43 protein-coding genes, 1 tRNA gene and 1 pseudogene (2 of these 45 cut by a window edge) are annotated in these 57,671 nt (G+C 55.3%); 28 read left to right on the plus strand and 17 right to left on the minus strand.

Annotated features, from left to right (window positions below; all coding sequences use genetic code 11):
* The 3 genes from pelA to AC0L8N_RS08520 form a co-directional block, all read left to right on the plus strand.
* Nucleotides 1–319, plus strand: the end of a protein-coding gene (pelA, locus tag AC0L8N_RS08510; protein WP_473667204.1) for a pectate lyase. Its footprint begins 1,535 nt before the window's first position; the window shows 319 of its 1,854 coding nt (coding positions 1,536–1,854); its start codon lies beyond the left edge, outside the window; its stop codon occupies nucleotides 317–319.
* A 330-nt stretch (nucleotides 320–649) separates the two neighbouring features.
* Entirely contained in the window at nucleotides 650–2,242 is a 1,593-nt protein-coding gene (locus AC0L8N_RS08515) for an aldehyde dehydrogenase (NADP(+)) (RefSeq protein ID WP_473667205.1), read from the plus strand.
* Nucleotides 2,239–3,960, plus strand: a complete 1,722-nt coding sequence (locus AC0L8N_RS08520; RefSeq protein ID WP_473667206.1) for an IlvD/Edd family dehydratase — start codon at nucleotides 2,239–2,241, stop codon at nucleotides 3,958–3,960. The genes AC0L8N_RS08515 and AC0L8N_RS08520 overlap by 4 nt, the downstream gene beginning before the upstream one ends.
* Before the next feature lie 13 nt (nucleotides 3,961–3,973).
* Here the strand turns inward: AC0L8N_RS08520 and AC0L8N_RS08525 are convergent, their stop codons facing one another.
* From AC0L8N_RS08525 to AC0L8N_RS08540, 4 genes are all read right to left on the minus strand, one after another.
* Complete coding sequence (locus AC0L8N_RS08525; protein WP_473667207.1) at nucleotides 3,974–5,092, minus strand: lactonase family protein; 1,119 nt, start codon at nucleotides 5,090–5,092, stop codon at nucleotides 3,974–3,976.
* Nucleotides 5,093–5,100: 8 nt separating this feature from the next.
* A complete protein-coding gene (locus AC0L8N_RS08530; RefSeq protein ID WP_473667208.1) occupies nucleotides 5,101–6,531 on the minus strand; it encodes a GntP family permease in 1,431 nt (476 codons plus the stop codon).
* A gap of 525 nt (nucleotides 6,532–7,056) precedes the next feature.
* Nucleotides 7,057–7,386, minus strand: a complete 330-nt coding sequence (locus AC0L8N_RS08535; protein WP_473667209.1) for a chaperone modulator CbpM — start codon at nucleotides 7,384–7,386, stop codon at nucleotides 7,057–7,059.
* A 3-nt stretch (nucleotides 7,387–7,389) separates the two neighbouring features.
* The gene (locus tag AC0L8N_RS08540; protein ID WP_473667210.1) at nucleotides 7,390–8,343 is read right to left on the minus strand and encodes a DnaJ C-terminal domain-containing protein; all 954 of its coding nucleotides are present in this window, start codon (nucleotides 8,341–8,343) and stop codon (nucleotides 7,390–7,392) included.
* 228 nt (nucleotides 8,344–8,571) lie between these two features.
* Between AC0L8N_RS08540 and AC0L8N_RS08545 the strand changes: the two genes are divergently transcribed.
* Genes AC0L8N_RS08545 through AC0L8N_RS08555 form a run of 3 tightly spaced genes read left to right on the plus strand, consistent with a single transcriptional unit; the run spans nucleotide 8,572 to nucleotide 13,644 of the window.
* On the plus strand, nucleotides 8,572–9,150 hold the full coding sequence (locus AC0L8N_RS08545; protein WP_473667211.1) for a thioesterase family protein: 579 nt from the start codon (nucleotides 8,572–8,574) through the stop codon (nucleotides 9,148–9,150).
* Nucleotides 9,150–12,329: an outer membrane lipoprotein-sorting protein gene (locus AC0L8N_RS08550; RefSeq protein WP_473667212.1), complete on the plus strand. Its 3,180-nt coding sequence runs from the start codon at nucleotides 9,150–9,152 to the stop codon at nucleotides 12,327–12,329. The genes AC0L8N_RS08545 and AC0L8N_RS08550 overlap by 1 nt, the downstream gene beginning before the upstream one ends.
* 4 nt (nucleotides 12,330–12,333) lie before the next feature.
* Nucleotides 12,334–13,644, plus strand: a complete 1,311-nt coding sequence (locus AC0L8N_RS08555) for a DUF1302 family protein (protein WP_473667213.1) — start codon at nucleotides 12,334–12,336, stop codon at nucleotides 13,642–13,644.
* Nucleotides 13,645–13,788: 144 nt separating this feature from the next.
* Here the strand turns inward: AC0L8N_RS08555 and AC0L8N_RS08560 are convergent, their stop codons facing one another.
* On the minus strand, nucleotides 13,789–14,343 hold the full coding sequence (locus AC0L8N_RS08560; RefSeq protein ID WP_473667214.1) for an ECF-type sigma factor: 555 nt from the start codon (nucleotides 14,341–14,343) through the stop codon (nucleotides 13,789–13,791).
* Nucleotides 14,344–14,443: 100 nt separating this feature from the next.
* Here AC0L8N_RS08560 and AC0L8N_RS08565 point away from each other — a divergent pair, with 100 nt between their 5' ends.
* From AC0L8N_RS08565 to AC0L8N_RS08595, 7 genes are all read left to right on the plus strand, one after another.
* Nucleotides 14,444–16,564, plus strand: a complete 2,121-nt coding sequence (locus AC0L8N_RS08565; RefSeq protein WP_473667215.1) for a serine/threonine protein kinase — start codon at nucleotides 14,444–14,446, stop codon at nucleotides 16,562–16,564.
* A 4-nt stretch (nucleotides 16,565–16,568) separates the two neighbouring features.
* A complete protein-coding gene (locus tag AC0L8N_RS08570; protein ID WP_473670095.1) occupies nucleotides 16,569–16,859 on the plus strand; it encodes a tetratricopeptide repeat protein in 291 nt (96 codons plus the stop codon).
* Between the two features lie 498 nt (nucleotides 16,860–17,357).
* Nucleotides 17,358–17,960 (plus strand): hypothetical protein, encoded by a 603-nt coding sequence (locus tag AC0L8N_RS08575; protein ID WP_473667216.1) that lies wholly within the window; start codon nucleotides 17,358–17,360, stop codon nucleotides 17,958–17,960.
* Nucleotides 17,961–18,065: 105 nt separating this feature from the next.
* On the plus strand, nucleotides 18,066–18,629 hold the full coding sequence (locus AC0L8N_RS08580) for an ECF-type sigma factor (RefSeq protein WP_473667217.1): 564 nt from the start codon (nucleotides 18,066–18,068) through the stop codon (nucleotides 18,627–18,629).
* A 63-nt stretch (nucleotides 18,630–18,692) separates the two neighbouring features.
* The gene (locus AC0L8N_RS08585) at nucleotides 18,693–21,845 is read left to right on the plus strand and encodes a tetratricopeptide repeat protein (protein ID WP_473667218.1); all 3,153 of its coding nucleotides are present in this window, start codon (nucleotides 18,693–18,695) and stop codon (nucleotides 21,843–21,845) included.
* 437 nt (nucleotides 21,846–22,282) lie between these two features.
* On the plus strand, nucleotides 22,283–24,712 hold the full coding sequence (locus AC0L8N_RS08590) for a hypothetical protein (RefSeq protein ID WP_473667220.1): 2,430 nt from the start codon (nucleotides 22,283–22,285) through the stop codon (nucleotides 24,710–24,712).
* Between the two features lie 541 nt (nucleotides 24,713–25,253).
* On the plus strand, nucleotides 25,254–25,625 hold the full coding sequence (locus AC0L8N_RS08595; protein ID WP_473670097.1) for an acyl-CoA thioesterase: 372 nt from the start codon (nucleotides 25,254–25,256) through the stop codon (nucleotides 25,623–25,625).
* 16 nt (nucleotides 25,626–25,641) lie between these two features.
* On the opposite strand, the gene AC0L8N_RS08600 is transcribed toward AC0L8N_RS08595, so the two are convergent.
* The 3 genes from AC0L8N_RS08600 to AC0L8N_RS08610 form a co-directional block, all read right to left on the minus strand.
* Nucleotides 25,642–25,791 (minus strand): hypothetical protein, encoded by a 150-nt coding sequence (locus AC0L8N_RS08600; protein WP_473667221.1) that lies wholly within the window; start codon nucleotides 25,789–25,791, stop codon nucleotides 25,642–25,644.
* A gap of 223 nt (nucleotides 25,792–26,014) precedes the next feature.
* A complete protein-coding gene (locus AC0L8N_RS08605) occupies nucleotides 26,015–26,896 on the minus strand; it encodes an NAD(P)-dependent oxidoreductase (RefSeq protein ID WP_473670099.1) in 882 nt (293 codons plus the stop codon).
* A gap of 118 nt (nucleotides 26,897–27,014) precedes the next feature.
* Nucleotides 27,015–28,310, minus strand: coding sequence for an MFS transporter (locus AC0L8N_RS08610; RefSeq protein ID WP_473667222.1), 1,296 nt, complete (start codon nucleotides 28,308–28,310; stop codon nucleotides 27,015–27,017).
* Nucleotides 28,311–28,829: 519 nt separating this feature from the next.
* On the opposite strand from AC0L8N_RS08610, the gene AC0L8N_RS08615 reads away from it, so the two are divergent.
* Complete coding sequence (locus AC0L8N_RS08615) at nucleotides 28,830–29,588, plus strand: FadR/GntR family transcriptional regulator (RefSeq protein WP_473667223.1); 759 nt, start codon at nucleotides 28,830–28,832, stop codon at nucleotides 29,586–29,588.
* 77 nt (nucleotides 29,589–29,665) lie between these two features.
* Here AC0L8N_RS08615 and AC0L8N_RS08620 read toward each other — a convergent pair whose 3' ends face one another.
* The 5 genes from AC0L8N_RS08620 to AC0L8N_RS08640 all read right to left on the minus strand — a co-directional run bounded on the left by AC0L8N_RS08620 (nucleotide 29,666) and on the right by AC0L8N_RS08640 (nucleotide 40,749).
* Entirely contained in the window at nucleotides 29,666–30,544 is an 879-nt protein-coding gene (locus AC0L8N_RS08620) for a 2-keto-4-pentenoate hydratase (RefSeq protein ID WP_473667224.1), read from the minus strand.
* Between the two features lie 68 nt (nucleotides 30,545–30,612).
* Nucleotides 30,613–32,079: a polysaccharide lyase family 7 protein gene (locus tag AC0L8N_RS08625; protein ID WP_473667226.1), complete on the minus strand. Its 1,467-nt coding sequence runs from the start codon at nucleotides 32,077–32,079 to the stop codon at nucleotides 30,613–30,615.
* Nucleotides 32,080–32,154: 75 nt separating this feature from the next.
* Nucleotides 32,155–33,186: a polysaccharide lyase family 7 protein gene (locus AC0L8N_RS08630; protein ID WP_473670101.1), complete on the minus strand. Its 1,032-nt coding sequence runs from the start codon at nucleotides 33,184–33,186 to the stop codon at nucleotides 32,155–32,157.
* Between the two features lie 128 nt (nucleotides 33,187–33,314).
* Entirely contained in the window at nucleotides 33,315–36,425 is a 3,111-nt protein-coding gene (locus AC0L8N_RS08635; RefSeq protein WP_473667227.1) for a TonB-dependent receptor, read from the minus strand.
* A gap of 61 nt (nucleotides 36,426–36,486) precedes the next feature.
* A complete protein-coding gene (locus AC0L8N_RS08640) occupies nucleotides 36,487–40,749 on the minus strand; it encodes a VCBS domain-containing protein (protein ID WP_473667228.1) in 4,263 nt (1,420 codons plus the stop codon).
* Between the two features lie 721 nt (nucleotides 40,750–41,470).
* Between AC0L8N_RS08640 and AC0L8N_RS08645 the strand changes: the two genes are divergently transcribed.
* From AC0L8N_RS08645 to AC0L8N_RS08655, 3 genes are all read left to right on the plus strand, one after another.
* On the plus strand, nucleotides 41,471–41,827 hold the full coding sequence (locus tag AC0L8N_RS08645; protein WP_473667229.1) for a hypothetical protein: 357 nt from the start codon (nucleotides 41,471–41,473) through the stop codon (nucleotides 41,825–41,827).
* A gap of 29 nt (nucleotides 41,828–41,856) precedes the next feature.
* Nucleotides 41,857–42,390, plus strand: a complete 534-nt coding sequence (locus AC0L8N_RS08650; RefSeq protein WP_473667230.1) for a hypothetical protein — start codon at nucleotides 41,857–41,859, stop codon at nucleotides 42,388–42,390.
* Nucleotides 42,391–42,521: 131 nt separating this feature from the next.
* A complete protein-coding gene (locus AC0L8N_RS08655; RefSeq protein WP_473667231.1) occupies nucleotides 42,522–43,961 on the plus strand; it encodes a serine hydrolase domain-containing protein in 1,440 nt (479 codons plus the stop codon).
* Between the two features lie 151 nt (nucleotides 43,962–44,112).
* Here AC0L8N_RS08655 and AC0L8N_RS08660 read toward each other — a convergent pair whose 3' ends face one another.
* Complete coding sequence (locus tag AC0L8N_RS08660; RefSeq protein WP_473667232.1) at nucleotides 44,113–44,238, minus strand: hypothetical protein; 126 nt, start codon at nucleotides 44,236–44,238, stop codon at nucleotides 44,113–44,115.
* A 606-nt stretch (nucleotides 44,239–44,844) separates the two neighbouring features.
* Here AC0L8N_RS08660 and AC0L8N_RS08665 point away from each other — a divergent pair.
* The 4 genes from AC0L8N_RS08665 (at nucleotide 44,845) to AC0L8N_RS08680 (ending at nucleotide 49,922) form a co-directional block, all read left to right on the plus strand.
* Nucleotides 44,845–46,929 carry a tetratricopeptide repeat protein gene (locus AC0L8N_RS08665; protein ID WP_473667233.1) on the plus strand — a complete coding sequence of 695 codons (2,085 nt, stop codon included), beginning with the start codon at nucleotides 44,845–44,847 and terminating at the stop codon, nucleotides 46,927–46,929.
* A 177-nt stretch (nucleotides 46,930–47,106) separates the two neighbouring features.
* On the plus strand, nucleotides 47,107–47,865 hold the full coding sequence (gene mddA / locus AC0L8N_RS08670; protein ID WP_473667234.1) for a methanethiol S-methyltransferase: 759 nt from the start codon (nucleotides 47,107–47,109) through the stop codon (nucleotides 47,863–47,865).
* 255 nt (nucleotides 47,866–48,120) lie between these two features.
* Nucleotides 48,121–48,309 (plus strand): hypothetical protein, encoded by a 189-nt coding sequence (locus AC0L8N_RS08675; protein ID WP_473667235.1) that lies wholly within the window; start codon nucleotides 48,121–48,123, stop codon nucleotides 48,307–48,309.
* Nucleotides 48,310–48,641: 332 nt separating this feature from the next.
* Nucleotides 48,642–49,922 carry a pyridoxal phosphate-dependent aminotransferase gene (locus AC0L8N_RS08680; RefSeq protein ID WP_473667236.1) on the plus strand — a complete coding sequence of 427 codons (1,281 nt, stop codon included), beginning with the start codon at nucleotides 48,642–48,644 and terminating at the stop codon, nucleotides 49,920–49,922.
* Nucleotides 49,923–50,036: 114 nt separating this feature from the next.
* On the opposite strand, the gene AC0L8N_RS08685 is transcribed toward AC0L8N_RS08680, so the two are convergent.
* Nucleotides 50,037–50,840, minus strand: a complete 804-nt coding sequence (locus tag AC0L8N_RS08685) for a thioredoxin family protein (protein ID WP_473667237.1) — start codon at nucleotides 50,838–50,840, stop codon at nucleotides 50,037–50,039.
* A gap of 173 nt (nucleotides 50,841–51,013) precedes the next feature.
* Between AC0L8N_RS08685 and AC0L8N_RS08690 the strand changes: the two genes are divergently transcribed.
* The 4 genes and pseudogenes from AC0L8N_RS08690 (at nucleotide 51,014) to AC0L8N_RS08705 (ending at nucleotide 53,823) form a co-directional block, all read left to right on the plus strand.
* Nucleotides 51,014–51,838, plus strand: a complete 825-nt coding sequence (locus AC0L8N_RS08690; RefSeq protein ID WP_473667239.1) for a DUF2797 domain-containing protein — start codon at nucleotides 51,014–51,016, stop codon at nucleotides 51,836–51,838.
* Nucleotides 51,839–52,558: 720 nt separating this feature from the next.
* Nucleotides 52,559–52,654: pseudogene (locus AC0L8N_RS08695) on the plus strand (PEP-CTERM sorting domain-containing protein); the annotation flags it as partial.
* 179 nt (nucleotides 52,655–52,833) lie between these two features.
* Nucleotides 52,834–53,523: a transposase gene (locus AC0L8N_RS08700; RefSeq protein ID WP_473667240.1), complete on the plus strand. Its 690-nt coding sequence runs from the start codon at nucleotides 52,834–52,836 to the stop codon at nucleotides 53,521–53,523.
* Between the two features lie 51 nt (nucleotides 53,524–53,574).
* Nucleotides 53,575–53,823: a DUF2797 domain-containing protein gene (locus tag AC0L8N_RS08705; RefSeq protein WP_473667241.1), complete on the plus strand. Its 249-nt coding sequence runs from the start codon at nucleotides 53,575–53,577 to the stop codon at nucleotides 53,821–53,823.
* Here the strand turns inward: AC0L8N_RS08705 and AC0L8N_RS08710 are convergent.
* Together AC0L8N_RS08710 and AC0L8N_RS08715 are read right to left on the minus strand one after the other, a co-directional pair.
* Nucleotides 53,767–55,296, minus strand: coding sequence for a leucyl aminopeptidase (locus AC0L8N_RS08710; protein WP_473667242.1), 1,530 nt, complete (start codon nucleotides 55,294–55,296; stop codon nucleotides 53,767–53,769). The genes AC0L8N_RS08705 and AC0L8N_RS08710 overlap by 57 nt on opposite strands.
* Before the next feature lie 408 nt (nucleotides 55,297–55,704).
* Nucleotides 55,705–55,780 (minus strand) — tRNA-Phe (locus AC0L8N_RS08715).
* Between the two features lie 167 nt (nucleotides 55,781–55,947).
* Here AC0L8N_RS08715 and AC0L8N_RS08720 point away from each other — a divergent pair.
* The 3 genes in view from AC0L8N_RS08720 to AC0L8N_RS08730 are tightly spaced (at most 17 nt apart) and all read left to right on the plus strand, a layout consistent with a single transcriptional unit that may run on beyond the window.
* Nucleotides 55,948–56,484, plus strand: a complete 537-nt coding sequence (locus tag AC0L8N_RS08720; protein WP_473667243.1) for an RNA polymerase sigma factor — start codon at nucleotides 55,948–55,950, stop codon at nucleotides 56,482–56,484.
* Complete coding sequence (locus AC0L8N_RS08725) at nucleotides 56,481–57,215, plus strand: hypothetical protein (protein WP_473667244.1); 735 nt, start codon at nucleotides 56,481–56,483, stop codon at nucleotides 57,213–57,215. Before AC0L8N_RS08720 ends, AC0L8N_RS08725 begins: the two co-directional genes overlap by 4 nt.
* A gap of 17 nt (nucleotides 57,216–57,232) precedes the next feature.
* Nucleotides 57,233–57,671: the 5' end (the start) of a HEAT repeat domain-containing protein gene (locus AC0L8N_RS08730; protein WP_473667245.1), read on the plus strand. 461 nt of this gene lie beyond the right edge of the window; 439 of the gene's 900 nt are visible here — the first part of the coding sequence; the start codon lies at nucleotides 57,233–57,235; its stop codon lies off the right edge, out of view.

Genomic DNA, 57,671 nt, shown 5'->3' on the forward strand with positions numbered 1-57,671 from the left:
CGTTGCTTCTATCGAAGCCGGTGCTACCTGGTTGCGAGAAGTTGCAATTGAGGGCATGCGTCACGAATCCGTTCCGAATCCCGACGGACGACTGGACCGAAGGCTGGTGCCAGCCCCAGATGCCCCGCTGTTGTGGGCTCGATTCTACGAACTGGAAACTAACCGGCCACTGTATCTCGACCGGGACTCCGTCTATCGATACGAGTACTCGGAAATCAGCTACGAACGTCGCAGCGGATATAGCTATCACGGGGACTGGGCGGCAAGCCTGTTGGACAACGATTATCCACGCTGGCTAGCCAAAGTAGAGAGTCTATAAGAACCCTCTCCCTTTCGTTCCCGCCTTCGTTGCAAACCAGCACAGCGGCTGCGAATGACTTGAACGGATTGTTGCCTGAAATGAGCAGAGACTACCAAGTGAAATACGACACCGACGCTGCGCGAGACGAGATCTGCCATAGCTATCTCCCGTTGCATGCTACGGCCGGGATTCGCAGATGCTCAGAAACCGGGCGCGAAGAGTATCTGAGACCTCTACGAGCAAGAACTACTTACCGAAAGCGATGCGACTCCGTTCCCATACGGTGCTCCGAGTTTCCAGCCAATTTCGTCGCTTCAAAAGAAGAAAAGCAATCAAAAGGCAAAGTGAATGAACAACACAGGTTTTCAACTTATCAATGGACAGTGGCTGGAAGGCATGGCAGGCGCCTTCAGTAGCGTGAACCCGGTTACGGAAGAGGAACTAATTCCGAAAATCACCAAAGCATCGGAAGAACAGGTCGCTGCGGCCGTTGCAGCCGCTACAGAGGCAGCGCCGGTTTTTCGCAACCTCTCTATCGTTGAGCGTGCCGCGTTTCTTGAATCCTGCGCCGAGGAAATCGAAGCGCTTGGAGAAAAGTTATTCGAGGTAATCTGCGCGGAGACGGGGTATCCGTCGGCAAGGGCTCGCGGTGAAACAGCTCGCACCACGGCTCAGTTGCGCATGTTTGCGGACAGCATTCGCGACGGCAGTCATCTTGATATTCGAATAGACACCGCTCTTCCAGACCGACAGCCATTGCCTCGACCGGATCTCCGGTACATGAATCAAGGCATTGGTCCGGTTGTAGTCTTTGGTGCCAGCAATTTCCCAATGGCATTCTCAACAGCTGGCGGTGATACAGCCTCGGCGCTTGCCGCGGGTTGCCCGGTACTGGTCAAAGCGCATCCCTCCCATCCCGGAACCAGTGAATTGGTTGCCCTCGCAATTGCTATTGCCGTGCGCAAACACAAACTGCCCGCTGGCGTATTTTCGCTGCTGCTGGACGATGGCTTCGATGTGGGTCAGCAACTGGTTCTTTCACCAGACGTTAGAGCTGTTGGCTTTACCGGATCGCTGAAAGGCGGCAAGGCACTCTTTGATTTGGCCAACTCGAGACCCGAACCCATACCTGTCTTTGCTGAGATGGGGTCTGTTAACCCGGTCGTGTTACTGCCGCAGCGCCTGGAAAGCGATTGCGAAGAAATTGCGAAAGGTTTCGTCGGCTCTCTGACCCTTGGCACCGGACAGTTCTGTGTCAATCCGGGATTAGTACTGGCCGTCCGGTCCCCAGCCCTGGATCGTTTCTTGCGGTGTGTGTCGAGCGAGCTGAAAAGAATTGACGCTGGAGTCTTGCTGGACAAACGCGTGCACGCCGCTTATCAAGCAAACTCAACGGCAATAGCGGGCCACGAGAATGTCGAACTGGTTGCACACGGACAACCAGTTGAAAGCGACAAGGGCTTTTTCTGCCGCGCGCAAGTTCTGAAGACCTCCGCCAGCAACTTTGTTGACAAGCTCGCGATTCAGGAGGAAGTGTTTGGTCCCAGCTCACTTGTTGTTGAGTGCGTCAGTCTGGACGAGTTGCTTTCCGTCGTTCAAGGCCTGCAAGGGCAACTTTCCGCGACCTTGCACGCTGACGAAGTCGAACTGATTGAGAACCACACTCTGGTCGATGCTCTAAGCCAACGAGCAGGAAGAATAGTCGTCAATGGTTTTCCAACCGGCGTCGAGGTTTGCTCCGCCATGGTTCACGGTGGCCCCTACCCGGCATCCACTGACTCCCGCTTTACCAGTGTGGGCACTGCAGCCATTTTTCGTTTCATGCGCCCTGTCTGCTACCAGGGCTTTCCACAAGCGGCCTTGCCATTAGCTCTACAGGATGCAAACCCGCTGGGCATCAATCGCTCTGTCAACGGTGTAACCACCAGGGGTTCCTTATGAGTACCAAGAAAAAACTGCGCAGCCAGGAATGGTTTGGTGGCAACGACAAAATGGGTTTTGTCCATCGCTCATGGCTACGAAACCAAAGCTATCCGGATGACTATTTTGAGGGCAAACCAGTAATCGGCATTTGCAATACATGGTCAGAGTTGACGCCGTGTAACGGTCACTTACGCGAAGTTGCGGAATTCGTTAAGAAGGGTGTACTGGAAGCCGGTGGGTTTCCATTGGAGTTCCCCGTGATGTCGCTCGGCGAAACGATCATGCGCCCCACTTCCATGCTGTTTCGAAACCTCGCCAGCATGGACGTAGAAGAGTCGATACGCGCCAATCCACTTGACGGCATTGTGTTACTTACCGGTTGCGACAAGACGACGCCCGCAACTGTCATGGGGGCCTGCAGCGTTGATCTACCCACCATAGTGGTACCGGGTGGCGCCATGCTCAACGGGAAATTTCGTGGCGGTGAAATTGGGTCTGGCTCTTTTAACTGGCAGATCAAGGAAAAGAAGGACACAAATGAGTTTACCGTAGAGGATTTTCGCGAGGCGGAAATTAGCGTCGCGCGCAGCAAAGGGCATTGCAACACCATGGGTACGGCGTCGACGATGGCAACCATGGCCGAGGTCTTGGGGTTAACCTTGCCAGGCGCCTCGTCTATTCCCGCTGTGGACTCGCGCAAGAATCTGATGGCACATCTTTCGGGTCGACGGATAGTGGACATGGTCAAGGAAGACCTGACCTTGTCCAAGATACTGGTTCGCAAAGCTTTCGAGAACGCGATCGTGGCCAATGCCGCCGTTGGCGGTTCTACCAACCTGATCATTCACCTGCAGGCGATCGCCGGAAGGATTGGCGTTGATCTTGAGCTCGAAGATTTCGACCGGCTTGGCGGCCAGATTCCCCTGCTAGTGAACCTGATGCCGTCCGGGACCTTTTTGATGGAAGACTATTACTACGCAGGCGGGCTGAATGTCGTGGTGCAGGAACTAGGTGATTTGCTGCACAAGGAGAACCTGACGGTGAACGGCAAGGCCCTTGGACAGAATTATTTGAATACCAAATGCTATAACCGGGATGTCATAGCAACCCTCGAGAATCCGGTTCAACCGGCAGCCGGTATTGCCGTGCTAAAAGGCAATCTGTGTGAAAACGGCGCTGTCATTAAGCCATCTGCAGCCAGTCCGGAATTGATGAAACATACCGGTAGAGCGGTGGTATTCGAAAGTATCGAAGACTATCACCAACGTATTGACGACCCGGATCTGGATATCGACAAAGACAGTGTCATCGTCTTGAAAGGCGCCGGACCCAGAGGTTACCCAGGCATGCCGGAGGTCGGCAACGTGGACCTGCCGAAAAAGCTTATCCGGCAGGGCGTGCGCGACATGGTGCGCTTGTCGGATGGGCGCATGAGTGGTACCGCCTACGGTACGGTGGTGTTGCATATTTCGCCTGAGTCGGCGGTTGGCGGAACTCTGGCATTGGTTGAGAACGGCGACATGATCGAGCTTGACGTCGAGGAGCGGCTACTGCAATTGCACGTATCAGAAGTGGAACTGGAGCAGCGCCTGAAAAATTGGGAAGCGCCACCACCGAAAGCCGATCGGGGATACGTAAGGATTTACGTTGACCGGGTGGAGCAGGCACACAAAGGGGCGGATCTCGATATTCTGGTCGGAAGTTCGGGGTCGGATGTCGCGAGGGATTTGCACTAGCTGGGGTTGCTGATTACTCCACGAACAGAATACAGATGGCTGCGGGAACGCTGATAATTCGACCTCGCAGGTAGGTTAGCTCCCCGCTGTCCTGATCAATTGCGTGGACGGCGACGGTGTTGGAGTGTGCGCCGGCGGCCAGCAACCATCTGCCAGACGCATCCATATTGATATTGCGCGGCCATGCGCCGCGTATGGGTTCAACTTCAGTGACCGTTAGCTGGCCGATTTCCGGTTCAACAGCGTATGCCGTTACCGAATCATTGCCGCGATTTGATGAATAGACGAAACGGCCGTTTGGATGCACCAGAATCTCAGCGCCGGAATTGAAAGACTCTTTCGATCTTGTGGCGTCATCCAGAGCAGGCGTAGTCGTCAATTTGGTAGTCGTGCCGATATCGGCGTGATAGCGAAAGGTGGTTACGGACTGCGTCAATTCATTGAGCAGGTAGATAAAATTCCCGTTCGTGGAGAAACGCATATGCCTCGGTCCGCCTCCAGGCAAGGTTTCGGCAAATCCATGAGGGGAAATGGATTGCTTGTCAGTATCGACACGGTAGATGACGATTTGATCGAGACCCAGGTCCGGAACGAAGGCAAATCGTCCATCCGGTGAGTAACCCGTCCAATGTGGATGGGGAGCGGCTTGGCGGCGAGGATCCACTCCTGAACCACCTTGATGTTTCGTGACGGTTGCCTCGCCGAGCTCACCGTTCTCATCCAAAGGAAACAGCGCAGTCGAGCCATTGCCGTATTGCGCGGTAAGCAACAATCGTCCCGATGGGTGGACACTGATATGAGTACCGCTACCGTCACGGGTTGGTGACGTAGTGAATCTCGATAAGTCGCCGTCGTCGTTAATCCGGTATCCGGCAACGACGGACTCGCCGTCAATGACCGCAACAGCATAGAGCTTGTCTTTGTCCGGATGCAGCGCCAGGAACTCCGGTGTATTTATTTCGGCGACCAGTCGAGCTTCGCTGAGGACTCCCGAGTTGGTATCGAAGCGGGAATGATAAATGCCTTCGCTTATGTCTCCGCGGGTACCGAAGTAGACATGGACGCTATCGGCAAGGGCAAACTGAGCCAGCGCCATTAGCAACAGGCTGACGTTTAACTGAAACCGGATCATTCGGATTCCTATGGCAAAAAATTGAGAGAAAGGAACGTAGAGAACAGCAGGATTTGGAGCAGCCCGACGATGCCCATCAAGGCGTACATGACGGTCCACGACTTAAGCGTTTCAGTTTCGGTGAATCCGCTCATTTTGCAGACGACCCAGAAACCGCTGTCATTCATCCATGAAACGATCATGGAACCGAAACCTATGGCAAGGAAAATATAGACAGGATGAAACGGCAAAGTCATGCCGTCGATGACACCTATCATGATGGCCGACGCGGTTATCATTGCGACGGTTCCGGATCCCTGCGCGGACTTCATAACGGCAGCGACTGTGAAAGCGAGCAGGATCAAGAGCATCCCCGGAACGCTGCTACCGATCTGATTTTGGATGAGCTCGCCAATGCCGGAGTGACGGATCATCGCACCGAAGGCGCCTCCTGCTGAGGTAATCAAAATAATAACGCCGGCTGACGCCACTGCAGGCTCGAGCGAGTTCATCGCTTCGCTGATCTTCTCACGACTTTGTCGCAATAGAATTGCAATTGCGACTAAGGCGGAGGTGAGCATTGCGATGTTGCGATTACCGATGAACTCGAATGCCTGCAACATACTTTCGTCGACTCCGGGACTACCGTTCGCTATCAAAGATGCGTTAACGGCTTCAGCGATCGTGCTGGCAGCGATCATCGCGACTGGCAGCACTATAGGCAAAACCGACAACCAGAACGGTGGTAAGTCGCTGTCTGCTTTTCTGGACTTCTCTGCGAGTTCTGATAAGGGCAATTCTGCGGTTTCCCGTAGTGGAATAGGCATTCGCTTTCCCAGCCAGCGCGCCCAGTAGTAGCCGACCAACACCGCAGGCAGGATGCTGAATGCAATACCGGCAATGATCGTTGTGCCCAGGTTTAAGTTCAGGTTCGACGCCATAATGAGGGGTCCTGGTGTTGGAGCAACGAGACCATGCGTCAGCACCCCACCTGCGCAGATAGACATGACATAGAAAACGTAGCTGCCGCCTGTCCTGACAGCGAATGCTTTTGCGAGAGGAATAAGCAGGTAAAAAACTGTATCGAAGAAAACCGGGATCGACAGCACATAGCCACTGCTCAGCAATGCGGCGGGTGCACGTTTAACACCGAGTAGTTTCAGGAACCTTCGGGCAATGACATCGGCGGCGCCACTGTCCATGAGACATTTGCCGATGATGGATGCTGCAACGATGACAAATCCAATTGCCGCCGCCGTATTGCCGAACTCTCGAATGGACAGATCAACAGCAGCGACCGCTGCATTACCCTGTGCTCCCGACCTACCAGGCGACAACCAGCCAACGACGAAGGCTGCGAACGTCAGTGCCAGGAATGGATGAATTCTGAATTTGATAATGGTGACGACGACGAAAGCGACGCCAACCAACAGTACGAAGAACGGATAGAACTCATTCATGGAATTTTCGACTCACTGATACTGAGTGTTACCTGCGCGTCTGCGGCCCCGCGTCAGCAGGGATTTGCAGGGTCCGGGAAGACTGAGCAGTCTTTTTCTTCGTTTTTCTTCGGATTTTTAGTAATTTTTACGTTACCACATTGATCGGTGCCTTCCAACGAGAATTCGCGGACACGCTGAACGATGGAATTCGGAGGGCCACAGGCACGGAATTAGGGAAAGCGCACGCCGCCCGGACATTCATGCCGGATAAACGAATCAAGGTCGCAGGCAGGATGTAGTCCACCAGTAGAATAAGGCGGGGGAAAGACTGCAGCCTCTGTTCTAGCCAGAGGTATTCCCGGCGCGCCGGCTGCGGACCCCGACCGCCGCACGGATGGGTGCTCGGTCCCGGCCGCTGGCGATGGCGATGGCGATGGCGATGGCGACTACAGTTTTTGGCAACAGATAGCCGAACGGCCAAAGAGTGAATTCAGCTAATGCCTGTATTCCAGAGCGGCGCTCAACACCCTCGATAGTACCGGCTTAAGACGTTTCGGATTCCTCAAGCCTGTTCAGGCGTTGACGTAACTGCTGCACTTCATCGAGCAGGTCCAGTACGAGAGCAGCACCAGCCGGGTTCAGTCGCAGATCACGGGATAAACGCTCGGCGACCACCACACGTCTGACGCTGTGGCCGCTGAATCGCCACTCGGCCGGTTCATTGCCCACCGGCTCCACCAAGCCTTCGTCAACCAGTTGCACGACCCGCTCGCTGGTCACCGTGCAAACCCTGCACAAATCTGAAAGCGACATCTCAACCCGGGTCTCAACAATTTCGCTCTGCAGGACGATATTCCGACTGTCGTTGCTCATTGCCTAGGCCTCCTTTTGCCGCCGCGGATCGAAGTTAAACGCGCTCGCGAAATCACGATACGCCTTCTCCTGACCAGCCGTCTCCGCTCGCGGCAGGGCGATTTGCAGGACCGCGTAAAAATCTCCGGGTTCTTTGCCTGGCAGCCCTCGCCCCTTGAGGCGCAGCTTTCGCCCTGCCTTTGAATGCGGAGGAATTGTCAGGTCAACATCGCCTGCCGGTGTCGGCGTCTTGACACTGGCGCCGAGCTCCGCCTCCCATGGTGCTACCTGCAAGTTCAGGTAAACGTCTTTGTCTTCGACGTAAAACGTCGGGTGCGGTCGAAACGCAATCTCCAGCAGCAAATCGCCACTTTCTCCACCACCGGCACCCGGTGAGCCTTGCCTGGCGAGGCGAATGTGCTGGCCGGGCCGCACTCCTTTCGGAATTTTCACGTTCAGCGTCCGAGTGCTCAAAGCCGGCCGGCCGTCGTCGCCGATCACCGTGTGCTTCAGTGTCACACTGCGGGTCGCGCCGCTGTAGGAATCCTGCAGATCGATTTCGATCTTTGCGAAGGCATCCTCGCCGCGAGCGGAAAACGGCCGATGATCAGCCCGAGTGTAACCTCCGCGAAAATCACCACGGCCGAACAGCGTCTCGAAGAAATCGCTGAAGTCCTGAGCACCGCCCTGCGACGCGTTGCCCCCGTGGAATTCGAAACCCTGATCCCAGTTCGGTGGCGGCCGGAAGTCCTGACCGGATTTCCAGTCAGCGCCCAGCTGATCGTAGGCAGTACGCTTCTCGGGATCTTTGAGAACGGCATAGGCCTCGCCCACTTCTTTAAAGCGCAGCTCGGCATCCGATTCTTTACTGACATCAGGGTGATACTTGCGGGCAAGCTTGCGATAAGCACGCTTGATTTCGTCCTGGGTGGCGTCGCGTTTGACGCCCATCACCTTGTAATAGTCTTTGTATTCCATAACGCAACACTATTGGGTCACCCGGCAAGAGTAACAAGGGGGGATTTTGGGGTCGAACGATCAGCAATTTTCGGCTGTGGCTCCTTCCCGCAAAGCAAGTGATTCTCAGATATATCGGATATACGCCTTCTTTGTATTCTTTGGCGGTTTTCCTCACTGATTTCGATCTATAGAACAGGAGCCTGGATTTCTGGGCTCGTGCATCGAAGTTAGTCGAGGAACGTGAGAATGAACCTTTACCTGCGCCTCTTGCTGGTCTGGATCCGGAATTTCGCCAGCACCACGCGGCACCATTCGCACCAGACCAAGAGTCGCTTCAGGGTCTTGCCGCATGACCTCGATGCCTTTGGGCACATGAACAATGGTCGTTACTTGCAAATCATGGATGTTGCCCGGATGGAGTGGATGCTCCAGACGCGGATCGCACACTCGATCCGCAAGAACCGATGGGCGCCTGTGCTCGGCGGCGGAATCGTTCGTTACCGCCACTCTCTACGCTTGCTGCAATCGTACTCCGTAACCACGAACCTCCTCAGCTGGGACCAGCGCTGGTTCTATCTCGAGCATTGCTTTACCGACAAACGTGACCGCTGCATAGCAGTCGGCAACACACGAGCGGCATTGCGTAGCGGGAATAGCTGGGTGCATACCGACGAAGTCGTCAACAGCGTGTGTCCCGGCGCCCTCTCGCCAGTAATACCGGACCACATTCGGTTGTGGATTGGCGTGGATGAAGCAATGTACTGCCATGGATCAGAGCACCGGCCCCCTCCGCTCAGGCAACGTAAACTGCGGAGGGTTGGCTGATGCTGCCGATACCAACGATCTCCGAGCGCTTTTTCTTGCGGGTTACCTCCCGACCGGTGCGGGCCCTGATTGTTGCGGGGCTTACAATCATCATCTGCGCCTTGGGGCTAGCAAAGCTCGTCAAAGACACTTCAGTCAAAGCGTTTATCCCCGCAGATCACGAAGCGCTTGTTGCCGACAGTAAGGCCGCTGATGTTTTTGGAATCTCCGACACAATCGCGGTCGCGATAGTTACCGCCGATGGCAGTTCTGTTTTTCAACCGGACGTTCTCGCACTTCTGGTCGAGCTGACCGAGGAGTTCGCCGGCCTGCCGAACATCCGCGGCGACCGCATAACGAGCCTGGCCACCGAATCTTCGATCACCGGTGATGGTAACTCCGTCAGTATCGACCCCTATGTGGATCTCTTCGAACTCAACGACCGTTTTGCGGCAGATAGTCGCAAGCGTTGGGAGAATATGGCGCCTCACAAAGGGGCGCTCGTTAGCGATGACACCAGTGCCGCAATAGTAATGGCTGAACTCATTGACCCGAAGCTCGCAGATGCAACATATCAAGAGCTAGTCAACATTGTCAGCAACAAGAATGTGCCTAACCTTTCTATTCATGTCGCTGGCCCGGCTGCCGTTAGCGGTTACTTGAGCCAATACATCGATCAGGACGCACGAAAACTGCAACCGCTGGTTTTCGTACTGGTGCTCAGTTTTGTTTTTCTCGCGTTCCGGCGCGCCGCGGCGTTGCCGGGGCCACTACTCGTCGTCATAGGTTCAGCGGTCGGATCATTAGGAATTATGGCCTGGAGTGGCATTCCCTATTTTGCGATTACGAATGCGCTGCCCGTCATCGTTGTTGCGATATCTGTCGCCGATGCAATCCATGTTTTGTCCGTCTACTACCAGTACCGCGAACAAGACCGAAAGGCGAGTGTTCGCCAATTGGTGGTCTTGACAATGACCACAATGATTCGACCTATTTCTCTGACAACCATCACAACCATCGCCGGCTTCTTGGGTATCGCTGCGGTGTCGATAATGCCGCCTATCACCAGCTTTGGCGTATTCGCAGCACTCGGCGTACTGATCGCCTGGGTATTTTCTATATTCGCACTACCGAACGTAATGATACTGGTAGAACCGGGTCGCAGCCCGACATTTATTTCCTCGCATGAAGGCCCGCCCAATCGCCTGAACCGCATACTCACAACGATTGGCACATTCTCGTTGTTGCATTATCGCAGTGTGCTTGCGATTTTCCTGCTGGCCACCGTTATCGCCGGAGTCGGCGCAGTCCAGCTTCGAATTGACCGTTCCCAAGTAGAGAACTTTGCGGCAGACGAGCCCATCCGCATTGCCGACGAACTGATCAACAGGCAATTCGCGGGTACCGCATTTCTGGATGTATTCGTGGAGACCGATGCGCCTGAAGGTTTATTGCGCGTCAATACAATGCGCAAGGTACGGGACCTTCAATCGTACTTTGAAACCCTGCCGCATGTCCGCAAGACGGTGTCTATAGTCGATTACCTGAGCATTTTGCACGCTGCGATCGATGATCTGCCAGAGAGCGAGATTTCTCAACGTCGCCTGCCAGACTCTGACGCGGCCCTTGCGGAAGCCTTGTTTGTGTATGAAGTATCTGGTGACCCGAGCGACCTGGAAGAAGAGATCGACGCTGGCCGACAACGCGCGCTCATTCGTGGTGTGCTCGATGCGCACTATTTCAGCGAGAACCGAGTCGCTGTCGAGGCACTTCAGCGCTATGTTGACGAGGTTTTTAACGAACCGGGCCTGCGCGCATCGCTGACAGGCGATGTCAATGTCAGTTACCACTGGATGCGCAACCTTCAGACATCCCACTTTGAAGGTGTCGCACTCTCGTTGGTGCTCGTGCTTGCCGTCTCCATTGCCGTGTTCAGGTCGGTGGCTACTGGCTTCGTTGCGGTCATACCCGTGGTGTTCACTGTGCTGGTTCTATACGCCTGTATGGGCTATCTCGGTATCTACCTCGAACCAGCTACGTCAATGTTTGCTGCTATCGCACTTGGTGTCGGAGTCGATTTTGCGATACACCTTGTTGACCGGCTGCGAACAGCAACAGATGAACTCGACGGCGATCTGGCAACGGCGATCCACACGACCCTACCCGCCGTGGCGCGAGCCTGTCTTTTTAACTCCGCGGCGTTGGGCATCGGTTTCTCAGTCTTGCTGATCAGCGATCTGCCTACACTGAAACGTTTCGGTGGCCTTGTCGCCCTTGCTTCGTTTACGAGCTATCTGACTGCATTAGCTATCGTGCCAGCAATGCTTGCAGCGAAACGGGATTGGTTTGTCCGGGCACCAAGACCAGTACAAGGGCCACGCGTTTCAATTCCTGTTCTCACGTTGGTTGCAATTTTCGCGGGCATATGGAGCGACGGAGCATCGGCGACTGTCGATGAAGCCGACCGAATCGTACAGGCCGTCTCGGGTCGCGCTGAAGGAGTCGCCACACAAAGGACCGTAGATATGACAATGACAAATAGTCGTGGCCGGATCGAACAACGTGTTGCGCTTGTTCATAGACGAAATGCTGAGCAGCTGCGCGAGACGCGAATTACGTTTCTGGCTCCGAAGCGAAGCCGGAACGTGACTTTTCTTAGCCACAACTACCATGTTTCCACTGATTCTGATGAGCGCTGGATGTATTTACCAGCGGCGCACAAAGTACGCCGAATTCCCGCCTCGCAACGCGGCAAGCCGTTCCTCGGAACAGATTTTTCCTACGAAGACATGCAATCCGAGCTGAAGTTTTATCCCGGTGACTGGCATTTTGAGTATGGCGGCCAGATCACGGAAGCTGGACGGGTCCGCCACCGCCTGAACGGTACACCGAGAAGTTCGCGCATAGCGCGAGAGCTGGGCTATGGAGGTTTCAAAGCGGTCGTCGACGAGCAGACCTGGATGCCGGTCAGCATAGACTTCGTCGACCTGAAGCAACGCCCACTGAAGACCATCGAAGTAAATGACATAGAAATAGTCAGCAACATCTGGACTGCGACGAATATTGTGGCAACGAACCATCAGACGGGTCACCAAACGGAGTTCACGTTTCGTGATGTCCACTACTACACAAGCCTGAACGCGCAGCTGTTTGACCCGCAAACGCTGGGGCGCGCACTTGGTTCATTGGCCGTGGAATAACGATATGCGTCCCGGGCTTTATTGGTTCGTCATCTCCATCGCAATGGCGGGAGCTATAGATACAGCAGCGAGTGAGCCAGATGTTTTCTCTGTCTCGTCCAACCTCACATACGGGTACGCCAGTAGGACGAAGAAGAGCATACAGGGCGAGGTTGAGATTACTCCCGCGATGGAGCTCTCGCTGTCATCGCGAACTTCACTGATCGCTTCCGCTCGCTTGCGATTCGACATGCACAACCAACTGAACCCTGGAACGAGCATTTACGATAACTATGCGAGTGTGTCGAAGCCTGTCAACATCGGCGCGTCCGGGAACGCGGAGCTTCGGGACTTGTACGTCGAACTGCGCGCTGACAATGGGCGAACCCGCCTGGGCAAACAGCAAATTGTCTGGGGTCGACTTGATGGTATCAAAGTCTTGGATCTTATTAACCCGCAGGATTTTCGCGAGTTCGTTCTGGAGGACCCTGGTGATTCACGTATTGCATTGTGGAGCGCCTACTTTGACTACAGTCTTGGCGACTGGCGTGCAGAACTCGCGTTAGTGCCGGACTCAACCGGGCACGCAATTCCTGAGCACGGCGCCTGGTTCCAACTGTCCGCATCTCGTTTTCGGTTCGGAGCCGCGCCGGAAAGTGAGACACCCCGGATATCAACCGTCCCACAGGGCTTGTCTATTGCCGACAGCGCAATCGGAATACGCGTCTCGCGCCGGTTTGGCGCGCTCGGTTTCAGTGCGGTTGGCTACTCAGGCAGCGACCCAGAACCGTTGGGCCGTACAGTTACGGCCGATGACACGGCGACTGTCGAAAAATTCTACGAGCGTCGCAATGCCTTGGGCTTTAGTTTTGACGTTGGCCTTGGATCACTGGTGCTTAGGGCAGAGTACGCGTTGCAACCGGATCGGGTATTCAACACACGCACCGAACACGGACTCTCAACTATTGGCCTTGATCAACATCGAGGGGCAATCGGTCTTGATGTTGATGGACCGTTTGGCGTGTTTATCAACGCGCAGTATCTCATTGATACAGTCGCCGATTCGCCAATCGGCCTGGTGCGGCCCGCACGTGATCGCATTGGCACTTTGTATATTAGGCGCGAGTTCGCGTATGCCGCCATTGCCCTAGAAGCGCGCTGGTACTACTCATTCACCGATCGGGACCAGCTCACAACTGCGGGTATTACTTATGCAATAAACGACAGTACTTCAATCAGACTCCGCGCCGAAACATCGAGCGGTACTGCTGAGGGACTGTTCGGGCAATTTTCAGGCCGCGACCGAATTACGCTCCGATTGAGTCACACGTTCTAGGCGACAGACTATGACAAAACGAAACATGCGCATGGCTGACCGTCACACAGACGTCGAACAATTGCTGCAGCCGGGCGAAGCGCAACGCTGTTACCTGCACCTGCGGCAATATTCCGCAAGGGACTGCGCAACCAGAGATTTTACTTACTCCGCATTTTCCTCTATCAATTCGGCTATACGCGTTCTTGCTGAAGACCACAGACGCTCAACCGAACGTGGAGAAATATCCAGCGCTTCAGCTGTCTCCGCAGTCGTCAAGCCAGCGAAATAGCGACACTCAAACACACGTGCAAGTCGAACATCCTCTTGCTGCAGAAATTCAAGCATCTCGTCAACCTGAAGCAAGAACTCGGCCTGCTCATGCCCATCGTCACCTATTATTGTTGCAGCAAGAGTGACCGCTACACCGGCCCGCTTATTGGCCGTTATGTAGCGAATTTCGTCAACGATAATTTGGCGCATAATCGTGGCTGCCAGCGCGAAGAACTGGCGACGATCCTCGGTCCGCAACTCACCGCCAGATAACAGTTTGACAAAAGTCTCATTGACCAAAGTTGTGGCGCCGCTGCCCGATCCACCGGGCGCTCTGCGACGTGCCATCGATTTGAGCTCAGGGTAGAGCATCGACGCCAGCAGGTTCAGCGCAGAATCATCACCATTGCGGTGGGCTTCGAGCAGTACCGTTACGGACGGAGGCAAAGTATCAATCCTGTGACATTACCGATGCACGGTGCAAAAATGTTGCACAATTGGCGTGCGCTCGCAAGATTCATCGCTGCTCGCCGGGGGGGACTCAAGCATGAGTACAGGTGATCCGTTCAAGACAGGCGGTGCCGGGAAGCTGCTGGCAGCAATGGCTCCGGCAGGGGCTGAATTGCTGATCGGCCGCGAATTCGGCGATTACCGCATCACCGAATTACTCGGCGAGGGCGGCATGGGGCGAGTCTACCGTGCCCGCCGATCCGATGGCCGGTTTGAACGGGACGTGGCAATAAAGGTGTCGACAGCGAGCAGTATTAGCCGCGATTTCAAAGCGCGCTTTCTGCGAGAGCAACAGATTCTTGCCAACATGACGCACAACAATGTTGCCAAGTTGCTTGATGCCGGCACAACCAGTGAGGGCTGGTCGTACTTCATTCTGGAACTTGTCGACGGGCTGGATATCAGCGAGTACGTCGCAAACCGAGCTCTGACGCACGCGGATATCGTCCGCCTGCTTCTGCCAGTGATCGATGCTCTGTCGTTCGCTCATGCAAGGCTTATTGTGCACCGGGATATAAAACCGTCCAATGTCGTTGTCGATGACAGTGGCCAACCGAAACTATTGGACTTCGGCATCGCCAAACTACTTGATGACGAACAGTCTGAGAACACAGAGATGCGCCCGCTGACGGTTTCCAATGCCAGCCCTGAGCAGTTGCTCGGGCAGCCCATTACGATTGCTTCCGACATCTACCAGATTGGGCTCCTGCTATTTCAATTAATGCTCGGGCGTTTACCCAATGAGAACAAGAACCTTGAATCGGCAATTCGTGATGCAAGGCGCGCACGTTCCGCCACACTTGATGCAGACGCACGTGGGAAATTGCATCCGGATTTGATCGGTGTTCTTTCACACTGCCTGCGTAATGATCCGTCAAATCGGTACCGGGATATCAACGCATTGGCGGATGATTTGCGGCGATATCTTGAGAATCGCCCAGTGTCCGTTCGTCCACCGTCAATGATTTCCTTGTTCATACGGCTGGTCCAACGCAACAAACTTGTAAGTACTGTGATTGGCCTCTCACTTGTCGCCTTGATAGGTGGAGCCAGCATGTATACGTGGCAGATCAATCAGGCCCGCGAACTTGCTGAGCGAGAAGCAGCAACATCACAAGAAGTTGTCGGGTTTCTTACAGGCATATTCGAAGTTTCCGACCCCGCCAAGAATCAAGGCGGTGAACTAACGGCTCGCGAACTGCTCGATCGCGGTGCAGCCAATCTGCACGAACAGTTTGCCGACCAACCCGTAATCAAGGCTCGTTTACAGGAGGTTATCGGTGGCGTCTATAGAGAAATGGGACTGTTCGAAGAGGCCTTATCGCTGAATACATCCGCATTACAGCTTCGCACAGAAGCTCTTGGCCCAATGCACCGCGAGACTTTGGTGTCCGGAAACGATCTGGCCATCATTTATGAACGACTGGGAGAACTCCGCAAGGCGGAATCTGCTTATCTTGATGTTCTTGCGAAGCAGAGGGAGTCGCTTGGTTCCGATGACGTTTACACGCTCAAGACCATTAACAATCTTGGCTCAGTCTATTATCAACTTTCTGACTACGAACAATCCGCCAAGTACTGGGAGGAAGCCTACGAACGCCGCAAACGGGTTTTGGGCGAAAATCATGAAGAGTTTCTCACAACATTAGGCAATCTGCCGATAGCATACATCGGTCTGGGACAGCTTGATCGCGCTCAAGCAATGTTTGTTGAGGGACTTGAAGTTTCACGTCGCGTGTTAGGTGAGAACCACCCAAGAACCATAAGCTCAATGGTAAACGTCGGGGCTATGTATTCTGATCGCGGCCGATACCAGAAAGCTTTGCCTTATATTCAGGAGGGCTGGGTACGAGCACAACGAATTCACGAACCGACCCACATTTCCGTCTTGTATGCAGGACTCAACCTGGCTTCAATTTATGTTCACCTGAACAAGGCATCACCGAACAGCAACTACCTTGAAGACGCGGATAAAGTCCTGACGCAAGTCAGCGAAGCAAGCCTTATGAGTCTTGGTGAGAATCATCCGACTACCCTAAAGGTAGAACATGGCGTTGCTGACCTTGAGAGTGCGCGGGGGCTAGAAGCGGAGGCGATGCAGCGGTACAAGAGCATCCTGTCGCGCCGACTGGAAATATTCTCACCCGAGAAGTATTGAGGTTCTGGGTACTCGCGCCGCTATCGCCGATACCTACGTTAGGCTTGGCAATCCCGACAAGGCCATCAGCGAGTACCATGACATTCTGCCTTTGGCAAAAGTAGCATTCGGCGCATTTCATCCTGAGTATCTTGACATGTTGCTGGGTTTTGGCGAAGCGCATGTTGCGAAGCATGATATCGATGCCGCAACCCTCCTGTTTGATGAAGCGGTGGCTGGTTATATTGAGACACTCGGCCCTGATGACCCACGTACGCTCGCAGCTATAGAGCGACAGACGCAAAGTTTATTCTAGCCGGGCCTTGTGGAAAGTGCGGCTCACTAGCTTGGCAGCTTATGCTCCTTTGCCTTTCTTAAACAACGCCATCTGCCGCCTGATGCGGATGAATATCTCGCATCCGCAACCACACTCCTGTTCTGAGGTAGCCTGACCGGTCTGACAGTCGAGGTTGCGAATAGCATGGAGTTAGGGGGATCGCACCAGCTCAACAGTTTTCGCCCTGGCCTGCCACACTTTCCCTCAGCACCGCACAAACCCTGAAATCGCCTTAATGGTAGGAAAGAAGAGTGAGTTTAAGGCAGAACCGGCCGCAGCTGGCTGGAATCACGGGTAGAGCAGAACAGGAAGTTTGCGGAAGCCATGTGGAATCAATCAGCTCGACCCCTTTGACTGAACATTTCCATGCGTTTTGCGCTGCTATAGGTAACGGTCTGAAAGCGCACAGAAATACGGCGGTACGTACTCTTCTTCGCGCTCAATGCCATCCCATGCACTTTCGACGGAGTCAGCGCGATGAATACGACGGCTACGATGTTAATTCGAAAGACCGCGAGACTTAGTACGGCCTTGTCTTTGATCCTGATGCTATCGGCGTTTCGCCATACCGATGTCGACACCCAAACCAACCCGGCGTACGTCAACTACACGTTCAACGCTGTTTACGTGCAGTTGCCGGGCACCAACGACTACTTCCGCGAGTACGTTTCGGAGCGGCTCGCCAAGGAACTTGAGAAAGCGAACGTTCGCATGTACACAAGCGGCGAGCTCTTCTCTCCTTTCAGGGAATGGACCGACGAAGAGAAGCAGGTGGTATTGGCCGGGCGCGGAGTGAATGCCACCATCGTCATAACGCTGGAATCCATAAGTGAACGAGCCAGTCCCGGAACCATTTTCTTCAATACCGACCTGGGGACGGCAACGCACGTACAGGCTAGATCCGACCGCGCGGTCTTTCATGTCAGGTTGATCGACATTGAGACCGGGGACCTGGCGTGGACGGCAATCGTTCGCACACGCGGCAATGGCTCTCTGTTTGTCGGCGACAAGAGTACGGCGAAAGCCGTCTCGAAGCATGTTGCCCGATCGCTCAAAGAGTCCGGTCACCTGCTAAGATGAGCCTCCCGCGGGTAATTCGCCGAGAAATGAATTCGCGAACGGCAACCCGCCTTATCATCGCACCATCGGTGAGCTCATCGAGTCTGCGATGCTGGGGGGCTATGCATGAACCCGCTCGACCTGACCGGACTCATCAATCAGTGGCAAGCCGGCGACGACCGCGCATTGCAGCAACTCATGCCACTGGTTCACGGCGAACTGCAGCGTCTGGCCCGGCGGCAAATGCGCAGCGAAGTAGCGTCGCATACACTCCAGGCAACGGCTCTGGTCAACGAAGCCTTCCTGCGCCTCGCCGACATCAAGATCGAATACAAAGACCGTTCCCATTTTCTGGCAATGGCGTCGAAAACGATGCGCAGGGTACTCGTCGACCATGCGCGCAAGAAGAAAAGTGCGAAACGCGGTGGCGGCGTGGCGAACCTGACGCTCGATGAGAACGTGGTGATGGCACCCAATGCGCCCGACATTCTCGACCTCGACAGCGCGCTGGATGCACTGGCCGGGGTCGATGAACATCTCGCGGCCACGATCGAGCTTGTGTTTTTCGGAGGCCTGACCTACCAGGAGGCGGCAGACGTCCAAGGGGTTTCCAAGACGTCTTTGTTCGACGATATGGAACTGGCGAAGGCATGGCTGAAGAACCATATGGCGGACATGGAAGAACAGTAATATTTGCTAACCAACGTGCAATCGGCGCTGCATGAGTAAGGCGCTATTGCTGAGTACCGGATATTGAGCAGCGACGACAAATCACACTGGCAAAAGGTCAAGGTATTGTTCAGGGCCGCGCGAGCACTGCCGCCTGAGTCGCGAATCGACTTTTTGCACGAGCAGTGCGGCAACGACACGGACTTGCTAAAAGCGGTTTCGAGGTTGCTGCAATCCGAAACCGCTGACGAATACCTCGGTGACATCGTCCACGACGCAGCGCGGGATACCGTAGCCGCAAAAGCGGAAGCCAGACTTGAACAGCGGGTAGGAAACTACAAACTGATCGAGCTGATCGGCACCGGCGGCATGGGCAATGTCTATCGTGCCGAGCGTGACGACGACCGGTTCGATCACCAGGTGGCCATCAAGCTGCTGCACGCCAATCTTGGCGACGAGGCGCTGGTGCAACGTTTCCGGATGGAACGCCAGACCCTGGCGAACATGAATCACCCCAACATCGCGAGACTGCTTGATGGCGGCGAGACTGACGCCGGTGCGCCCTACCTGGTCATGGAGTACGTTGATGGCATTCCGGTGGACCGCTATTGCGATGAGCACCGGTTGTCCGTTCCCGACCGACTCAAGCTATTCCGCAAAATTGCCGACGCGGTTGAGTATGCGCACCGCAACCTGATCGTGCACCGCGACATCAAGCCGTCGAACATTCTTGTCGACGCGGCCGGTGAACCGAAGTTACTGGATTTCGGCATCGCCAGATTCATCGACAACAATGCGCTCAAGTACGCCGTTGCCCCAACCCTTGAGGGCAACGCTTTGATGACGCCGGAGTTCGCCAGCCCCGAACAGGTCCGGGGCGAGCCGATCACCACCGCCACGGACATTTATTCGCTGGGCATTCTCCTCTACCTACTGCTGAGCGGACGCCGGCCGTACCTGCAACGGGCGACCAACATGGCGGCCATCGCCAAGGCCATCTGCGATACCGAGCCCAGTCGTCCGAGCACCGTCATCACGCTGGACGGCGATCCGGAAAACACGGCACCCATGATCGTTGCATCGCGGCGAACGTCAGTCAGTCGTCTGACCAAACTGCTCTCCGGTGATCTCGACAACATTGTGATGATGACGTTGCAGAAGGACCCCGGGCGACGCTACCCATCCGCCCGGGCACTGTCGGACGACATTGCGAACTACTTGTCGGACAAGCCGGTTTCAGCGCGTCCGGAATCGCTCGTTTATCGAACCGGCAAATTCGTGCGGCGCAATCGCTGGGGTGTGGCGGCCACGGCGCTGATTCTTCTGCTGATCGTCGGGCTGCCGACCTATTACAGCCTCAAAGTGACCGAACAACGGAATCTCGCGCAGCTGGAAGCCCAAAAGTCGGCACAGGTTTCCGATTTTCTGCTGAGTCTTTTCAGTATGCCAGACCCCGACCAGGCACAAGGCGAACGCGTGACGGCCCGGGCGTTGCTTGACCAAGGCGCGTTACGCATCGAACAGGAGTTGGCCGATCAGGGCGCGATCCGTGCCGCAATGCAGGATGTCATGGGCGGGGCCTACATGGGGCTCGGGTTGTACGACCAGTCACAAGCTCTGCTCGACAGTGCGTTGCGCACCCGCGTATCACTCTTTGGTGCGGAGCATGACGAAGTTCTGCAAACCGGGACGAAGATTGCAGCGCTGAACACATCGACAGGCAACTTCCAAAAGTCAGAGACGCTTTACCGTGAGGCACTGAATCTCAGTCGAAAACTGCACGGCAACGACAGTCTGAATGCGGCGATGCTGCTCACTGGACTGGCCAACGCGGTTTACGAACAGGGCAGACAGGACGAAGCACGCGACTATTACGATGACGCGCTCGCCATGCACGAACGCCTGTCCCCACAGCCGAGCCTTGAGAAAGCAACGACGATGCACGGCTACGGCTGGCTGCTAACCAACATGGCGGAGTTCAACAAGGCTGAGTCAGTCTTGCGAGCATCGATCGCCATGCTTCGCGAGACGGCCGGCGCGTACCACCCCGAGGTTCCGGCGGCGATGAACCACCTGACGTTTGCACTGATGGACAGCGGCCAGTGGGATGCCGCGGAACAGAATATGCGTGAGGGTCTGGCATTAACGACTTACATCTATGGCGAGGACCACCCAGGCGTTGCCGCCGACCTGAATACGCTCGGCACCATCCTGCAGGAAAAGGGCGAGTATGCCGAGGCCGAAGCCCTGTACCGCCGTGGTTTGGCCATTGATCTCAAAGCACTTGGAGAAGACCATCCCTACGTCGCGATGGACAAGAACAACCTTGCCGGGGTTTTGATAACCCAGGGAAACTACGCGGAGGTCATCGCGCTTTACCGTGAAGCGCTGGCAGCGAATCGACAACGTTTTGGCACGCAACACCCGGAAACGGCAACGAATCTTTCCAACCTTGGGCTTACGTTATTGCGGCTCGGCGAGTTTGCGGAAGCCCGCGAATTACTGGTTGAAGCAACACGGATTCGCACCGACGTGCTCGGCGCTGATCACCCCGCGACGATCTCCAGCCGAAACATCTTCGCGATCTACCTGCGCCTAATCGAGGACTACCCGGCAGCGAAGACGGCCTTCGAAATATCCCTTGAAGATCGCACACGGGTGCTGGGCGAGAACCATACGGCGCGGATGATGACACTGTTGGATCTCACTGAGTTGTTGCGCGACATGGGGTTGCCAGAGGAAGCAGCCGCTCGTTTATTGCAGGCGCGGGAATCAGCCGAGGCCAGTCTGGAGGCGGAACACCCTGTGCGCGTTCGCATTGCGTTCGTCGACGCCTTGCTGCGCGATGACACCGGCGACACCGAGGCTGCGCGATCGTTGTACCAGGATATCCTCGATCGTTACCGCAAGATTCTGCTGACTAACGATCCGCGACTGGCCAGAGTACTCATTGCTTACGGCGACCTGCTGACCCGCAACGGTAAAGCGAGCGAGGCATTGCCGTTGCTGCAGGAAGCTGTATCAGTTCGGAAGGCGATACTGCCCGCCGGGCACTGGGAAATTGCGGTCGCACAAAGCCTGCTGGGAAGCTGCGAGAGCGCGCTGGGACTTGCCGGTGCTGAGGGCACCCTGCTTGACGCACGAGACACGTTGCTCGCCACGCGGGGAAATCAAAACAGTCATACGCAGGATGCAGATGCACGGCTGGCCGCGCATCGCGCACGGGGCAGCCGCTAAACGCGCAGTTGAGCAGATCCCGACTCAGTGACGGCAAAGACCACACCGCTCGCTACGTGAGAGGCCACGGCAACCACGCACGAGATGCCTGGGCACCGCCAGTCGAACGTCTCGCGCATGACAACTACCAAACTCAGGAGCCGAAGAACCCAGCTCATTGACGAAGGGACACGCCGCTCGCGATGCGAGGAGGTTTGAAACAGCGGCTCGCAACGTGCGAAAGCACAGCAAGGTGGTCATCGTCCGCCCGTCCGCATTGACCGTGTGCTGACAAGAGTCGCAGCCAGCGCAACGTCCCACCAACCCGCCACAGAATATTTTGAAAGCCCGGAATTTTTTCGCGCCACCCGGCTCGGTGGAAGGCTTCCAGCCATTGCCGAACAGCAACGCCGCTTTTGCGCCTTTGAAGACAGGACCACTATTTTTAGGCGATCGTCATGAAACCCATCGATCACAGCGCTCCTCCTGCCCTCGTCCGTCGGCTGCTGTCTGGGCTGGCCCTCGTTCTGCTGGGGGCCTGCGGCGGAGGGGGCGGAAACAGTGGCGTCGGCGGCGGCACGATTCCACCACCACCGCCGCCCGTGATCGAACCGACCGATGACGTATTCGTCGGCATACTCAGCGGTATGCCGAGCGTGTTGAGGGTGCTCGACAACGACCGGCCAGGTGAGCAACTGGTCTCTGTATCGCGAAGCCGGGTCGGCAGCGATATCGCCATCGACGGCACTACGATTCTCTATACATCACCTGGTGATTTTGTGGGCGAGGATGGCTTTTACTACGTCACCGAAAACTCAAGCGGCGAACAAACGCGTTCGGAAGTGGCGCTGCGGGTCGATCAGGTTTCCGCTCACAATGACCCGGCTGCAACACCGGTACCTTTGGCCGCAACGATGGCAGACGGCCCGTATGCCGTGGAGTATGAACTCTATGGCGGCATCGACCGGATAACTCACACCACAACGATTCAGGAAGCTGATTTCGGCCAGCTCATACGGGTCGACGGCATACCGTCGTCCACCCGGATCGACGGCGAAAAGCAAGGCCACCTTGTTTCGGCACGTTTACGGGCCGGGGTGAGATACCTGATCAGCTTCGAATATTTCATGGACCGTGAGAACGATGTAATTCCACCGTTGATCTGGTCGGAGTACCCGCAATCCGTCGTAACCGATTCTTACTCGGTACCGCTATACGATGATCTGTGCATCTACTACGAGGACTGGGTCTGGGGCAATTTCTGGGCATGCCATACCAATCAAACCGGAGTGGAGCGCCTGGTTGGTCATGTGTTCGAGCCGAAAGTCACTGACGAATACAACTTCTACTTGTGGAGCGAAGTCTATGTGCTCGACGACAAGCTCGTCGTTCTGTGTGAAAACCTGCCGAGCTTTGGCTGCGGCTACAACCTGATGATCGAAGAGCTGGACGACAACACGAGCACACGACAAGACGCCTCCATTGCCATTGGCGGCTCGGCTGTCCATGGCAGCATCGAGACCACCGCCGATTCCGACTGGTTCACGATGAATGCCTATGCGACGGAAACGACAATCATCAACGTCTACCCCGAACAGGACGCCAAAGGCGAACAACTCGACGACTTTCTCGTCCAGTTGTGGGTCGATGGCCAGATCGTCGCCTACACCGCACCGACAGGCGGGGTCGCCACGCTTCAACATGTTGCTACCGGTGATCATTCACTACGAATCGGCATCGAATCACAAGGCGGCCAGACTGGCGGATACCGGATCGAGTCTGTTGGCGGTGATGTTCCGAGCGACACCAGCACGTTTGCAGGGATAGAAGTCGGTGAAGCGGTTAACGGCCAGATCAACAACGGCCGTGATGCCGGTGACTGGTTTAAAGTGTATTTGACGGCGAACGTACCGTACGAAGCCTCGATCACAACATCGATTACCGACATTGAGAATGCGTTCATCGGCCTTCGGGACTCGCGTGGCGATGCCGTTTGGGGCTCCAAACAGAATGAAGTTCTTGCCTGCAACCCCGGCTGCGAACACACACACCGGGTGTCGTTCTCACTGGCGCGTTCGGGTTACTACTTCCTGACTGCGGCTGCACCGGAACCGCAGCAGAGTGGCCATTACCAACTGACTGTCGTGGAACGGCAGGACGCTACGCCTGACGATGACCTTGCCGGGGATGCAGCGACGATTGGTCGGGCCGAATCGATGGTTCCCTCCCACGGTATGCTCGAGAACGCCGGAGACTCCGACTGGTTCCGATTTATTTCAGCGTTCGGCGGCGAACGACGCACGTTTTTCGTCGATGGCGCTTTCGTGCTGAATGGACTGTTTGAATACCCGACGGTTTCGGTGGTCGATGACAACGGCGATGTCGTGGCAACCGGCGAGGTATGGACAGATGGCGTACAACGAGTGGCCATGACAACCACGCACAGTGGCAACTATTACCTGACGGTCAGCTCCAATGGAACGAATGCTCTGCCCTACACCGTGCACAACAGCGTTGGTGACCCGGCCGGCAACAGGGATTCGTGGGCCTACATCGGTTTTTGTGCCGAGGTACACCAGTCGATCAGCCGGGCAGCCGATTTGGACTGGTACAACATCGAGCTGCTGGACGACCGGTCCTATACATTCGAAATTGCCGGCGAAGACCAAGGCTACACCGCAGCAACAAGGCCCAGAGTTTCGCTGTACACGGAAACGGGCGATCTCGTCGATAGCGTTACCGCCGAGGATGCCAGCGCGACACTCGTTGTTGATATCGCAACATCGGGACGCTACTTCCTGGAAGTGAACAACGACTCGGGGCGAGTCGGCGGGTACCTGCTTCAGGCGACGGACATGTCTGCGGGTGAGTGTGACGATACGCGCTGAGGCTTTTTCAGTTTTTTTCGAGAGTGTATCGGCGTGGTTAGCGTACCGCCCGGCATTAGGCTCGATAACTCGCAACAGCCGAGTGAGCTGTCCGGATTCTGACGGTGTGGATACTCTGTTGTTGGCGCTCGGTGGCAGTAATTCTCGCAACGCTTACTACAATAAATAGACATCAAACTGCGAACGCCTGCACCGTAGCGATGCAATGACGGAGAAGGGTTGCATCACCTTGGTTCGTCATACCTCCTGAAAGCGTGCACGACGGACCCGTGCAGCAAGTATTCGCGCCGCCTGCACCGATTTCTCGGCGTTGGCACGATGGTTGCAACCTTGTTTGCAGGCGCATCTCGGTGCATTCGAAAGTTCCGAAATGACAGTGCTCCCGGAGTTGGGTTCCACCCCCCCCGGAAACCGGATTCAGGGGCAATGGCAAAGTAGGTTGCGCTAAAGGGAGCGGCATGATGCCGCTCCCTTCATTACTTCAAGAGTTGGAATGACCTGCAGCGGGCTTTCCAATAGGACATTAAGGATGCAGGACAGAATAAAGTTCTACGGACGTCGCATGGTGCGACCCGAACACCTCAATAGCGTCAATCGGTTGTTCGGAGGAACATTGTTGAGTTGGGTAGACGAAGAAGCGTACATATTCGCAAAGTGCCAACTTCGAACGCCACACATCGTTACGCGACACATTTCGGAAGTAAACTTCGTATCGGCCGCCGTGCAGGATGACATCGTGGAGTTCGGCCTGAGTGTGGCGAATCTTGGAAAGTCCTCGATAACGGTCACTTGCCAGGTTCGCAACAAAGACAGCAAGAAAGTACTCATCGACATCAAGAAGCTGGTCTTTGTGGCAGTAGATCGGCTAGGCCAGCCTGTTCCGCATGGACTGGGCCTGGAAGCGGTAAGCTAGAGCAAAGCCGGTCGAATCATTCGGTTTGCTGCGAATGGGACCAATCGTTGCCGATCGCAGTACTTGCGCGTTTGAGGATGCTTGCTTCGGCACACTCGTCGTCCGCTTGATTGACGGCAACGACCATCGTGTGTCCTGCAGCCATCGAAACGGTAACTCTGCGCAATGTCGTGATCACCGATTCTTACCACGGGACAGCGGTGTTCGCGCACGATCGTCGGGGACACCAGCTCCATACCCGCCTTTAACCTGGGAGCACGGCCCGGCACCAGTCACGAGAACGATTATCGACCGGATTAGCTGGAGCGAGCGAGCACACCGCAACGGTAGGTGTCGTCCGGTACATTGCGGGCCTGCGCTCGCACAACGGCCTGGCTTCCTGCGATACGTCAGGTCAGGTAGTAGTCCAGGATCTCGGGAACGTTGCCGTCACTCATGCCAGCATCGACGGCCGCATTGAGATTGGATGACGTGCCTTCGGCAATCTGTGATCGCATGCCCAGGTCTTCAACCATATTGACAAAGTAACCCAGATCCTTGTTGGCGTTAGCGATTGAAAAGCCGAGGTCGCTGACGCCATCCACAGCGTAGTGTTTGCAAAATTTCATGAAAGGCGAGCTGGACGGGCCTGTCGACATGATCTCCCAGAGTTGCTGGCGATCGACACCGGCACGATCGGCAACGGCAAAAGCCTGCGACATGGCACAGACGGTGGTCATGCCCACAAAGTTGTTAACCAGCTTGGTCGTATGGCCGGCGCCGAGTGCACCCAGGTAAAAGATATTCTCGCCCAATACGTCGAGAACCGGCTTGACCTTCTCGAAGGTTTCCTTTTTGCCAGCGGCCATGATATTCAACAACCCGTCTTTCGCATGAGCTGGCGTGCGTCCGAGCGGAGCGTCAATCATACCTGCGCCTTTCCGGGCGAGATCGGCCCCGATTTTGCGCGTTGATGCGGGAATCGACGTACCAAAATCAATCAGCACGGCGCCTTCCCTGACACCGGCCAGAATGCCGTCATCGGCATAGACCAGCTTCTCGACAACAGCGGTGGTGGTCAGACAAAGCATGATGATGTCACTGGCTGCCGCCAGTTCGGCAGGTGTCCGCGCCTCAGTGGCCCCACGGGCAACTACGGCCGCGACGGCGTCTTTGTTCAGGTCCATTACAACGGGCTTGAATCCGTTGTTCTGCAAGCATTCAACCATGTTGCCGCCCATCAGGCCCAGGCCGATGAATCCAACGATGGGTTTGGTCATATTTGACTCCAGAATATTTTGTTGTGTGTTGCTGCCAGCACACCGTCAAGAAGGCGGCGCCTGGCACGAGGTTGTTCTCTTTAGAAAATACTGTGCGGGCGCAATGCCCTCTTTGATTACACAGCCCCTGTTATTGAAGCCGACTTGCGGCACCCGCTGGACGTGGCTTGAGCGGCTGGATGTGCCCACACAGGAACCACACCGATAGCACCGTCATCACTGCGAGCCCCGCCCCGACCGCGAAGGCGGGCGCGTAGCTGTTCACGGTAATGACGGGGATCAGGAAATTCAGCCCGACAACAGCCAGCTTAGCGGCAGTACCTGCGTAGCCAGCGAGCGTACCGACGGAGTTTCCGCTGTAGAAATCGCTGGGCAATGTCTGGATGTTGCCGACGGCCGTTTGAAAGCCGAAAAGAATCACTGCCATCAGCAGGACCGCAATGACCGGTGTGGCGGCTTTTGCGGTCAGCAACAGCGAGACCAGCATGATCACGCCCCCAAGACTGATGACAAACTTTCGTCCCTTGTTGACCGTCCAGCCCGCATTGATCCTGTTTTGCGCCAGCAGCCCACCGAACCAGGCGCCAAACATGGCGCCAACGTAGGGCACCCATGCATAGCGGCCTATCTCTGCGACGCCAAAGCCGTAGGTCTCTGAGAGATACAGGGGCAACCAGCCGACAAACAACCACCAGATCGGATCGAGGAAAAACGAGGCCATAATCACGCCCCAGCTCTCCTTGCGAGACAGAATTTCGGCAGAACCCGGTGCGTAACTTGCCACTTCGTTGGTTTCGGTATTGCGTTGCCCGGCCAGAATGTACTGCCGCTCGACCTCCGACACCCATGGGTGTGTTGCGGGCCCGGATTTATAGATAATCAGCCACGGCACCAGCCAGAGAAAGCCGAGTGCACCGATCGCAATAAACGTGGCTTGCCAGCTTTCGAGAAACACAAACAGGTAGGCAACAACTGGCGCGGAAACTATTCCGCCGATCGCTGCACCGGAATTGAAAATGCCTTGTGCGAATGCCCGCTCCTTGATCGGAAACCATTCGGCATTGGCCTTGGTCGCGCCCGGCCAATTGCCCGCTTCTGAGATACCCAGCAGGCCACGAAAGACGATGAAGGTGGAGAGGCTGGATGCAACGGCGTGCAACATGGTCGCCAGCGACCAGACACCAATACACAACACGAACGCGATACGCGTTCCGATCCAGTCAAAGATTTTGCCAAACAGTGTCTGGCCAAACGCGTAGGCGAACGTAAAGACATTCAGAATGATGGCGTAATCGGTTTTGGTGAGGCCAAGGTCTTCGGAAATTTCCGGCCAGAGGAATCCCAGCGCACCCCGATCGATGTAGTTAATGACCGTCGCAACCGCAACAAGAATCACAATCGTCCAGCGAAGGCTTTTTGTCCTCATTGTTCGCGCACCCCTGAGTGTGAACTGGTCAAGACAGTTTGGGCGATAGCAGATTGCCCGAGAACCTGGAATGAGCTACGTCGAGAGACTGTCGATGCCGCATACGCACAGCCGGCACCCCTTGCGTCAGGACGCACGCCGAATCACCACGTGAAGTTGACGACCGGTCACGGTCACATCGTCGAATCGGTTCACTTCCCCCTCCCCCGAGTCTCTGTTGTTGAACAAAGTGTGGTCATGGCCACAGCTTTTGGCAAAGTATACGTTATTACCAAAAAAATTAAAACTTTCGAAAATTGGTCGGATACATCTATCAGAACACTGCCGCATCACGAGCCATTCAGGCACCGCAAGCGCACTCGGAAGCTCAGTAGTAGCGCCCAGTTTAGCCCGATCTTGTTGGTTTGAGAGGTCTTCGGCGCTGGTACACAAAGCCGGTGACCAAAATTTGCCTGTGCGGTACACTATCGGCGAAAAAAGGCTATCGGCAGACCGATTGGTCATAAGGAGTGATTACGCATGTCCGGCGACAGACGCTTGTACCAAGGGGTTCAGAAGAAACTGCAGGAGTTGGTCCGAAGCGGCGAGTATCCTCCCGGAGGGCGGCTGCCGCCAGAACGGGAGCTTGCGGAGCGCTTCAACGTCAGCCGGCCCACTGTTCGCGAAGCAATTATTGCAATGGAAGCGTTGGGACAGGTGAAGGTCAAGACCGGATCCGGTGTTTACGTGCTGGAGACCGCATCGGGAATAAATGGTGGTGATCCGGGTGCGAGCCCGTTCGAACTGACGGAAGCGCGTGCGCTCGTCGAAGGAGAAGCTGCTGCACTGGCCGCTACGATGATCAGCGATGAACAACTCGACGAACTCGAGAAAGCGCTGCATGAAATGGCCGATGAATCGGTGGACGGCAAGCTGATCTCGGAACTCGCTGATCAGAAATTCCATCACATCATTTCGAGGGCAACCCAGAACAAGATGCTCGCCTCGATGATTGACAACCTGTGGCAACTCCGTGACAACTCACCGTCAATTCACAAGGCATACCAGGCAGTCTGTGACACCGACGGGCAGCGCCGGGTACAGGAACATCAGGAAATTTTCGATGCACTGAAACGTCGTGACGCAGATGCTGCCCGCAGAGCGATGCACGCGCATTTTTCACGTCTGCTGAACAAACTCATTGCCGCCGATGAATCCGAACAGATAGAGCTCGCTCGGCGCCGTGCGCTGGAAAGCCGCCGCCGCTTCTCGTTAAACCACCTGGTTACTGAATCCTGATTCGTTCGACGTCGAGGGCAGTGAATGTCCTAAGAAAATTTCGATTTGCTTTCTTCGGGTCTGAAGGAATTCGCTCATTATCGACGCCGCTCCCTGCACGGGGCGGCCTCAAATCCCACTTCGAACCAGCCGAATGAACCGTAGTCGATACGTGCGACCGACCCAACGGTCACCTCGTGCGCTCCGGTAAGTAGTCCGGTTGAAATGAGGCTTCCGGCGGGTAACTCGATTCCGTGCCTGCCGCAGTGTGCAACCAGGAATCGCACCGCATCGAAAGGAGCCTCATCGATCGGGCCTGGTCGCGCTTCACCAACGACTTCGCCATCGACAGATACACGGACAGCCAGTGCATCTGCTGGTAACGATTCGAAACCCCTGATCTCCGGCCCAACAACGACGCCGGTGTTGATACCGAGGTCCGGTATGATTGCCATGCAGCCCAACTCTATAACTGATGGCAGCGGACTACTGGCGATCTCCGCACCGCCGTACACGCCAGCAAGGTGCTCAAGAATGTCGTGATCGGACCATTCCCTGTTGCTGGGGGAAATCGTCCTTCCGAGTTTCAGCACGAACTCAGCCTCTATCACCGCAAAGCCGCCTGCGTATATCTCGCCCACTGACTGTGCACCGACCTCCACTTCGTGAACTGTATTCGCAAAGACCGGTCCAGCCAGACGCTCCACCGGAAACTTGCCGCGATCGTGAGGCGGCAGTCTTGCGACTTTCCATCCAGCCACGTCATCCGGCCACTGTGCAATCGACGCGAACTGGATGCCGTAGGCCTGATCGATGCTTGTTGGCAATTGACCAGGAGCGTCTTGCATGATGCGTGCGTCAAGACGCGCATCAATAAGACGATCCGATAACACCTGATCAGACGCCGAAAAGCTACTCGGTATCTCAGGCCTGACTATCACGCTCGGTTTCGTTCTGGTTGCTGCCCGGCGTTGCATACTACGTTCTCCCAATAGGGTACTAGCAAATGGTTTCAATCACACCGACCCCGGAACAGGAACTGTTCCTAGGTACCGTGAGAATTCTCAAGCTCGTAAAACGTAACCTGATCATAGTCAGTTTCGTCTCCGGAGTTGTTCTGTGAATAGGCTCCGGCCTTGAAGTACATCCACTCGTCCGGAACGTCATAGCCGCTGTTCCGTTGCCGCATATCCACGTAATTGTGGCCAATGATGGGTCCGGTGCTGTCCCCGCGCCTTAGAATCACATCAATCCGGGCACCTCGCTGAGTGATCTCGTAGGAGAAAATCTCATTGAGGGCAATTCCGTTCTCCGGATTGGCATCATCAGAAGGTGCACTGCCCAGATTGCTGTTAGCAGGACCAACGATCGGAAAGTAGATATCGTCCGCATCCCGAATCTCATGCGCCAGATAGATGAATCCGCGCTCGTTCTCAGGGAACTTGCGATAATACAAACGCGCAGGCTCATCGTCCTGCGCATGAATTTGCCCGATGATGACCCGACCAACCTGGTTGCGATTACCCGTTTCAGTAACGTGGTTAACGGCCAGCGTGCCACGCAACACACCGTTACGCCCTCCCACTGGCAATCCCGGATCCGGCTGATACCCCAGTAGCCAGTTGTTTCGGTTCACCCCGCGCGTACTGATACTGGTATTGCCCCGGCGCAGCATTTCCCGCAACTCCGAGCGCGTATAGCTCGTGTTAGCGGATGTTCTGGCGCCACCGATGGTGGAGCGAAACACCATGCCGCCGTCCGAACCGGTGAAGAAATATCCGTCTGTAAAGCCGTTCGCCAAATCCGTTTCACTTGCGGTATCAGAGAGACCATCACCGTTGAGATCGGCCGGTGTATCGAGCTTCCAGCTGATCAGCTCAAAGTTTGATCCTGGTGGTTGAGTTGCGTTAAGTGCAAAGTCGGATGCCACCACATTACCAGGTTCGAAAACGGCAGTTGGCGTATCCAGAGCGCAACCAAAAGCGGTACCTTCTACGATTGCATTGTCTGCATTCAGGGAATTACCGTAGTTCTCAATTCGAATGTACTGTGCTGGCGTGTCGGGTGTTTCATACCGCTCGATACTCAGCGTTTCGCCGGACGACTGTTGGTCTGCCAGAACAGAATCGAAGTTGGTTCCATCGAGCGATGCGAAAACGTTGAAAGAAGCCACGCGCTGATCGCCCTCGAACCAGGCGATTCCAACTTCCCTGACCAGGTATCGCGCCCCCAGGTCGAAGGTGATGGTCATCGCATCACCGGAGGTTTCCCAACGTGAAGCAGGGCCCAGGTCGTCATCGACAGCCCGGTCCGGCCCGTTGCCTGCAGGGCTCTGACCGTTGTCGGTGGCAGCAATGATGTTAATAAGGTGATTCCCCGCGCAGGACAGATTCGGCACAGGCGGTACCGGTGTAGATGGCGGGGCGCTGCTGCCGTTTGAGCCTGACGAGCCGCCGCCTCCACATCCTGTGACAGCAAGCAGCCCGGCGAGCAAACTGGCGCGATACTTCATCTCTGATAATTCCTGTTCACGTCCCTGGATGGAACTTGGTCGGCTCGCCGACAAACCCGCTCACTTTTGCCAAGGCTATTTCTCAGGATCCACTGAACCGGTCATTAGTATCCGACCGAACGCCACAGCAGTGTAGTCGCCGTTGGCTTTGTCTGTTGCCCAGTCTCCCGTTCCAGCACAAGCGGGGTACCACATTGCCGAGTCATCTTTCGTGCTGCACTGGTTATAGGCACCCGCTTTGAAATACATCGCATCACCCGAGTAGCCTTGCGGGTTGTCCTTCTGATCAACCTTTCCATAGGCATCGACATTGTTGGACAGGTCGATCTCGTACCTGACTGTCTGTGACGGATCGGCCGTCCTGAACGTGAGGTACATGATATTGCCGTGCACGTTGATGTTGTAGTTGAACACCTGACCCAGCGCTATGCCCTTTTCACCGGGGTCTTCAGGGTTTTCCCAGGTATTGCCCCAGACGGGATAGGCGATGTCTGTTCTGTCCGGATCGGTGCTCTCCAGATTTCGTTCATATGTCCAGAACACCGAACCGGTGTCGTGGCCGGGCCATTTCTTGTAATAAATCTTGAGAGGCTCGTTGCCCCACCCGAAGCCTTCGCCCTTGCTGATTACACCTTGATCCTTGAGCGCATGAATCTGCCCCACAACCACCGAGTACGCGGGTTTCTTGTTCGCGTGCTTGGCTGTTCTGGCGACATGCAGGACTCTCAGCGTGGCTTCCAGCTGGCCACCCACATCGGCAAACGATCTGGAACCGCGATGCGCTTTCAGTGCGAAATTATTAAGCGGGTCATGAGTACCAATCCTGGTGTTCTTGCCACGCAGCATCTGGCGTAACTCACTTCGGGTGTTGGTGGAGCCTGCGGTGGTCTGCGCCTTGTTGGGGGCAGCGAACACCAGGTAACCATTCTGGTCAAGATAGAAGAAGTCCGGATGAGCATACTCGTGCATGGATCCGACTTTGACTTCGTCGACCTTGCCATCGTTGTTCTCATCCAGGGGCAGCGTAAGTTTCCAGAACCCAAGGTCGAATTTGTCGGCGGGATACTCCGCGTAAGCCGCCGTCGAACACAGAATAGTTAGCGCCATGCCAACTGATAGAAAACGCATAGAACCATCCTCTCAACTAACCACACGGAACAATCGATACTGCCGTTCCCTCCTTGGTACAGGACAGCGCCGACGCATGCCGGACTAATACCTCAGGAAACCGTCATCTAGAACGAGACCTTTACGCCGAGGAAAACGCGCGGCCCATAGGAGAGAGCCTGATAGGTGTTGCCATAAACTGCCCGGTAGTCGATACGCGGTTCATCCGTTATGTTCTTCGCCTCAAGATCCAGTTGAACGTTATCCAACAACTTGTAACGCACTTTCAGATCCAGCCTTTGATTGGTATTCGTATAGCGAATCCGGCCGTCTGTATCTCGTCCGAACTGCTGAAAATAGCCGGTTCGCAACTTATGGAGCAGCTGGAAATTCCACTTTCTGTTGCCCCAGTACAATTGCGTGGCTGTGACGTGTTTGGACAATCCGAAGAGGTTGGCAGGGGGCAGAATCCCGATCAGCGGAGTCTCAGTGGCCTCCCCAGTAACCGAATTTACCGCGATGGTTACACCATCACCGCCGTGCTGATCTTCGAACTCGAAATCGGAGTCAGCATAGTTGTAGCTGAATTTTCCGCCGAACCCACTCAAGAACCCCGGCAAGTAGTCGAACGAGTGTGACAAGCTCAGCTCGAAACCTTGTATTGTGCTTTTTTGATTGCTTATCTGCGTGGTTTCGACGAAACCCTGAACCTCGTTGCCGTCAAGATTGAATGTCTCGGCCTGGGCAACGTTCTCAAACGCACCATTGAATTCCTTCCAGTAGATCAGACCAGCAATCATCGTATCTGCATTCGGATACCACTCCAGGCCGAGATCAAAATTAGTCGACAGAATTGGCTTGAGATAAGGATTGCCGGCAGCACCGATTCCATTGACGGCTTCCGTCAGCGAAGAGTAGGCGTTTCCCTCGTCGTTATCCTGGATGGTACGTCCGTTGCCGTAAGCATCAGGATCCGGCCGAGACATGCCTCTGAAGAGTCCGCTTCTCAGAATGAGGTCCTCATCCAAATCTACAATGACCGTCAAGCTGGGGAGAACTTCCTGATAGCTGCTCTTCTGCGTGTCGGTTTCATAGCCCTCATCATCAGGGTCACCTTCCGTAACAACGAACCCTGCCCCGAGGACTTCCTCTACAGTGATAGGCCCCCGGTAGCCAACGGAAGTGATATCGGTATCGACAACACGAACACCAAAGTTACCTCGTACCGGATAGCCTGCGAACTCCTTGAAAAAATCCGCCTGAACGTAGAACGCCAGCGTATCTTCGGTTACGTCGTTAGTCCCGATAGTAAGACCGTTCTGGTACTGTATTCCGGCCAGGCCACCGTAATTTGCCAACCACGCATTGGCAGCACATTCGAAGTTGAACGTTGCGTATTCGCTCACCGCTGTACCACTGCTGGCGTTGGTTACGAGTTCAGCATCCCTGACATTTGACAGGAAGCCGGATTCCGGGAAGCTTTGGTCAGCGCACGCCAGCACGTTGGCCAGGATCGCGTCTGTCACGCCATTGTCTGCAACGCCATCCGGTGTTTGCAGATCCTCGTCCTCAAACAGACTTTCGCCAGGAGCGTTCCGCAACCCACCCAGCGCCAGATACTCCTGGCTGGAAGATCGCAGGCCCGCTTTCACGGTGTGGATCGCACCCGAATCTCGCGACCATACAAGATCCGCGCGGAAGGCATCCAACTTGTTGTCACGTGTAATTTGTCGTGCCTGAAGGCGCGCACGGTCCCAGGCGTTGAAGTAACTTGGGTCGGTAATTTCGAAACCGTTGCCACCATTGTCCAGAATCGTGGCGATTGCAGGGCCGGAATCGCCGTGGTTCACGTCAAGATGTACTGGGAAGTCATCACGGTTGCTGCCGACAAGATTGTTGTGCGTCGCGCCCAGCCGAAGCTCTACATCCGTCTCGATTCGATTCGTCTCGGAAGCAGCGTAGTCAAGACGCAAACTCAGATTGTCAGTCAGGCTGTAGTCGAGATTGATGCCGTATCCGCTGTATTCTTCAAGGCGCCCAAAGTCCGTCGTAAATGAATTGATATCAGTCTCGGATATGGAAGAAGAGACGATACCCGTCGACGGATTGGAAACCAGCTCGGATACGAATTCCTGCGTGGTCCCGAATTGCATGTCCTTGCGAAGCTCCCGCTGGTCACGTTCGGAATACTGAAAATCCACCGTGACATCCAGCCGGTCATTGGGTTGCAACTGGACGCTGCCAAAGAAGGCCTCCCGTTCATCACTCGTCGTGTTCTGACGGTAACGATGATCCCGCGGAATATAAGCGAAAGGAATGTCGCTGACGGAATTGTAGTTCGGATTGGAGTCAATCAAAGCCTGGATCTCGTCATTGCTGACGCCGGCAGCGCTGTCATGACAGCGGCCGCTGTCGCTCATATCGGTTGGCTGAGCATTGGAATCAAATGAGCTCAGCTCACAGGCTTCCAGGCGGCCGCCGCCCGACGTTGTGAAATATTCCTGCTCCGGGTTTGACTCGTCTCTGACCTGTATACCGAGTGATACACCCAGACGGGTGCCACTGTCGAAATCGAACTGATCGATATAGGCAACCGTCGCGCGTGAGCCGAAATCCTGCCCACCGGTGATGTTGGCTTCATCGGGACTGTGCGCGAGCTTTATGTTGGTCTGTAGCAAGCGCTTCCCATAGACCAACGGTTTCTTGGTATCCAGGTGTACCTGGCCACTGACGGCGCCCTCAATATATTCAGCAGACTGCGATTTATGAATCGCAATCGAGTTGAACATCTCGGAAGGGAAAATACTGAAATTTACCGCGCGGTTACCACTACCGTTCGTCGCTTCGCGGCCATTGACCACCGTCGTACCCAGAAACGGCCCCAGGCCCCTCACGGAGAGTTCAGTTGCCCCGCCGTTTTCTCGGTGCGACGTCGCGCCGGTAATCGTCTCGAGTGCAGCACCTATCGACAGCGCCGGAATGTCGCCTATTTCATCGGCGGACAAGCCATCCACAATTTGTACGGAATTACGTTTAAGCTCGATCGAGCTTTGCACAGTCGCTCTCGTCCCGGTAACGACGATCTCCTCAACTGCCTGGCTCAGTTCATCGGGTTCATCGGGCTCCTGAGCAGAGACCACCGAGCTTGTGACCAGTGCCAGACTTGCTATCCATATTGCACTCACGTTAGTACGTTTCAGTGAACGATCAGAGGATGCGATCTGCTTGGACTTAAACATGGGTAATCTCACGTCAAATGTTCGATTTTGAATGGACTCATTAAGTGTTTTTGTAAGCATCTTAGTTCTCCACTCCCACTGTCGCCTCGGATGTATTTGAGTGATAAGGCGAAGCAGCGTTGTCGGTATCCAGCGAATCACCCTCCAGGTAAGACTCGAAGTCATCAGAGAAGATTTCGGTGGTACCCGCCGTATCCGAGTAAACCGCTATTTCATCAACACTGAATATTCCCGTCGCAGGAATCACCGCACCATTGTCACCGAACCGGAAGGCAACGTGTGTTACTCCGTTAAAGGCATTGTTGTCGAGCGTGTAGGTAGCAAGACTGACACCATCCACCGAGATCGTGACATCCGGAAGCATCGTCGTGTCACCTCCCGGATACTCCCAGGTAATCAGCACATCCATGAACGCATCCAGCGTATGGGGCAACGCGGACGTATCGATCGTGCCGGGGCTTCTCACACCGAAACTGTCATCCCGGATGCGGAAGTCGAGAATCGCGCCATCGTTGTTGGTGTCTTCATTGAACAAGGTAATGAAGGCATCACCGTCCCCCAGCGTGTCATCCAGCCTTTTGACCGCAACTTCAAGTCGACCTGCAGCGAGCGGGCCATCAGTACCCAGCGCGTATCTCAGCTCGCCGGTATCACCAGAGTCGGTGTCGATGATCTCCGCAACCTTGTTGCCTGGGGTGCCAGGGCCGCCCGTGTCTGTACCACCGTCTTCAACCCCAACTGTCGCCTCGGACGTATTGGAATGATACGGAGACGCAGCGTTATCCGTGTCGAGCGAATCACCCTCCAGATAGGACTCGAAGTCATCGGCGAACACTCGGGTCATGCCATCTGTATCGGAGTAGATTGCTACTTCGTCAACACTGAATATTCCCGTCGCAGCAATCACCGCACCATTGTCACCAAAGCGGAACGCAACGTGTGTTACTCCGTTGAAGGCATTGTTGTCGAGCGTATAGGTAGCAAGACTGACACCATCCACCGAGATCGTGACATCCGGAAGCATCGTCGTGTCGCCACCCGGATACTCCCAGGTGATTAGCACGTCCATGAATGCGTCCAGCGTATGGGGCAGCGCTGACGTATCGATCGAGCTGGGGCTTCTCACACCGAAACTGTCATCCCGAATACGAAAGTCGAGAATGGCGCCATCGTTGTTGGTGTTCTCGTTATACAAGGTAATGAAGGCATCACCATCGCCCAGCGTGTCGTCGAGCCTTTTCACCGCAACTTCCAGCCGACCAGCCGCCAGCGGACCATCAGCACCCAGCGCGTATCTCAACTCACCCGTATCACCTGGGTCAGTATCGATGATTTCGGCAACCTTGTTGCCGGGAGTGCCGGGACGGCTCGAACCGGGAATGGTTTCCACAGTGGCTTCAGATGTACTTGAGTTGTAAGGGGAGGCCGCGTTGTCTGTATCAAGCGAATCGCCATCCAGGTAGGACTCGAAGTCATCAGAGAAGACTTCAATGAAGCCGGCCTTGTCGGCGTAAACCGCCAGATCATCAACGCTCACTTTCCCCGTGTTTTCACTGACACCACTGTTGTCACCAAAGCGGACCGCAATATGTGTCACACCGCCGACGGAGCTATTGTCCGGAGTAAATGGCGGAAGACTGACACCATCAACCGAGATCGTCACTTCCGGATTCACCGACGTGGATCCGTTCGGATACTCCCAGGTAATCCGCACATCCATAAACTCATCGAGCGTATGCGGCAGCGCAGATGTGTCGATCGTATCCGGGCTTCTGACACCAAAACTGTCATCGCGAATGCGGAAGTCCAGAATGGCACCATCGTTATTTGTGTTTTCGTTAAACAAAGTGATGAACGCATCTCCATCCCCCAAGGTGTCGTCCAGTCGCTTGATCTTCAGTTCAACTCGCCCTGCCGCAAGCGGTCCATCGGCGTCCAACGCGTATCTCAACTCGCCTGTATCGCCAGGATCGGTATCGACAATGACTGCAACGTTGTTATCACCTCCAGTCGGCTCGCCGCCAACACCGTTGATGGTGATCACCAGTTCGGCTGTGGTGCCGTCAAGCGACGATATCTGAACGGTATCCGTGACTCTGTCGCCCTGCACCATTGCGGCAATAGTCGGGTTCGTTGTGTCGAGGGTGTATTCCCACGTACCGGAAGGCAGAATCGAGAACGTGCCATATTCGGTTGTTGTCGCCACTTGCTCGACAATCAGGTCTTCATCCGGATCCGGATCAATGACCGTTACCATGTCCATCAAGACCATGGTGCTATCGCTATTGAGAGCGCCCACAAGATTGAAGAACGCGGCGGGCGTATTTTCTGCTTGGGCGCCGGTATCATAGACCGACACCGCGGCGTCGATTGAACCGGGATAAGTCGCGGACCCAACAAACGAATCCCCTACCGCGTAGTCCTCGAAATCATCCTCATATACCGGCATTGTTCCTGCAGCGTCGGAAGAGAGAACGACATCGTCTACGTAGTAAGAACCAAACGGAATGGTTGTGCCGTTGTCGCCGAATCGCCACTGAACAGTTTCAACCCCCTCGCCGAACCATGCATCGAGCGTTGTGAAGTCGGGGTCTACAACGGCCGCAGTTGAGAATGGACCGCCACCCAAAGCTTCGCCATTGATGAAGATTGTGATCTGGTCGGGCTGTGTTACGTCCCACGCGATCTCGATGGCATACCACTCGTTGGGTGTGAATGGCGCTTCGATGATATCGCCTGGGTAGGCTGGATCATCTGTGTTACGGACCAGAAACCGGTTCTCTTGGATGCGCAGGTCAACCAGAGATTCGGCAACGCTGCCTGAAGAGCCGTACAGCGTAATGTAGGCATCCTTCTCATTCCCATCATCAGCAAGAGCGCCAGTCTTGAGGAACGAAAATGCGAGCCGTCCCTGCATCATGTGCGGATCCAGCTCCAGCCTAAGTTCACCCGTATCGCCGTTAATAGTGTTGGTTATCTGGGCAACCTGGGTAAGAGCGGTAATTCGCACGACTAAGTTGGCGGCTGTTCCGTCGACCGAGGAGATCGCGATTGTATCGTTGATGGATTCACCAACGGCCAGGCCGGCTACCGTTTCATCGGCAGTATCGAGAACATAGGTCCAGGCCCCGTTTGGGTCGATGCTGAATGCCCCGTAGGTGGTTTGGACATCGGTCTGTGCAATGACCCTGTCTTCACCAAAATTGACGTCGGTAACAGTGACGTTGCCGGTGAGGGGTGTTGTTTGGTCATTGGGAATCGTAGCGCTCAAGCCGTCGAAAACGGCGGGTTCCGGTACATTATTGACGGCATCCTGCACGATGGTAAGAGCGTCGCTGTTCAAGTTGCCGGCCACCGCAGAAGTGCCCAGATCTGCGACTGCGGCATTAAAGGCATCCAGCAGGGACTGAGACAATTCACCATCGGCCATATCGGCGCTGAAATTGTTGATTATGTCGGCCGCAGACGCTGCGGCGTCGCTGGCATCCACCTGAGAAATCAGCGCCAACGCTGTAGCGTAAATTCCAGCATCATCATTGCTGGCAGCGGCTGTCGTTAAATTCGTCGGCTCGATGTTGGTAATGTCGCCAGAAATGCCGAAGTTGGCGCCAATGGCTGCGTTATAGGTAGAGATGGCCGTATTCAGATCGCCCGCTGCTTCAGCAAACTGGGTTGCAATTTCTGTCAAGGGCGAAACGGTGAAGGTAGCGTCGCCTGCCACATTGACAACTGCACGGGTGACAGGTGCATCGAGCACGAGACCCGTCGCCTCATCAACATAGGTCCCGCCGGTGCAGGTAATCAACGCCGGTCCATCAACGGGCACCAGCTCACCGAAGTTCACAATACCATTGCTGGTTGTACCCGTACTCAATGCGGTGCTCCCGGCGACTCCGGCGGCATCGATGGAGGTGATTTCACAAAGCGCTCCATCTACCAGGCCGTGAACGTAGCGCGCTTGAAGGTTAAAAGCGGCTTGAATCACAACAGGTGTAGATTCGACCGTCTCGCGAAGACCGGAGACGTCAGTGAAGCGAACGACCACGGAGACTGACGCACCACCCTCGCCTGGCGTTACCGTATAAGTAGATGATGTTGCACCCGGAATGAGGGCACCGTTTGAGTACCACTGATAACTTTCGCTGCCCGCTTGAATACCTTCGGGGTCCGATGCCGAAGCCGACAGGGTTTGTCCCACAATGGCATCCCCGCCTATGCTGACGACTCCGTTGGAAGCTGGCGCCAACGGGAGACTATCCCTGTCACTGCCGCAGCCGAATAGCGTCGCAAAAAGCGCAGCGAATAAAATGCTTCTATATTTCATTACCGTGAACCCCTGCATCGAATTTCGGATTACGAATGTCGGCCTGCCAGCTCAACGTGGCTGTCAAATCTGCCATCTGTCTGTTCTTTGGAGCCGAAAGTTTTCGCTCGGACAAAGCGGATTGGGCACCCAGACCCCTGCCCCCAGCCATGAGTGCTGGCTAGACCGCAACTGTCTGCCGCCTTAATCTCAGATTGGCCATGACCTGCGTTCGCCACGTCGATAGTTTGGTGCACTACGCCGTCCGCATCGCGTGGACGATCGCAAGACGAGTCTGGTTCAGGCTGGTACGCATTTCGGATCCCCCCCATTTGCGTGATTCCGTGCTTTGCGCTCTTGACGTGTGCGTTTCGCTTTTTCTAAAGAGTGCGATCAGGATCGCGCGGATCCTGACAGTCGATTTTCCATTGCGGTACCCATCCGGACTTCGGGTCCGCGGTCCAGGACGATCAAGGATTTAATTCAGATGCGCTGGCAGGACGCCGATTGCGCGGTCGCGTTTCCACGACCCTGTCTCGACCCCCCGATCATTTGGCGCACAGATCTGACCTCCCCCCGGTTTGAACAGCCAAACCGTTATACCAATTGAACGGCAAGCGTGCAACCAGACGTCTTTACCATTAACCTATTTTTGGTAATAACATATGTTAATAGTGTCTTACCCAATTGGTCTGCATAGAATTCTTGAAGTCGGGGACGGCAACGAAGGCGCTTCGTTCTGGTGACCCTGATGCCGCACGTGACATGGCAGGCAAACCCGGCAAAGTTCTTGCAGGATGACCAGTTATTTGGCCGGTATACCCGGCGTCACCAAGTTGTCCGGACCGGCCGCTTGGCTGGCGGCGCTGCTCGGCACCTGCCGGCGACCGGCATGGTCAATGCGACCGTGCCGTTCGGGCTCTCCGCCCCGAAGTCCCGTGAAACAAGGCTACGCCACGAAATACCGGACGCTGGACAGGCGCGAAACCGCTTGAAGGGCGAACCTTCTATCTGGCACATGAAAGATATCATCGCCGATACCAACACCTGCATCTGGACTGTGACCGCGATCGCCGGCATTCCCGGTCACCATAGTTAGAATCGAGAGCCGACTCGAGGAGAGCGCCAATGCAAATCCACAAGCTCACGGGCGCGGGCCTGCTTTACGTTGCCATACTCATAGTTGGCTGCTCGGATGTTGAATCACCCTCGACCATCATTGAAGCCTCGCTGGACGAGGCGAGCATGGCCGACTTTCTGAACCGCACTGGAAGCATGAATGCACACAGCGGACGACAGGGGCCTCCGGGAGCGGCACTTACCAATCGCAACGTCAGCGGCGCGCCGCTTGCCGTCGTGCTGACCACAATGGAACCCGTACTGATTTCTGCAGGCCTGCTCCCTGGTGACCGCATTCTGGCAATTGACGACGACAATGTTGTGGACTTGTTCGAGGAACGCTGGAACACCACCGGTCAGTACAAGAGAGCCGCGGCATTCGCAACCGACAAGTACACAAGCTTTGCCAACGAAGTGTTTTCCCGCAGACGTCAGGCGGCTTCCGTCTTGCTAACCGTGGTTCGCCCTCCGGATCGCGGCAGACAGACTAACAACCCGGTACCGGATCAGTACCTGGGCATCCGCATCACGTTTACGCCGTAGCGCCCTGGCAAGAAAAGGGTCGAGTTCTTACTGGAAATCTCTCGTCCAATTCGTTAGCGGAGTCCACATGCCGTAACATGATCGGCTGAAACAACAAGGAACCGCTGAATAAGAATTATAAGGAGAGAACAATGCTGCGATTCACTCGGCCCATCTCGTACCTGCCAATCGTCGTCCTGCTCGGCCTGACTGCCTGCCAATCCGTATCCACAACCAGAGCGGCGGCGACCGCAGGAGTCGACGACGCATTCTCGGATATTGCGACCGATGCTCCCGGTGCCGCAGTGATAGTAGTGAAAGACGGCGAGATCGTGCATCGCGCTGATTACGGTCTTGCCAACCTCGACTACGGCATACCGATCAACAGCAACACCGTGTTTGATATCGCGTCAATCTCGAAACAATTTGGCGGCATGGCCGCGTTACTACTCGAGGCCGACGGTGTACTCGACCTCGACGCGGACGTCAGAGAGTACGTACCCGAACTCCCGGATTTCGGCTATACAATCAGTGCTCGTCACCTGTTGCACCACACCAGCGGTATCCGCGACTGGCCACACGTCATGATGTTGGCCGGCGTTGAATACGGGGACGTCATTTCCTACGAGAAGATTTTGCGGATGCTGTTCCGGCAGGAAGCGATCAACTTCCCGCCCGGCTCGGAATACGCCTACTCAAATACCGGCTACAACTTGCTCGCCCTGATCATCGAACGAACGTCAGGCATGACGTTTCGTCAGTTCACTGCCGAAAGGATTTTCGAGCCGCTCGGTATGGCCAACACCCACTTTTCCGACAACTCCAATGAAGTCATTGCGAACCGCGCTGAATCCTACCAACCAGTGGAGTCCGGCCCCCACAGTGGACAGTATCAACGTGCTGTGAACCAGTTGACGGCGTTGGCATCGAGCTCCCTGCACACAACGATCGACGACTTCGGCCATTGGATGAAGAATTTTGACACTGCTCAGGTTGGCGGACAGGCGATCGTCGAGCGCATGACCGAACAGGGTGTGCTGACCAACGGCGAGACCATAGCCTACGCCAACGGCCTCGCCGTCGGCGAATACCGGGATTTGGTTACCCACGGTCACGGCGGTTCCTGGGCAGGTTTTCGAACCAACTATCTGCGCTTTCCGGAGCAAGGTGTCTCAGTCGCCGTCTTTTGCAACTTTGCCGATTGCGATCCCGCGCGCCGGGTACGGGAGGTATCAGAGGTCTTTCTCGGTGATCTGATGGGCCCGCCGGCAAGTGAGCGAGACGCTGACCCTGAGAACGCTCATCCGACCCTGTCGGCATCACAGCTTGCAGCATTCAGTGGTAGCTACCGGAGTGCAGAGCTGGATTCCACTTACCGCGTTTTCGTGAGGGACGGGCAGCTGATAGCCGAACACTGGCGCAACGCACCCACCGTACTCACACCGGTCGCCGAAGACCTGTTCGAAGGGGATCAAAACTGGTTTCCTGAAGTGCGATTCCAGCGTGATGACAATGGCGACGTAACCGCCTTGCTGGCTTCCGGATCGCGGGTTCGTGATTTGGTATTTGAGCGAATGGCGGGCGATCGATAATCGCCGGACTCGTTGCCGGTCCGCACATCAACCGTTACGGCGGTTGATGTGCGTGCGGCACGAGTCTGATAAATGTGTCAGGTTTATTTGTTGAATAAGCCTGACACCGCTTCTGGTTTCTGGACAGAACACATTTCCAGGATAGCGGCGATTACGTGCCAACGAGAACCCGCTCCCCGATCTCTAGATCAACCTCGTACAGACCTTCAAGCTGGGCACTCCATGTAAAGAACGTATCGCGTTTCGGGTCATAGGCAATGCTGGTACTGCTAAGCAACGTTTCACCGCGACCGACGTCGGCGGCTACCAGCAGGTACCTGTCGCCGGTTGCCAGGTTTACAACGTAAAATTTGGACAGCCCCCCGATTACGACAGCGCGTGCGCCATATGTCAGAGGAACGAGTATTGATCGATCGGATCCTCCCCCGGTTTAGCGGACCACTGACCAGGGGCTAACGGCTACCACCTCGACGTATCAGTTTCGCGATGGTCGTCAACAGGTGAACGAAAAGGATAGTTGGATCACCCGTAGCGCCACTCTCTGAAGAATCAGTCCGGGCATGACCAGACTTGGAGTCCACACGAAGTTCTGCGGCATACCAGAATTTGGCCACAGACAGCGAAATGTGTCAGGTATCCGGCTCGGCAGATTAGCTTGATCGACGGCACCTGATTCTGGCTCGGCCACCAAAGCCGGCACAGAAAAGTCAGGACGTTGCTCGGCTCCTTACAATCCGTTTGCTCCAATGCGATACACTTAGCTTCATAAGAACAATGTTTACAATAACTTGAATGGGGCACGTGGTCGAAGGATCCAATCCGTGGCAACCCAACATTTGTACACTTCAGAAATGGCACAGTTGTCTAACAATCGGCGGCGACCGTGATCGACAAGAGTCCCGTACACGCAACTATAGTGCGGCTTCTCGCTACCTATGCGGTAGCTAGCTTCGTCGTGCTGCAGTTGCTGGATATCGTGCAAGAGCCGCTCGGCTTGCCAGTGGCCACGATTCGCTGGGTCATGCTATTCATTTTCATTTTTGCACCTTTTTCGGTTATCGCGGTAGCGTTGTATAGTCGCCGCAAACTTTTCGTTTCGGCGGATGCTGGCATCGAGGCCGATCAGCATGTTGTGTTTCGTATCGGTCACGCCGAACTGGACACAGCGCAGCGCCAGATCCGTTTTGACGGAACACCGGCGGACGTCCAGCCAAAAGTCTTTGACCTCATCGAGTATTTGGTCCGATTCAGAGATCGCGTTGTCGGCAAGGATGAGTTATTTGACAACATATGGCCGGCTGTCGTAGTTACAGAAGCCTCTCTCACCCAATCGATCAAACGTGCAAGAGACTTGTTTCGGCAGAACGGTTTTGACAACGATGTCATTCGAACCGTTTCGCGTAAGGGCTATCAGTTTGATTGTCCGACCGATGTCGCTGGTGCTGTGGCAGAGGGCCAAACAACAGTTTTGTCCGACGTCGTCCTGCCAACAGCCGTCGTCAGCCTGATTGCCGCCGTGCTCGGCTTCCTCGTATGGAACTCCAGCGACGATCAACCTTACCGCCCGATCACCAGCAACGCTGCCAATTCGCTGGTCGTTTTGCCGTTTGCGAACATGACTTCGGATCCGGAGTTCAGATACTTTTCCGATGGCCTCACCGAGACTTTGACTAGTTCGTTAACCACCGTCAGGAATCTGCGCGTAATAGCACGTGGATCCGCCTTTAGCTTTCGCGAATCGCAGCCTGACTATTCCGAAATTGGTCGAGAACTTAACGTTGCGCACATCGTGGAAGGGTCTGTGCAACGGAACAACAATGAGCTCCGAATATCGGCTCGCCTGATAAGAGCGCAGGACGGACATCAGCTTTGGTCGCAGATCTTTAGCCGCGCATCCAATGATGTGTTTGCGATCCAGGACGACATCTCCCTATCTATCGTTAATCAGATGTCGGGTTTGCTCTCCACGCGACTTGAGCTACCAGGTGGCGCAGTGGACGCCGCAGAACCAGCGGCGAGCGCCGAGGCGTATCGCCTCTTGTTGCTCGGCCGAGAGCAGCAAAAAACTGCGTCGGCCGGCAACCTGGAGGCTGCGGAAGAGAATTTTCGCGAAGCATTGCTGTTATTGCCGGATTACCCGGAGGCAATGCTTGCTTTGGCGGACACAATTCGGCTTCGCGCAGTTTTTGGCGAGTTACCGCGCGAATCAACGTTTGCCGAGTCGCTGAAATTGATTCGGGAAACGCTGAGGCGGCGTCCGGATTTTGGCGACGCCTACCTGGCGCTCGGTGAGATTCAACATCGGCATTTTTGGGATTTCGAAGCTGCGGCTGAGTCTTATGCAAGAGCGCTGGACCTCAGCCCAGGTAGTGCGGCCACGCACGCCGGCTATAGCCGATTTCTGAGCAAGTCAGGAAAATTCGGCCAGGCAATTGAGGAAGCTGAGATCGCGCTGGATCTGGATCCAAAATCAGCGCAATCCGCCTCTTCGCTGGCCATCCGACTGATTCGCGCCCGGCAACTGGATAAGGCGCGTACCGTGATCGACGCGTTGACGATAGCGCGCCCGAACTATGCGGACTTGCCATGGCTGGAAACGAATTGGCACATCCGCAATGATTCTTATCGCGACGCATTGGAATGGATCGCGCTTGAAGAGCTGGATTATCTCCGCCTGTCATTGTCCGCTATCACGCTGTTCAAGCTGGACCGAACGGACCAGGCACGCGAGGCCCTCGATAGTCTGATCGAAACGGATCCGGACGGAGCCGCTTTTCAAATCGCCGAGGTCTACGCTCAATGGGGTGACGCTGATGAAGCTTTCGAGTGGCTGGAGCGCGCATTCAGTCAGGGTGATCCCGGTATGGCGGAGCTCTATTCGAGCGTGAATCTGGAGAATCTTTACTCCGACAATCGTTTTGCGGACCTGGCAGCACAGATCGGACTGCCGCCGCTGGACCCAATCTAAATACCCCCTCGCGACAGTGCCAGCTGGCCACCTGACTGGCCAAAATTGCCTCTGGCAGGCCAATGTCACCGAATCGTCATGAAAGGGTTCCGGCATTGTCATGACTTCGAACAAGCTCCCGGCGAGACTGGCTTCCGTGCCAAGGCACTACCAATCAACGACTTACGGGAGCTCAACATGAAACGCACCAGCATCTTCCTATACGGGGTACTTAGCTACGCTTTGTTCTTCGTTACCTTTCTCTATTCCATTGGATTTGTCGGCAATTTGATTGTGCCGTTGTCCATCGACTCGGCGCCAACACTGCCTCTGACAAATGCCCTGCTTATCGACCTGGGGCTGCTGACGCTTTTTGCGGTCCAGCACAGCGGCATGGCAAGGCCCGCGTTCAAACGCTGGCTGACTCGATATATTCCAGCAGCTGCTGAGCGCAGTACCTACGTGCTGCTGTCGACCGTCTGCCTGGCGGTATTGATGTACTTCTGGGCACCACTGGGTGGTGTCATCTGGCAGACAACGAGTTCCTGGGCCGAAATGTCTTTGATCGGACTCTATCTGGCAAGCTGGGTCTTACTGCTGTATGCAACATTTTTGATCAATCACTTCGACCTGTTTGGCCTGCGGCAGGTGTGGTTCGCACTCCGTGAAAAGGATCTGCCGCCACTCCGTTTTGTCACGCCGGCGCTGTACCGAATTGTTCGTCACCCCATATATGTTGCGTGGCTGGGTATTGTGTGGTTTACGCCTACGATGACCGTGACGCACTTCGTATTCGCGGCCGGCGCAACTCTCTACATCCTGGTTGGCATCAAGCTGGAGGAACGGGATCTGGAGAACATCCATCCGGAATACAGCCAGTACAAGCGCAAGGTTCCGGGGCTGATTCCTTCATTCAGTCGCCGGCTGAATCCCGCTACCGATTCGCTTTCACAGTGAGCTATCGAGCCCCGGCTAATTGCCGGGGCCTGTTTTTCACGACAATGATTTTGAGGAGATCAACATGACAGTCAACGTCGCTAGCACTTTTTCCAACCTTCTTCGTAAATTCGGTTTGGCGGGCTTCGTATTCTTTTTTGTCAAAGGGACATTGTGGCTGGTCGCGCCACTTGTATTCATCTGGTTCAATTGACAGACATGACGTAGCGACGCAGTGTATTTGGTGGGACGAGCCACTTGCCCGGATCGTTAAGTTTGGCCGATAAAACCGTGACAATTGCCTTTAGTGATCCGGAATTTTACTGTGATGCTGAAAGGCTAAACCACCGATTTGCGGTTTTGCGAGTAATAGGGATCAAACCGGTTCTTTCAGCTGGCCCTCCTTGGCCTGCCGCGCTTTCCGGTCTGCACGGCACCGCTCAGACCCGCTTCAACCTGCTCTAAACAGCGAAAGGGTTCGATCCGATTATTCCTGCTCGTTGAGGTAATCGTTGCGGATTCCATAGATTGCACTTGCAGGGAAGCTTGCAACGGCGCTCACATGGTTCCAGATTGTGGCAATTTATGCACTACACGTACTGTCGACATATCGGTTGCATCACGAAGGGCAACGACTCTTACCGCAATGCGGACACTACTAAATGTACAGGCTTGGCAATCGCGGCATAGGCATGTAACAGTCCGCCGTGCGCAGTTGCGAACTCCGCCTACTTTCAAGTTGAATGTCGAGTAAATCGGTTCGATCCCATTCTTCTCCTTAATTTTTGGCGACGACCATGCTTAAGAACCTGAACAACAACATATCCGCGCTGAAACCGTCGGCGACACTGGCCATTGACGAGAAGAGCCTGAAGTTGCTACGCGAGGGCAGGGAAATATTTCGGCTTGGCTTGGGACAATCGCCTTTTCCTGTGCCGGAATCGGTAGTCGGTGCACTCCGGGCGCACGCCGGTGAAAAGGACTATTTGCCGGTCGCGGGATTACCGGCATTGCGGGAAGCTGTGGCAGGGCACCTCAATCGCGGACGCGGCACTTCATTCCACACAGACAACATTCTGATTGGGCCTGGCTCCAAGGAATTACTCTTTATTCTGCAGATGGCCTTTCACGGCGAGTTGCTATTGCCGGCGCCAAGCTGGGTGTCCTATGCGCCGCAGGCCGAATTGCTCGGCCTTAACGTGCACTGGCTGCCGACAACTATAGACAACGGCTGGCGATTGCAGCCCGAAGTACTTGATGACTTTTGTCAAAGCAATGGCAAGCATCCGAGATTACTAATACTGAACTACCCGAACAATCCGATGGGTACGTCTTATTCCGCTGAATGGTTAGCCGAACTTGCCGTCGTCGCGCGGAAACATGAATTGCTCGTGGTCGCCGATGAGATTTACTGGGAACTGTCTTTTGACGACAACCCTGGTTCCCTTGTCCGGCATTATCCGGAAGGAACGATACTCAGCACTGGCTTGAGCAAATGGTGCGGTGCCGGTGGCTGGAGACTGGGCGCGTTCGCGTTTCCCGATGAGTTGGCGACACTGCGCAATGCCATGACGACAATTGCCAGCGAAACGTACAGTGCCGTTAGTGCGCCAGTGCAATTTGCAGCCGTAACGGCATTCACCGGCAGCGCCGAATTGGATGCTTACCTGCATCACTCTCGACGCGTTATGCAATTCATTCTGAGTTCTTATGAAAACGCTTTACGGGATGTCGGAATTCGCTGTGCGCCAGCGGAAGGCGGGTTCTATCTCATGCCCGATTTCTCGGGTATCCGGGTTGAGCTGGAAGAATCCGGAATAACAAGCGGATCGTTGCTGGCAAACCGGATTTTGCAGGACACCGGCATCGCAAGTTTGCCCGGCAGCGATTTCGGGCTCCCGGATGATTCATTGATCTTGCGCATCGCATTGGTGGATTTTGATGGCGCGGCCGCATTAGCAGCCAGCGGCTTTATGACATCCGAACGGCCGTTGGACGCAAGTTTTCTGGCTAACCACGCTCCAGCTTTGAACACGGCCCTGTCACGTTTGCTGGGATGGATCTCCGGTATTCGGTAAGGGCGTCACTGAGAGTAAACAGCGTCGAGCCGATTTCTTTCGGCTCGTCTGTTTTGCATCGGCGCGATGCCATGTCAGTGTTCAAGCGGGGTGTCGACTAAGTCGGTTCGACCCCTACCCTTCCCACGACTGTGGGGCAAAACTGGGGAACGTGAGTTGAATATTCTTCTCGCCCGCTGCCACACGCTCGCGTGCTTCGACTCTCAGCTCGTGAACGGCTTTCGGAATGGCGCTTCGAAACTTGCGCAGCTCGTCCCATTGGTCCCTGTAGTCGTCAGGTCGGCTGTCAGCCTTGGTCGCGAGTAACGGGCCAACGACCGCGTAGCCAGCCACCAGCCGGTCCGCCAGTTGCTGCTCGAATTCGTCGATCTCTGATTCTAACTGGCGAAGTTCAGCCGACTCCGCGACAGACTTGGCAGGCGCACCATCGTCCAGCCATTTTTCAAAATAATCGACCGATGCCGACATATCGATGTTGTAGGCGTTGCCCCACTGGTGCCGATCCTCGTCATTGATGACCTGCCCGCTTGAGGGATCAATAATGAGTACTGTTGGCGTTGCGTAGTAATGAGGGACACCAAATCGCTGCATGACATCCCTGCCCTGCTCGTAGAAACCCACGCTAACAAATACCAGTTCGTAATTATCCTGAACAAGGTCTGTCAATGGCGACTGACCGAGGCGTGACGCGAGTGCGCGTGAATCGTGACACCAGTTCGCGCCCGCGACGACCAGCAATGGTCGACCGCGTTCTTTTGCACGGTCTAGCGCTTGCTCGACGTCAGCAAGAGGGTTCGCGGATTCCGGGTATCGACGCCCGTCGGAGTCGGTCTCTGCAGCCGAAGCGGTCCCAGCCGCCAGCCCCAGAAAAAGCGCCAGAGTCATGATGTAACGAAATTTTGTGTACCGGAGTTGCATGTACGTCCTGTTCCTTTTGCCTATGATTGCGCTCACGACATTACAAACTACGTTACTGAGCGACTGCTCTTTGTGCAAGCCTCGGGGTTTTGTCGAATCGAGGTGTCAGGTTTATTTGTTGAATCGACCTGACACCTTAATCGAATGCATTACAATCACGCCTGATCCGAACTATGAACGCTCTGGCCATCTCTATGAATTCCGAAGCACACGTTTCCGGCAACCTGCGAAAAATGCGTACCCGACTTGAGGGTGGCGCGCAGTACACGCTGGAGTTGGATGGTACATCGATCGATATGAACGCGAAGATCGGCAAAACGATCACGTTAAGTTTTGACGGCACCATCAACTGCATTGCCTGCGGCCAACTGACGAAAAAGTCTTTCGGCCAGGGCTTCTGCTACCCGTGCTTTCGGAACTCTCCGGAGGCCAGCGAATGCATCATCCGCCCGGAGCTCTGCCGGGCACACGAAGGCGAGGCGCGTGACATGGCATGGGCCGAGAAGTATTGCCTGGTCGAGCAGATTGTCTATCTTGCGAGAAGCTCCGCGATCAAGGTAGGCATCACGCGGGCATCACAAATACCCACTCGCTGGATCGACCAGGGCGCAACGGACGCGATCGTGTTTGCCCGCGTCCCGAATCGCTACACGGCCGGCCTGGTTGAAGTCGCCATGAAAGAGCACCTGACCGATCGAACAAACTGGCAACGCATGTTGAAGAATGAAGTGATCAATGCGGATCTCGCCGCCACGAAAGCATCGCTAATCGGCACGCTCGATGCCGACCTGCGCCGGTTTGTCGATAGCGATGACACCGTCTACTCCATCGACTATCCCGTTGAGCGGTACCCGGAAAAAGTAAAGAGTGTTGGCTTTGACAAGCAAGCGGAGATCGAGGGTTGCCTCGCCGGCATCAAGGGTCAGTACCTGATATTCGATGACAACCGGGTGCTGAACATCCGTAAGCACAATGGCTATCGCATCACCATGAGTTAGAGAAAAAACGGGGTCGAACCGGGGTCGAACCGCGATTAGTCCAGCAGTCGCGGATCGACGCTCGATTCTCCCCGTTCTAGAAAACCTCGGTTCGACCCCTAATTTCCAAAAGATCGAGATTCTTTACATATTGCCTTCCAAATATTTGCAGTGAGTTCGTAGGTCATTGATTGATAAGGCGGGAACAGTACTGGCGTGATTCTTGCAATTGTTTACCGGATAACAAATTTCTCTTGGGATAGATCAATGATAAGAATAAAAAACACCTATTTAGCGACACTGGCGGTCCTGCTGTTACCGATGGCGGCGAATGCTGATCCGATCGTTTACGATCTGGTTACCTATGCCCCCGGCGTCGGAAGCATTGTCAGCGGCACAGTCACCACGGATGGCACACTTGGAGCAGGACTTGATCCGTTAGCAATAATCACGGACTACAACATCTCACTGTTAGACGATAACGGGCCAGCTTCACTTAATTTTGCCGATGGTGTAACCGTCCACGGTGGAGCAACTCTTACTGTTACAGAGACCGAGATCGTTTTCGACTTTTCTCTTAGTCCGCAAGATAGTGACAATTTCTGGTGTTTCGGGCCTTGTGGTAATCCAAATGCCGTCGCATACCAGAACATTAGCTTAGTCCCATCCGAAATGTATGTACTAATCTATGCAAATAATGTGGGTACTCCCTCAGCGAGTTTTGTTGGCTCGAGGCTAGTCGCGAGCCGGACGGCGACTGTCCCAGAGCCCGGCACCCTCGCACTCCTGAGTCTTGGCCTCGCAGGCATCGGCTTTGCCAGACGCAAGAAAGCGTAAGCACTAACAAGCATCATCAAGAAGCCCCGCCCAGTGCGGGGTTTTTTGTACCTGCCCGAAAATTGGGGTCGAACCGAGGTTTTCAGCAATACCTAGCTGTTCTCGCCCTGATTCACCCTTGGCGAACCATTGTCACAAGTTGCTAACGTATTTCGCCAGCCCTTGCGAAGTGGTCCTTCATGCCTCGTCAGCCTCGTTACTTCATTCCGGGCATTCCGCAGCATGTCATTCAACGCGGCGTAGATCAGCAGGCAGTCTTTTTCGAGCCGGATGACTTCCAGCTCTATCGCAAAGCGCTCCTCACATCTGCAATGCAGACGCGCTGTGCTGTTCACGCATATGTGCTGATGACAAACCACACGCACCTGTTACTCACGCCAGGCACGTCAAGGTCGCTGCCCTTGCTGATGCAGGCGATGGGACGATTTTACGTACAGGCACTGAACAAGAAACACGATCGCACAGGGCCGCTATGGCAAGGGCGATACAAAGCCAGCCTGGTACAGGACGATCGCTATTTGCTCACATGTCATCGCTACATTGAGCAGAATCCGGTGCGCGCCAAAATGGTCGAGTCTCCGGCCGACTATCCGTTTTCCAGCTACGGCCACAATGCACTTGGGCGCGAAGATGAGCTGCTAACGCCGCACCCGCTGTACCTGTCGCTGGCACGCAACAACGCTCGAAGGCTGGCCGCGTATCAACAGCTATTCAATGATGTAATCCCCACGCATGAACTCGAGACGATTCGCACGACAACGAATGCCTGTCTCTTGCTGGGTGATTCCCGTTTCACGAAGCAGATTGAGGCAATGTTGGGGCGCTCGGTAAGCCCAGGAAAAAGTGGCAGACCGCGGAAAGGGGGTTAGTCGCGTTGAGGTGTAGAAGTCGCAGAAGGAAAATTTGGGTTCGACCCCAATTTGCTGGAGGGTTGCCTCGCCGGAATCAAGGATCATTATCTGATATTCGATGACAACCGCGTTCTAAACATCCATAAGCATAATGGTTATCGTAGAAAATGGGGTCGAACCGCGATTAGCCCAGCAGTCGCGGTTCGACGCTCAATTCTCCCCGTTCTAGAAAACCTCGGTTCGACCCCCCCTATTTTATGCCTATCGTTGATGATGCCGACGCAAGTATTCATCAAGCGCACGCACACTCCAGCCTGAATACCCCTTCGGTACGGTCGGCCGGGCTTCCTCCAGCAGGTCTACACCGGCGATATCCAAGTGAGCCCAGACCTGATCCTCGGCAACAAACGAACCGATAAATGCCGCACCGACACTGGCGCCAGGATTGCCCGCACCGCTGTTTTTGATATCGGCGTAGTCCGATTTGATTTGCTTGAAGTGCGAGTCATCCAGCGGCAATCGCCAAATCGCCTCGTTTGCGACGTCGGCCGCTTCGGTAAGTTGTTCGATCAATTCATCGTGACGACCGAAAACCGCGGCATAGTCATCACCCAATGCCCGGCCTGCCGAGCCGGTTAACGTTGCGACGTCAATCAACACGCTGGGCTTGTACGTGGCCTGGCCGTAGTGCACGGCGTCAGAAAGTACCAGCCGCCCTTCCGCATCGGTAGAAATGATCTCGATCGTGATACCGGACATCGACGTCAGGACATCACCGGGCCGGGTAGCCGTGCCCGAGGGCATGTTCTCTGCAAGTGCAGCCAATGCAACAACATTGATCGGCGCACCACGACGTGCGGCAGCCAACACGGTACCTGTTACAACCCCTGCGCCTCCGAGATCGCCTTTCATGGCCCACATACCGTCGTTGCCCTTGAGCGAGATACCGCCGGTGTCGAAAGTAATTCCTTTGCCAGCGAGCACAACCGGTGCACTGTTACCACCGGCCATGTATTCGATGATCAGCAGCCTGGGCGGGCGTGAAGAGCCTTTACCAACGCCCCAATGCGCGCCCATGCCAAGCCGCTGCAGATCGCCCTCGTCGAGCACTTTGATTGTGACGTTGTCGAGTCCTTTGAACAGCTCCTTTGCTCTGTCGACGAACACCTGTGGATAAACAACATTGGCAGGTTCCGAGGGCATGTTCCGCGCGAAGTAAACACCGGCGGCAAGATGCTTGAGGTCCCCCTCGAACGTCGCCTGTGAGTTGTCGTTACTCAGGAGGCGCACGACCGGCAGCGTGTCCGGATCAGTTTTGTCGGATTGGTACTTGTCGAAACGATAGCTGCGGAGCAAATAGCCAAAGGCGACACGCGCTGCGGTGGCGTCCCGATCGGCGTTGGCAACATCCCAGAGAATCTGCACGCTGCCACCTTTTGTTTCCGCCAGCAACGATGCGGCGGTACCGCCAAAATTCTCAGCAGCAGCGCGATTGACCGCTTTTGCTCCCAGGCCAATCAGGTCTATGCGCGAATAGGGTGCGACACCGTAAAGTGTCACCGTTGCATTCGCTTCGCCGAGAAACGACGATTCTGCCGCTGCAACCGCGAGTGCACCATTGGTTCGTTGGTCGATCGTCGCGGCAATGCCGCTTAGTGACTCACCTTCAACCACGGGCACGACTATTCGTCCGTCTGCCGGAATGTTTAACGACGCAAAATCAAATTGCTCATCAGCGTGAGATAAAGGGGCTAGTGCAAGAAAGGCAAGTAGTGCAGCAATCGTTTTCAAACTTATTTCTCCAGGAATATCCCGTCGACGAAAAGGCTGGCTTGCATCAACGAGTCTCGAACGAAAAACTTCTTCGCCAACAATAGCCGCGTACGATTCAATCTTCCAGAGGTCTCGAGCCGGACTGGATTACGGACCATGCGAATGAGACTGAAGGCACTGAGATTGCCAGGTTCGATCGAGTGCGGCTTGTCTTGCCGGCAGACCCCGCGGGAATATTTAGAGTAGAAACCAGAGGCGAGATGGACTCGCTGCGCTCACCCTGCGAGCGCACTTCGTGCGTCTGTCGGCGCTGGGCGCCTCGGTTGAACCACCGACACGCGGGTTTTCAATCCGCAGCTCTACCCTGCGGCTGCGCGGCCCCGCTACCTGGCCCGTGCCTTCGTTTCAGAACGCAAAAAGGCCTAGTGGTGGCCAGGGGCGGAATCGAACCACCGACACGCGGATTTTCAATCCGCTGCTCTACCAACTGAGCTACCTGGCCCCCACTAGGCCTTTTTGCTTTGCGAGGTTTCGATCCGGGGCCGGATCGAGCGGGGTATTAGACCTATGTTGCTGATTGCAGTCAAGAATAGCGCCTGAATTCCTCCATTCCGGGCGCAACGGGTGATAATTGCTAACAAAATCAGTCGCCCGGACATCCAAGTAACAATGGCAGCGGTACTGAAGCGCGGCAATAAGCCGACGCAGGCGGAGTTTCATGCGGCGATTTCGAGTCGATCGGATCGCTGGTTCGCCGCGTGCCTGCGGATTACCCGCAGCCGTGAGCTGGCCGAGGACGCGGTGCAGGACGCGTTGCTGTCCGCGTGGAACAAACGCGACCAGTTCCAGCAGGGCGCGCAGCTTTCTACCTGGATACACCGCATCGCCATCAACTCGGCGCTGCAGCTTATCCGCAAACAACGGCCGGGACGTTTCACGGCGCTGGACATGGATATCGAGAGTGACGAGGAATCGCCTGAAGAATCGCAAGCCAATGTCGAACTCGCGAAGACTCTGAATGAGGCCTGTGCGCACCTGAGTGAGATCGAGCGGGTCTGCTTCCTGTTAAAGCACATGGAAGAGTGGCGCTTGAAAGAAATCGCGGATTCGCTAGATACCAACGAAGGCACCGTCAAACAGGCCATCTTCCGGGCAGTGAAAAAGCTTCGGGTCCGGCTGGGCGGGCTGGAGAGGAACGCATCATGAATGATCAACAACTGATTCTCTATTACTACGCCGACGGGCTGAGCCGCGCCGAGCGGCTGGCGGTCGAGACGGCGCTTGCTGCTGACCCGGCACTGCGTCAGCGCTACGAGACTTTGCAGCGCGAACTCAACGGCGTGAGCGACGAAGAGTGCGAGCAGCCGCCCGAACACATGGTAGCTCGCTGGCACGACAGTATTGATCGCGCCGCGGCCGCGGAACGTAACCGTGCTCCGGCAAAGAGCAGCGGCTTCCACCTACCCTCTTTCGCCTGGGGCACTGCGCTGGCAGCCACGCTCGTCGTTGGCATTGCGATTGGCATCTACTTCAGCAGTAAACCAGCGAGCGACAACCTCGTTGAACCCGGCCCGTCCGTTGCCAATGTCGCCGAGCACCCCGACAACAGCAACGCATTCGCGCGCGGCTTGCAGGTGCATTTCCAGCAAAGCCGCCAGGACATCAGCGGCCTCCCCGCTGATTCAAGCGCGGAACGCGAGTTGCTGGTCATGCACATCATTCAACAGAATCGTTTGTTCGCCCGCGCCGCAAAAGAAAACAACTCACCCGAACTCGCGCGCGTGTTGCGCGCCTTCGAGCCCATACTGGCCCGCCTCTCTGCCGAGGATTTGTCACCAGCAGAAGCAGCCAGACTGCAAGCCAAACTCACGTTCGAACTCAACGTGATGCTAACCAAAATGAATCAGCCGCCGTCCAATAATTCCGAGTCCATCTAGTTTTCAGGAAGACCCTTATGAACAAACTTCAACAGTTAGTCGGCGCAAGCATCATCATTGGCCTGTCGTCTGTCGCCTTTGGCAGAGGCGACGGCTTGAGTGAATCCGAACAGCTAAAAATTGTCGCCATTGAATCGCTGATCACAGCGCCTGCCGACCGGGCGTTACCGCTCGTTACACGGGTACTGCGTGGCGACGACAGTGATGAGGTGAAAGAGCACGCTCTGTTCATCCTGAGCCAGATCGACAATCAGGAAGCACAGGATTTGCTTATCGAAGTCGCCCGCAGCGATAACGGCGAGTTGCGGGAAGAAGCCGTGCGCATGATAGGCATCAGCGGCAAGCCCGATGCGCTTGCAATGCTGAAGGAACTCTATCGCGACGGTGATAGGGACATGCGCGAAGCCGTTCTCGAAGCCTATCTGATTACCGACGATGCTGACGCCGTGCTGGCCA

The sequence above is a fragment of the Woeseia sp. D3-10 genome (assembly GCF_055809415.1).

Excerpts from the sequence above, each read along its gene's own strand:
- AC0L8N_RS08515 (WP_473667205.1), top strand. The coding sequence starts at position 650 with ATGAACAACACAGGTTTTCAACTTATCAATGGACAGTGGCTGGAAGGC.
- AC0L8N_RS08520 (WP_473667206.1), top strand. The coding sequence starts at position 2,239 with ATGAGTACCAAGAAAAAACTGCGCAGCCAGGAATGGTTTGGTGGCAAC.
- AC0L8N_RS08525 (WP_473667207.1), bottom strand. The coding sequence starts at position 5,092 with ATGATCCGGTTTCAGTTAAACGTCAGCCTGTTGCTAATGGCGCTGGCT.
- AC0L8N_RS08530 (WP_473667208.1), bottom strand. The coding sequence starts at position 6,531 with ATGAATGAGTTCTATCCGTTCTTCGTACTGTTGGTTGGCGTCGCTTTC.
- AC0L8N_RS08535 (WP_473667209.1), bottom strand. The coding sequence starts at position 7,386 with ATGAGCAACGACAGTCGGAATATCGTCCTGCAGAGCGAAATTGTTGAG.
- AC0L8N_RS08540 (WP_473667210.1), bottom strand. The coding sequence starts at position 8,343 with ATGGAATACAAAGACTATTACAAGGTGATGGGCGTCAAACGCGACGCC.
- AC0L8N_RS08545 (WP_473667211.1), top strand. The coding sequence starts at position 8,572 with ATGAACCTTTACCTGCGCCTCTTGCTGGTCTGGATCCGGAATTTCGCC.
- AC0L8N_RS08550 (WP_473667212.1), top strand. The coding sequence starts at position 9,150 with ATGCTGCCGATACCAACGATCTCCGAGCGCTTTTTCTTGCGGGTTACC.
- AC0L8N_RS08555 (WP_473667213.1), top strand. The coding sequence starts at position 12,334 with ATGCGTCCCGGGCTTTATTGGTTCGTCATCTCCATCGCAATGGCGGGA.
- AC0L8N_RS08565 (WP_473667215.1), top strand. The coding sequence starts at position 14,444 with ATGAGTACAGGTGATCCGTTCAAGACAGGCGGTGCCGGGAAGCTGCTG.
- AC0L8N_RS08575 (WP_473667216.1), top strand. The coding sequence starts at position 17,358 with ATGAATACGACGGCTACGATGTTAATTCGAAAGACCGCGAGACTTAGT.
- AC0L8N_RS08580 (WP_473667217.1), top strand. The coding sequence starts at position 18,066 with ATGAACCCGCTCGACCTGACCGGACTCATCAATCAGTGGCAAGCCGGC.
- AC0L8N_RS08590 (WP_473667220.1), top strand. The coding sequence starts at position 22,283 with ATGAAACCCATCGATCACAGCGCTCCTCCTGCCCTCGTCCGTCGGCTG.
- AC0L8N_RS08610 (WP_473667222.1), bottom strand. The coding sequence starts at position 28,310 with ATGAGGACAAAAAGCCTTCGCTGGACGATTGTGATTCTTGTTGCGGTT.
- AC0L8N_RS08615 (WP_473667223.1), top strand. The coding sequence starts at position 28,830 with ATGTCCGGCGACAGACGCTTGTACCAAGGGGTTCAGAAGAAACTGCAG.
- AC0L8N_RS08620 (WP_473667224.1), bottom strand. The coding sequence starts at position 30,544 with ATGCAACGCCGGGCAGCAACCAGAACGAAACCGAGCGTGATAGTCAGG.
- AC0L8N_RS08625 (WP_473667226.1), bottom strand. The coding sequence starts at position 32,079 with ATGAAGTATCGCGCCAGTTTGCTCGCCGGGCTGCTTGCTGTCACAGGA.
- AC0L8N_RS08630 (WP_473670101.1), bottom strand. The coding sequence starts at position 33,186 with ATGGCGCTAACTATTCTGTGTTCGACGGCGGCTTACGCGGAGTATCCC.
- AC0L8N_RS08635 (WP_473667227.1), bottom strand. The coding sequence starts at position 36,425 with ATGTTTAAGTCCAAGCAGATCGCATCCTCTGATCGTTCACTGAAACGT.
- AC0L8N_RS08640 (WP_473667228.1), bottom strand. The coding sequence starts at position 40,749 with ATGAAATATAGAAGCATTTTATTCGCTGCGCTTTTTGCGACGCTATTC.
- AC0L8N_RS08650 (WP_473667230.1), top strand. The coding sequence starts at position 41,857 with ATGCAAATCCACAAGCTCACGGGCGCGGGCCTGCTTTACGTTGCCATA.
- AC0L8N_RS08655 (WP_473667231.1), top strand. The coding sequence starts at position 42,522 with ATGCTGCGATTCACTCGGCCCATCTCGTACCTGCCAATCGTCGTCCTG.
- mddA (WP_473667234.1), top strand. The coding sequence starts at position 47,107 with ATGAAACGCACCAGCATCTTCCTATACGGGGTACTTAGCTACGCTTTG.
- AC0L8N_RS08680 (WP_473667236.1), top strand. The coding sequence starts at position 48,642 with ATGCTTAAGAACCTGAACAACAACATATCCGCGCTGAAACCGTCGGCG.
- AC0L8N_RS08685 (WP_473667237.1), bottom strand. The coding sequence starts at position 50,840 with ATGCAACTCCGGTACACAAAATTTCGTTACATCATGACTCTGGCGCTT.
- AC0L8N_RS08690 (WP_473667239.1), top strand. The coding sequence starts at position 51,014 with ATGAACGCTCTGGCCATCTCTATGAATTCCGAAGCACACGTTTCCGGC.
- AC0L8N_RS08700 (WP_473667240.1), top strand. The coding sequence starts at position 52,834 with ATGCCTCGTCAGCCTCGTTACTTCATTCCGGGCATTCCGCAGCATGTC.
- AC0L8N_RS08720 (WP_473667243.1), top strand. The coding sequence starts at position 55,948 with ATGGCAGCGGTACTGAAGCGCGGCAATAAGCCGACGCAGGCGGAGTTT.
- AC0L8N_RS08725 (WP_473667244.1), top strand. The coding sequence starts at position 56,481 with ATGAATGATCAACAACTGATTCTCTATTACTACGCCGACGGGCTGAGC.